At 59.3% G+C, this 56,731-nt stretch carries 53 protein-coding genes and 1 pseudogene; 18 read left to right on the top strand and 36 right to left on the bottom strand.

What is annotated here, in order from left to right:
• Positions 1-335: 335 nt before the first annotated feature.
• Positions 336-2,753 carry a CDC48 family AAA ATPase gene (locus tag BRA42_RS02375; protein ID WP_292408720.1) on the bottom strand — a complete coding sequence of 806 codons (2,418 nt, stop codon included), beginning with the start codon at positions 2,751-2,753 and terminating at the stop codon, positions 336-338.
• Positions 2,754-2,799: 46 nt separating this feature from the next.
• Between BRA42_RS02375 and larC the strand changes: the two genes are divergently transcribed.
• Both larC and radB read left to right on the top strand, forming a co-directional pair.
• The gene (gene larC / locus BRA42_RS02370; protein ID WP_342770825.1) at positions 2,800-3,993 is read left to right on the top strand and encodes a nickel pincer cofactor biosynthesis protein LarC; all 1,194 of its coding nucleotides are present in this window, start codon (positions 2,800-2,802) and stop codon (positions 3,991-3,993) included.
• Entirely contained in the window at positions 3,990-4,667 is a 678-nt protein-coding gene (radB, locus tag BRA42_RS02365) for a DNA repair and recombination protein RadB (protein ID WP_292408714.1), read from the top strand. Before larC ends, radB begins: the two co-directional genes overlap by 4 nt.
• Here radB and dapF read toward each other — a convergent pair.
• From dapF to BRA42_RS02325, 8 genes are all read right to left on the bottom strand, one after another.
• Entirely contained in the window at positions 4,654-5,472 is an 819-nt protein-coding gene (gene dapF / locus BRA42_RS02360; protein ID WP_342770826.1) for a diaminopimelate epimerase, read from the bottom strand. The genes radB and dapF overlap by 14 nt on opposite strands.
• A gap of 280 nt (positions 5,473-5,752) precedes the next feature.
• Positions 5,753-6,178 carry a carboxypeptidase-like regulatory domain-containing protein gene (locus tag BRA42_RS02355; RefSeq protein WP_292408710.1) on the bottom strand — a complete coding sequence of 142 codons (426 nt, stop codon included), beginning with the start codon at positions 6,176-6,178 and terminating at the stop codon, positions 5,753-5,755.
• On the bottom strand, positions 6,165-6,854 hold the full coding sequence (locus BRA42_RS02350) for a hypothetical protein (protein WP_342770827.1): 690 nt from the start codon (positions 6,852-6,854) through the stop codon (positions 6,165-6,167). The genes BRA42_RS02355 and BRA42_RS02350 overlap by 14 nt, the downstream gene beginning before the upstream one ends.
• A gap of 179 nt (positions 6,855-7,033) precedes the next feature.
• Positions 7,034-7,456 carry a hypothetical protein gene (locus BRA42_RS02345; protein WP_292408705.1) on the bottom strand — a complete coding sequence of 141 codons (423 nt, stop codon included), beginning with the start codon at positions 7,454-7,456 and terminating at the stop codon, positions 7,034-7,036.
• 25 nt (positions 7,457-7,481) lie between these two features.
• Entirely contained in the window at positions 7,482-7,889 is a 408-nt protein-coding gene (locus BRA42_RS02340) for a hypothetical protein (protein WP_292408702.1), read from the bottom strand.
• 176 nt (positions 7,890-8,065) lie between these two features.
• Positions 8,066-9,226, bottom strand: coding sequence for a hypothetical protein (locus BRA42_RS02335; protein WP_292408699.1), 1,161 nt, complete (start codon positions 9,224-9,226; stop codon positions 8,066-8,068).
• Positions 9,223-9,771 carry a hypothetical protein gene (locus BRA42_RS02330; RefSeq protein WP_292408697.1) on the bottom strand — a complete coding sequence of 183 codons (549 nt, stop codon included), beginning with the start codon at positions 9,769-9,771 and terminating at the stop codon, positions 9,223-9,225. Before BRA42_RS02330 ends, BRA42_RS02335 begins: the two co-directional genes overlap by 4 nt.
• Positions 9,772-9,805: 34 nt before the next feature.
• A complete protein-coding gene (locus tag BRA42_RS02325; RefSeq protein WP_292408695.1) occupies positions 9,806-10,969 on the bottom strand; it encodes a hypothetical protein in 1,164 nt (387 codons plus the stop codon).
• A gap of 494 nt (positions 10,970-11,463) precedes the next feature.
• On the opposite strand from BRA42_RS02325, the gene BRA42_RS02320 reads away from it, so the two are divergent.
• Entirely contained in the window at positions 11,464-12,024 is a 561-nt protein-coding gene (locus tag BRA42_RS02320; protein ID WP_292408692.1) for a transposase, read from the top strand.
• 198 nt (positions 12,025-12,222) lie between these two features.
• Here BRA42_RS02320 and BRA42_RS02315 read toward each other — a convergent pair whose 3' ends face one another.
• The 3 genes from BRA42_RS02315 to BRA42_RS02305 are packed head-to-tail and all read right to left on the bottom strand — an operon-like array spanning position 12,223 to position 15,143.
• A complete protein-coding gene (locus BRA42_RS02315; protein ID WP_342772068.1) occupies positions 12,223-13,419 on the bottom strand; it encodes an META domain-containing protein in 1,197 nt (398 codons plus the stop codon).
• 11 nt (positions 13,420-13,430) lie between these two features.
• Complete coding sequence (locus BRA42_RS02310) at positions 13,431-14,114, bottom strand: hypothetical protein (RefSeq protein WP_292408687.1); 684 nt, start codon at positions 14,112-14,114, stop codon at positions 13,431-13,433.
• 27 nt (positions 14,115-14,141) lie between these two features.
• Positions 14,142-15,143: a hypothetical protein gene (locus BRA42_RS02305; protein ID WP_342770829.1), complete on the bottom strand. Its 1,002-nt coding sequence runs from the start codon at positions 15,141-15,143 to the stop codon at positions 14,142-14,144.
• Between the two features lie 370 nt (positions 15,144-15,513).
• Here BRA42_RS02305 and BRA42_RS02300 point away from each other — a divergent pair, with 370 nt between their 5' ends.
• Complete coding sequence (locus tag BRA42_RS02300) at positions 15,514-15,756, top strand: hypothetical protein (protein WP_292408681.1); 243 nt, start codon at positions 15,514-15,516, stop codon at positions 15,754-15,756.
• Between the two features lie 676 nt (positions 15,757-16,432).
• On the opposite strand, the gene BRA42_RS02295 is transcribed toward BRA42_RS02300, so the two are convergent.
• The 4 genes from BRA42_RS02295 to BRA42_RS02285 form a co-directional block, all read right to left on the bottom strand.
• Entirely contained in the window at positions 16,433-16,984 is a 552-nt protein-coding gene (locus BRA42_RS02295) for a cytochrome c biogenesis CcdA family protein (protein ID WP_292408678.1), read from the bottom strand.
• The gene (locus BRA42_RS02290) at positions 16,981-17,448 is read right to left on the bottom strand and encodes a hypothetical protein (protein ID WP_342685965.1); all 468 of its coding nucleotides are present in this window, start codon (positions 17,446-17,448) and stop codon (positions 16,981-16,983) included. The genes BRA42_RS02295 and BRA42_RS02290 overlap by 4 nt, the downstream gene beginning before the upstream one ends.
• Before the next feature lie 213 nt (positions 17,449-17,661).
• Positions 17,662-18,234: a YIP1 family protein gene (locus BRA42_RS14470; RefSeq protein ID WP_394339205.1), complete on the bottom strand. Its 573-nt coding sequence runs from the start codon at positions 18,232-18,234 to the stop codon at positions 17,662-17,664.
• A gap of 524 nt (positions 18,235-18,758) precedes the next feature.
• Positions 18,759-19,154: a hypothetical protein gene (locus BRA42_RS02285; protein ID WP_342771034.1), complete on the bottom strand. Its 396-nt coding sequence runs from the start codon at positions 19,152-19,154 to the stop codon at positions 18,759-18,761.
• Between the two features lie 468 nt (positions 19,155-19,622).
• Between BRA42_RS02285 and BRA42_RS02280 the strand changes: the two genes are divergently transcribed.
• A complete protein-coding gene (locus BRA42_RS02280) occupies positions 19,623-20,315 on the top strand; it encodes a hypothetical protein (protein WP_342770831.1) in 693 nt (230 codons plus the stop codon).
• A 174-nt stretch (positions 20,316-20,489) separates the two neighbouring features.
• Here the strand turns inward: BRA42_RS02280 and BRA42_RS02275 are convergent, their stop codons facing one another.
• From BRA42_RS02275 to BRA42_RS02230, 10 genes are all read right to left on the bottom strand, one after another.
• Positions 20,490-20,921: a hypothetical protein gene (locus tag BRA42_RS02275; protein WP_292408666.1), complete on the bottom strand. Its 432-nt coding sequence runs from the start codon at positions 20,919-20,921 to the stop codon at positions 20,490-20,492.
• A 340-nt stretch (positions 20,922-21,261) separates the two neighbouring features.
• Positions 21,262-22,056: a winged helix-turn-helix transcriptional regulator gene (locus tag BRA42_RS02270; RefSeq protein ID WP_342770832.1), complete on the bottom strand. Its 795-nt coding sequence runs from the start codon at positions 22,054-22,056 to the stop codon at positions 21,262-21,264.
• A gap of 383 nt (positions 22,057-22,439) precedes the next feature.
• Positions 22,440-24,587 (bottom strand): bi-domain-containing oxidoreductase, encoded by a 2,148-nt coding sequence (locus tag BRA42_RS02265; protein ID WP_292408661.1) that lies wholly within the window; start codon positions 24,585-24,587, stop codon positions 22,440-22,442.
• Positions 24,584-25,774, bottom strand: a complete 1,191-nt coding sequence (locus tag BRA42_RS02260) for a prenyltransferase/squalene oxidase repeat-containing protein (protein ID WP_292408657.1) — start codon at positions 25,772-25,774, stop codon at positions 24,584-24,586. The genes BRA42_RS02265 and BRA42_RS02260 overlap by 4 nt, the downstream gene beginning before the upstream one ends.
• A complete protein-coding gene (locus BRA42_RS02255; RefSeq protein ID WP_292408654.1) occupies positions 25,759-26,967 on the bottom strand; it encodes a glycosyltransferase family 4 protein in 1,209 nt (402 codons plus the stop codon). Before BRA42_RS02255 ends, BRA42_RS02260 begins: the two co-directional genes overlap by 16 nt.
• Before the next feature lie 76 nt (positions 26,968-27,043).
• The gene (locus BRA42_RS02250) at positions 27,044-28,420 is read right to left on the bottom strand and encodes a nucleotide sugar dehydrogenase (protein ID WP_292408652.1); all 1,377 of its coding nucleotides are present in this window, start codon (positions 28,418-28,420) and stop codon (positions 27,044-27,046) included.
• Positions 28,421-28,440: 20 nt separating this feature from the next.
• A complete protein-coding gene (gene wecB, locus BRA42_RS02245; protein ID WP_292408649.1) occupies positions 28,441-29,520 on the bottom strand; it encodes a non-hydrolyzing UDP-N-acetylglucosamine 2-epimerase in 1,080 nt (359 codons plus the stop codon).
• A 31-nt stretch (positions 29,521-29,551) separates the two neighbouring features.
• Positions 29,552-30,706, bottom strand: a complete 1,155-nt coding sequence (locus BRA42_RS02240) for a glycosyltransferase family 2 protein (RefSeq protein ID WP_342685966.1) — start codon at positions 30,704-30,706, stop codon at positions 29,552-29,554.
• 463 nt (positions 30,707-31,169) lie between these two features.
• Positions 31,170-31,973 (bottom strand): tRNA pseudouridine(38-40) synthase TruA, encoded by an 804-nt coding sequence (gene truA / locus BRA42_RS02235; RefSeq protein WP_292408643.1) that lies wholly within the window; start codon positions 31,971-31,973, stop codon positions 31,170-31,172.
• Positions 31,970-32,635 (bottom strand): PHP domain-containing protein, encoded by a 666-nt coding sequence (locus BRA42_RS02230; protein WP_292408640.1) that lies wholly within the window; start codon positions 32,633-32,635, stop codon positions 31,970-31,972. The genes truA and BRA42_RS02230 overlap by 4 nt, the downstream gene beginning before the upstream one ends.
• Positions 32,636-32,678: 43 nt before the next feature.
• On the opposite strand from BRA42_RS02230, the gene BRA42_RS02225 reads away from it, so the two are divergent.
• The 6 genes from BRA42_RS02225 (at position 32,679) to BRA42_RS02200 (ending at position 38,500) form a co-directional block, all read left to right on the top strand.
• Positions 32,679-34,103, top strand: coding sequence for a dihydropteroate synthase-like protein (locus tag BRA42_RS02225; RefSeq protein ID WP_292408637.1), 1,425 nt, complete (start codon positions 32,679-32,681; stop codon positions 34,101-34,103).
• A 188-nt stretch (positions 34,104-34,291) separates the two neighbouring features.
• Entirely contained in the window at positions 34,292-35,080 is a 789-nt protein-coding gene (locus BRA42_RS02220; protein ID WP_342685967.1) for a fasciclin domain-containing protein, read from the top strand.
• 95 nt (positions 35,081-35,175) lie between these two features.
• Positions 35,176-35,547 (top strand): Mov34/MPN/PAD-1 family protein, encoded by a 372-nt coding sequence (locus BRA42_RS02215; RefSeq protein ID WP_342685968.1) that lies wholly within the window; start codon positions 35,176-35,178, stop codon positions 35,545-35,547.
• On the top strand, positions 35,544-35,996 hold the full coding sequence (locus tag BRA42_RS02210; RefSeq protein ID WP_292408631.1) for an FAD synthase: 453 nt from the start codon (positions 35,544-35,546) through the stop codon (positions 35,994-35,996). The genes BRA42_RS02215 and BRA42_RS02210 overlap by 4 nt, the downstream gene beginning before the upstream one ends.
• 49 nt (positions 35,997-36,045) lie before the next feature.
• Positions 36,046-36,726, top strand: a complete 681-nt coding sequence (locus BRA42_RS02205; protein WP_342685969.1) for a small multi-drug export protein — start codon at positions 36,046-36,048, stop codon at positions 36,724-36,726.
• Positions 36,727-37,015: 289 nt separating this feature from the next.
• Positions 37,016-38,500: a PAS domain-containing protein gene (locus BRA42_RS02200; RefSeq protein ID WP_292408625.1), complete on the top strand. Its 1,485-nt coding sequence runs from the start codon at positions 37,016-37,018 to the stop codon at positions 38,498-38,500.
• Positions 38,501-38,511: 11 nt separating this feature from the next.
• Here the strand turns inward: BRA42_RS02200 and BRA42_RS02195 are convergent, their stop codons facing one another.
• Positions 38,512-39,195 (bottom strand): M48 family metallopeptidase, encoded by a 684-nt coding sequence (locus BRA42_RS02195; protein ID WP_292408622.1) that lies wholly within the window; start codon positions 39,193-39,195, stop codon positions 38,512-38,514.
• Positions 39,196-39,321: 126 nt separating this feature from the next.
• Here BRA42_RS02195 and BRA42_RS02190 point away from each other — a divergent pair, with 126 nt between their 5' ends.
• The gene (locus tag BRA42_RS02190; RefSeq protein WP_292408619.1) at positions 39,322-39,915 is read left to right on the top strand and encodes a hypothetical protein; all 594 of its coding nucleotides are present in this window, start codon (positions 39,322-39,324) and stop codon (positions 39,913-39,915) included.
• A 21-nt stretch (positions 39,916-39,936) separates the two neighbouring features.
• On the opposite strand, the gene BRA42_RS02185 is transcribed toward BRA42_RS02190, so the two are convergent.
• Positions 39,937-40,380: a DUF61 family protein gene (locus BRA42_RS02185; protein ID WP_292408617.1), complete on the bottom strand. Its 444-nt coding sequence runs from the start codon at positions 40,378-40,380 to the stop codon at positions 39,937-39,939.
• Positions 40,381-40,897: 517 nt separating this feature from the next.
• Between BRA42_RS02185 and BRA42_RS02180 the strand changes: the two genes are divergently transcribed.
• A complete protein-coding gene (locus BRA42_RS02180; protein WP_342685970.1) occupies positions 40,898-42,403 on the top strand; it encodes a glutamine synthetase family protein in 1,506 nt (501 codons plus the stop codon).
• 117 nt (positions 42,404-42,520) lie between these two features.
• Positions 42,521-42,835: a hypothetical protein gene (locus BRA42_RS02175; protein ID WP_292408611.1), complete on the top strand. Its 315-nt coding sequence runs from the start codon at positions 42,521-42,523 to the stop codon at positions 42,833-42,835.
• A 145-nt stretch (positions 42,836-42,980) separates the two neighbouring features.
• Here the strand turns inward: BRA42_RS02175 and BRA42_RS02170 are convergent, their stop codons facing one another.
• Positions 42,981-43,616, bottom strand: coding sequence for a VTT domain-containing protein (locus BRA42_RS02170; protein WP_342771033.1), 636 nt, complete (start codon positions 43,614-43,616; stop codon positions 42,981-42,983).
• 180 nt (positions 43,617-43,796) lie between these two features.
• On the opposite strand from BRA42_RS02170, the gene BRA42_RS02165 reads away from it, so the two are divergent.
• Together BRA42_RS02165 and BRA42_RS02160 are read left to right on the top strand one after the other, a co-directional pair.
• Positions 43,797-44,369, top strand: a complete 573-nt coding sequence (locus BRA42_RS02165) for a methylated-DNA--[protein]-cysteine S-methyltransferase (protein ID WP_292408604.1) — start codon at positions 43,797-43,799, stop codon at positions 44,367-44,369.
• 110 nt (positions 44,370-44,479) lie between these two features.
• A complete protein-coding gene (locus BRA42_RS02160) occupies positions 44,480-45,172 on the top strand; it encodes a lactate utilization protein (RefSeq protein ID WP_292408601.1) in 693 nt (230 codons plus the stop codon).
• A 409-nt stretch (positions 45,173-45,581) separates the two neighbouring features.
• Here BRA42_RS02160 and BRA42_RS02155 read toward each other — a convergent pair whose 3' ends face one another.
• Positions 45,582-47,252, bottom strand: a complete 1,671-nt coding sequence (locus tag BRA42_RS02155) for a M28 family metallopeptidase (RefSeq protein ID WP_342770836.1) — start codon at positions 47,250-47,252, stop codon at positions 45,582-45,584.
• 14 nt (positions 47,253-47,266) lie between these two features.
• Entirely contained in the window at positions 47,267-47,761 is a 495-nt protein-coding gene (locus tag BRA42_RS02150) for a hypothetical protein (protein ID WP_342770837.1), read from the bottom strand.
• A 549-nt stretch (positions 47,762-48,310) separates the two neighbouring features.
• Between BRA42_RS02150 and BRA42_RS02145 the strand changes: the two genes are divergently transcribed.
• A complete protein-coding gene (locus BRA42_RS02145; protein ID WP_292408592.1) occupies positions 48,311-49,126 on the top strand; it encodes a mechanosensitive ion channel family protein in 816 nt (271 codons plus the stop codon).
• A gap of 76 nt (positions 49,127-49,202) precedes the next feature.
• Here the strand turns inward: BRA42_RS02145 and BRA42_RS02140 are convergent, their stop codons facing one another.
• The 3 genes from BRA42_RS02140 to BRA42_RS02130 all read right to left on the bottom strand — a co-directional run bounded on the left by BRA42_RS02140 (position 49,203) and on the right by BRA42_RS02130 (position 52,913).
• Positions 49,203-50,672 carry an RNB domain-containing ribonuclease gene (locus BRA42_RS02140; protein WP_342771032.1) on the bottom strand — a complete coding sequence of 490 codons (1,470 nt, stop codon included), beginning with the start codon at positions 50,670-50,672 and terminating at the stop codon, positions 49,203-49,205.
• Positions 50,673-50,737: 65 nt separating this feature from the next.
• A complete protein-coding gene (locus BRA42_RS02135; RefSeq protein WP_292408585.1) occupies positions 50,738-51,574 on the bottom strand; it encodes a class I SAM-dependent methyltransferase in 837 nt (278 codons plus the stop codon).
• An 82-nt stretch (positions 51,575-51,656) separates the two neighbouring features.
• Positions 51,657-52,913, bottom strand: a complete 1,257-nt coding sequence (locus BRA42_RS02130) for a diadenylate cyclase (RefSeq protein WP_292408582.1) — start codon at positions 52,911-52,913, stop codon at positions 51,657-51,659.
• Positions 52,914-53,583: 670 nt separating this feature from the next.
• Here BRA42_RS02130 and BRA42_RS02125 point away from each other — a divergent pair.
• Entirely contained in the window at positions 53,584-54,615 is a 1,032-nt protein-coding gene (locus BRA42_RS02125; protein ID WP_292408580.1) for an inorganic phosphate transporter, read from the top strand.
• Between the two features lie 604 nt (positions 54,616-55,219).
• Here BRA42_RS02125 and BRA42_RS02120 read toward each other — a convergent pair.
• Both BRA42_RS02120 and BRA42_RS02115 read right to left on the bottom strand, forming a co-directional pair.
• Positions 55,220-56,584 carry a PFL family protein gene (locus tag BRA42_RS02120; protein WP_342770840.1) on the bottom strand — a complete coding sequence of 455 codons (1,365 nt, stop codon included), beginning with the start codon at positions 56,582-56,584 and terminating at the stop codon, positions 55,220-55,222.
• Between the two features lie 9 nt (positions 56,585-56,593).
• Positions 56,594-56,731: pseudogene (locus BRA42_RS02115) on the bottom strand (ACT domain-containing protein); the annotation flags it as partial.

Here is a 56,731-nt window from a genome sequence, read left to right as displayed (position 1 = left end):
TGTGGAGGCTTTCGGGTAAGATGCAGCGGATCGTTGCCGATCTCACGTTCGAGGATGCGGCGCTCGATGCGCGGGTGCGGGAGCGTATCGGAGAGGGCGACAGCGGATAGGTTGCCTTCGGTTGAGGAAGTCATAAGAATCCCCGGTGACTCCTGCACACTGGCAGCACGTTCAATCACGGGCTGTCTCACCCGCCCAGGCGTTTGCAGCAGCCGACGGCGCGAGCGCTGTTCTTCGTGCAGATCCCCTCAACATACAGGGGCCGGCAGGGGCACCCCGGGTGGGGCGAATAACTGTAAAAAAGAGGTCTTCGGAGAATAGCCCCGGTATTCCGCTTACTGGTATTCCAGCGGCTGGATCTCCTTCGGCAGCCCGCCCTTGAAATGCTGCTGCACCTTCCCGTAGTACTGCCGCAGCCGCTCGTTCATCGTCGCGTGTACCTTCTCCCGTGCCTTCTCGAAGTGCGACTGGTTCACGAGGGCGGCGTCTTCCCGCATGGCAAGCATGGCCGCCTCCCGGGCGAGCGCTTCGAGGTCCGAGCCGACGAACCCCTCGGTATCGACCGCTATCTGCCGGATAAGCCGGTCTCGTACGGGATCGTCGAGGGTCACGCCCTGCTGGGCGAGGAGGTCGACGATCTTTCTCCGCCGGAGGGAGCGCCGGAGTTCCTCACCCTCGCTCGCCTCCATCGCGGTGCGTTTGGCCCTCACGTCCTCGACGCCCACCCGGCGGTTGGCCCCGATGGCGAGAATCAGGTCTTCGATCCCGTTCTCCGAAAGCCCCTCCGTCATCTCCACCAGGTTTTCGATTGCCGAGCCCTCGATCGGCATGTAACGGGTGTGGATCGCGAGGATCTTCTCCCGGTCTTCCCGGCCGGGCTCGCCGATGTAGACGAGCCGGTCGAACCTCCCGGCCCGCAGCAGCGCCGGATCGACCATGTCCGGCCGGTTCGTCGCGCCCATCACCACCACGCCCCGGAGTTCTTCAAGGCCGTCGATCTCGGTGAGGATCTGGTTTAAGACACTCTCGATCACGTGCGACTCGGTGCCGCCGCCGCGGGCGGTGGCAAGAGCGTCCAGTTCGTCGAAGAAGATGATGGACGGCGCCACCTGCCGGGCCTTCTTGAAGACCTCACGGACCGCCCGCTCGCTCTCCCCGACCCACTTCGAGAGGAGCTGAGGGCCCTTGACCGGCACAAAGTTCGCTCCGCTCTCGCTTGCGACCGCCTTTGCAATGAGCGTCTTTCCGGTTCCCGGAGGGCCGTAGAGGAGAACTCCTTTCGGGGGCTCGATACCCAGGTCCTCGAACCGCTCCCGACGGGTGAGCGGATACTCCACCGCCTCGCGGATGTCCTGTTTTGCCTCATCAAGGCCGCCTATGTCTTCCCAGGTGGTGTGGGGCACCTCAAGGAGGATCTCCCGCATGGCGCTCGGGCCTACGTCGCGGAGGGCGTCGCGGAAGTCCTTGCCCTGGACCTCCATCTTCTCGAGGATCTCCGGCGGGATCTCCTCGGCCTCCAGGTCGATCTCGGGGAGATAGCGCCGCAGCGCCTTGATCGCCGCCTCCCGGGCGAGGGCGGCGAGATCCGCTCCGACAAACCCGTGGGTCTGCTGGGCGATGAGGTTGATGTCGACGTTATCCGCAAGCGGCATGCCGCGGGTGTGAATGTGGAGAACCTGGACCCGGTCGTCCTCCGACGGGACCCCGATCTCGATCTCCCGATCGAACCGTCCGGGACGACGGAGGGCGGGGTCGATGGCGTCGAGCCGGTTCGTGGCCCCGATCACCACGACCTGCCCCCGCTCCTCGAGCCCGTCCATCATCGTGAGGAGCTGGGCCACCACGCGCCGCTCGACCTCTCCGGTCACCTCCTCGCGCCGGGGGGCGATGGAGTCGAGTTCGTCGATGAAGATGATGGCGGGTGCATGCTGCCGGGCGTCCTCGAAGACCTCCCGGAGCCGCTGCTCGCTCTCGCCGTAATACTTCGAGATTACCTCCGGTCCCGCGATCGATATGAAGTGTGCTCCGCTCTCGCTCGCGACCGCCTTTGCAATGAGGGTCTTACCCGTTCCCGGCGGGCCGTAGAGGAGAACCCCCTTCGGGGGCTCGATACCGAGTTTCCGGAAGATCTCGGGATGCCGCATGGGCAGTTCGATCGTCTCGCGGACACGCTGCAGTTCGCCCTTCAGGCCGCCGATGTCCTCGTAACTGATCCTTTTGACGCCCTCGAACCCGGCGGCCGGTTTCTCGGAGAACTCGATCTTCGTGTTCTTGGTGATGATCACGGCATTCTCCGGCTCGACCACCACTGCCTTGAATGCAACGAGCTGGGGCTGCATGAACGGGAGCCCCGCCTGGATCGGCACGGAATCGTTCTTCACGATGGGAAAATCGATCAGTTTGTTGACGACACTGCTGTAGTTGATGGGGAGTTGCTTGGGGAGGTCTTCGGGAGGCGCGAGCACCACCCGTTTCGCCTCGACCTCCTCGTCCAGCGTCTTTATCTTCACCCGGTCCCCGATGCTGGCCCCGGTGTTGAGCCGGGTGAAATTATCGATTCGCACCTTACCCTGGTGCCAGTCGTTCACCATGGCACGCCAGACCTTGGCCACGGTGCGACGCTTCCCCTCGATGGCGACGAGGTCTCCGGGACTGAGCCGAAGCTGCAGCATGGTATCAGGGTCAAGCCGTGCCTTGCCCGCCCCCTGATCCTCCGGATAAGCGCTATCTACTTTCAAGTATATCTCTGGCATTACCTCTAGTTCTTATATTTCGGGGATTTATAAGTACTGGAGATGCATGAACACACTTCTCTTCGACCCGTTCAACGGAGCCGCGGGCGACATGATCATCGGCTCTCTCCTCGATCTGGGAGCCGATGAAGGGCTTGTTCGGGCAGCCATGCGCTCCGTCGTCGGTGAACCGACAATAGAGCGGGTAGACCGTTCAGGGATCCGTGCGGTCCTGGTGAGAGCGCATGCACCGGTCGATCATCGCACTCTTGACGAGGTGCTCGACCGGGTTGCCGGGAGCGACGCTCCCGCCCCGGCACGGGAGATGGCCCGGCGGGTCTTTCTCCGGATTCATCGGGCCGAGGAGAGCGTTCACGGACCGGGGGCGCACTTCCACGAGGTCGGGGCGGACGATGCCGTTGCCGATGTGGTGGGGGCCTGCACCGCCCTTTACTCTCTCGCCCCCGACAGGGTCGCCGTCCTTCCGGTCGCCCTCGGCCGGGGGTTTGCGGTCGGTTCACACGGAACCTTCCCCATCCCCGCCCCGGCAACCGTGGCGGTCTTTGCCGGATCGGATCTATCGACCGTTTCCGGCGAGGAGGAGCGGGAACTCTGCACCCCGACGGGCGCCGCCCTCCTCGCCGAGTTCTCGACGGTTCGACCGGAGGACCTCGGTCCGGTGGGCATCCGTGCGGTCGGCTACGGGGCCGGGAGCAGGAACCCGCCGGGAAGACCCAATGTCCTCCGCTCGATGCTCGTTTCGACGGGTGAGCCCGGCACCGGCGACCGGGTCGATATCCTCGAGACGAACGTAGACGACGTCACCGGGGAAGCCCTTGCCTATACCCTCGGCCGTCTGATGGAGGAGGGGGCACGGGACGCAAGCGCCGTCCCCGCGATGATGAAGAAGGGACGGAGCGGCCACCTCGTCCGCGTCGTCTGCCACCCGGACGCGACCAACCGCCTTGTGGGGGTGATGGCCGCGGAGCTCGGGACGCTCGGAATACGGTGCCTGCCGATGGTCCACCGGGCCGTCGCCGAACGGACGGTCGAACCCGTCACGGTGACCCTCCGCGGCCGGGAATGGACGATTGACGTGAAGTGCGGCTGGTCGGGGGGAAAGATCACCTCCTTAAAGGCGGAGTACGAACAGGCGGCGGCGTGCGCACGGGACCTCGGAGTCCCGTTCCGGGAGGTCGCCGGCACCGTCGAGGCGACTGCGCGCCGCCTCTTCAGCGAGCGAGGCGTGCTCGAACCATGAAGCCGGACCGGGTCGGCACGGGGAACGGGGCCCTTGACGACCTGCTCGGGGGCGGGCTCGAGCGGCGGACGGTCACCCAGGTCTACGGGGAGCCTGCGAGCGGCAAGAGCACCTTCTGCCTGATGGCGGCGGTGGCCTCGCTCCGGGCCGGAAACTCGGTCGTCTACATCGATACCGAAGGGTTCTCGGTGGAACGGTTTACGCAGATAGCCGGGGAGAGCGCCGGGGCGTACGCGGACCGGCTCTACCTCTTCGAACCGCTGGACTTCGCTCAGCAGGGGGCGATGATCGCCGATGCGGAAGGGCTGCTTAAAAAGAGGGCCGGCGCCCCCGTCGACCTCATCGTGATGGACTCGGCCACCGCCCTCTACCGGACCGAACTCGACCTCGGCCGGGAGGCGCTCCGGAAACTCTCGCACCACATGATAAAACTCCTCGGGCTTGCGAAGAAGTACGACATCCCGGTCCTGATCACCAATCAGATCTTCATGGACGTGGAACGGGACCGGATCTCCGGCCTCGGGGGGACGGCGCTCGAACACCTCTCGAAGGCCATAATCCGGCTCGAAAAGAGGGACAGTGTCCGGCGGGCCGTGCTCCGGAAGCACCGGTCCCGACCGGAAGGGCTCTCGTTCGATTTCGTGATCACCGGGGACGGGATCAGAAAGGTATAACGCCCGTAAAGACCGTCTCGGCGGGGCCTTCCATCGTGACGGTCTCCCCAAAGCGGATGACGAGCGGACCGCCTTTTGTCTCCACCCGGACCGTCTCCCCGGTTTTGCCGAGATGGCGGGCGACCGCCGCCGACGCGGTGGCGCCGGTGCCGCAGCTCGCGGTCTCGCCCTCGACGCCGCGCTCGAACGTCCGGATTCTGAGCATACCGTTGCCGGCATCCTCGACGAAGTTAACGTTCGCACCTTCCGGGAAGGTGGGATGGTTCCTGATGGCCTGGCCGACGGCGGCGACATCGACGGCGGCGACCTCTTTCACGAAGACGACGGCGTGCGGGACGCCGGTGTTCACGGCATAGACGGTGAAGCCCAGGATCTCTTCCCGGAATTCACCGTCGCCGACGGCGGGGACGGCGCTCCGTTCGAACGCGGGCGTCGGCATGGTGATCGTCACGGTGAACTCATCGTCCGCGAACCTCATCGTCACCGGGACAATCCCCGCCCCGGTCTCGACCGAGCAGGACTCTTTCACATAGCCGGCGTCGCAGGCGTATTTCGCGAGGCATCGGATGCCGTTCCCGCACATAGAAGCCTCGCTCTCGTCGGGCTGGAAGAGCCGCATCCGGATATCGGCTTTATCGGACGCCTGGAGGAAGAGGACGCCGTCGGCGCCGATGCCGAACCTGCGGTCGCAGTAGAGCGCCGCAAACGACCCCTTCATCTCTTCGGGGATGACCTCGGTCTCGTGCTCGTCGATCAGGATGAAGTCGTTGCCGTTTCCCTGCAGTTTGGTGAATGCGATCTCCATGGATAGTAGCCTCTCTATTGTAGGTATTGGGAGCGGCGGGTGATAAACCGTGGTGCCGGGACCATCCGGTATGGCGTGATATGGGGGATGGACGGCAGAACCCGGCCGAGTACAGGATCGTGCTGTGCATTCCATGGACCGGAGGCAACAGGTGAGGTCAAAGGCAAGAAGGTGAACGGCGACGAGCAGGCCGGTCGTCCAGGTTCACAGGAGGTATTTTTCAGCATGGGCGCTTCCGGCAGGAGATTTCTTGATCAGAGGCGAGCCGTCCCGAACCCTCTCACCGCCGCTTCCGGCCGAGGAGGAGCGCCCCCAAGAGAGCAAGGACGGCGGCCGGGAGACCGCATCCCGGAACGGTCCGCGGCAACGGCTTCATTTCCAGGTCGAGTTCGTTCGTCAGGTTCTCGAAGACGACGTCGCGCCGGAGGGGGGAATACCCCTCCTTCTCGACCGTGACGGTCTGCCGGTACCCGGGTGCGCCTTCCGCCCGGTAGCCGCCGTCCGCTCCCGTGGTGGCCGTCACCGCAAGGGGTTCGTCGTCGAGTGTAAGCACCGACTCGAACCGCACCGACGCGCCGGGAATCGGGTTGCCGTCGGGGTCCGTCACCTCGCCCGATACGATGATCGACGGCGGCGGCGGGATGCCGATACTGACGGTCACGTTCACGGTCTTTTCTGCCCGATTCCTGAGGTTATCCCATGCCACGACGGTGATCGTGTTCCCCCCCGGCGGAGACCGGTACGGAGCAGGAGAACGTCGACCGGTTCCCGGACCAGACCTCCTTTTTTCCGCTCAGGACGAACACGTTTCGCACACCGGCAGGAGCGTGGACCTCCCCGGCGACGGTGACGTGAGGCGGTACGACATCGATCCAGACCTCATCGCCATCCTTCGGGGCGGTGATGTCGACGGTGATCGGGTCGGTCTCAGGCGCCGGATTTGCGTTGATGATGGTGAGGATGAGGTTCCCGGCAGTATCGAGGACGAAGATCGTGTTGTCGCGGTAATGAGTCAGGGAATCGTTCGGGAGCTCGTGCACCCAGGTGCAGGGTTTTTCAACGCCGCCGGGGGTGGGAACTTTTGCGGAAAGTTCATCGTCGATGGAGAGCAGGTGGTTGCCGTTTCTATCGAAGACCAGCGTCTTCCCGTCGGCCGCGTGGACGACGACCGAACCGAACGGTATCCCGAAGGTTCCCTCCGCGGTGGCCTCCAGCTCCGGCTGGAGTGTCAGTCCCCCGGAGACGGCAATCGTCTCGATCGATTGGTTCACCTTCAGGTCGGGGACGACGATGTGATCGACCGCTGTACCTGCCGCCGGGACGACTGCGAGCAGCATCGAGAGGAGCAGGAGAACTCCCCATGCCCCGATGTTCCCGTTCATTCTGTTATCCTCAGGTTCTTTCCTGCGGTGGGCCGTCCGGGGAAGGCGGAACGTCGTATCCGCCGGTTTCGGCGCCCGTAGGGGGATGTCTCCCTCCTTCCATAAATGATTTCCGCCACGGTCATCTCCACGTCGCCCATCCAGCCGGTAATCTGCAATCGTGGGTGGGGAAACATCTTTCACGGCCACGTCGTCAGCACCACGTAGTAGGCGCCTTCGTACTCCATGAGAAAGTCGTAGGTGTCGTGAAGAGCCCTGCTCTCCGCGTACGAGACCTTTGCACCCCCGATGACGCGCTGGTTCCGATCGCCCCACTCCCATGCCGAAGGGTTCCGTTCTTCTCCCCGGATCACTGCGTCGAGCGCGGGATGCCGTTCGAAGTCCTGCTCGGTCAGAGAGACGGCCACGCTCTCCCCCGGCTCCGCCCTCTCCATGACGTAGAGCATCGGCTGCCCGCCCGAATTCTCCATTGCGTGAAGGATGAAGGCGTCGGCGAGCATGAAGCCGAGCACAACGGCGACGATGCCCGCGAGACCGCAGGCGACGATGATCCCCGCCGTTTTGAGCCGGTCCCCGAATTTCATTTTAGCATCTTCTTCCATTTCGGTTACACCTCCCGGCCCGGTCTTAGTGGAGCAGAACGCGAGTGAGATAATACGCACCGTCGTACTCGAGGTATGGCCGGTCCTCCTCCCTTGCATCGATACCAAATGACTCAATAAGGACGAGATATTCGATCCCCGTCATCGGGGCTACACCGGATATCCACACGTCGGGGTTCCTGTTGGCGTCCCGAATCGCGGAGTCAAGCACCGGGTGCTGCTTTAGATCCCGATCGGTCAGGTGGATGACAGACACATTCTCCAGAGGCTCCGGAACCTTCTGGACGACAAGCGCCTGCGGGGGACCGTCGATCCCCGTGATCAGGGCAACAAGGGCGGTATACGCAACTACAACCGTCGTGACGAGGAGGACGACGCCGATGAACGCCAGAACCCCGACAACGAGCAAACGTCTGTTGATTTTCGATTCCATGTGATTTCCTTTACGTTTTCACCAATTCCGTCTGAATGGGGATCAACCCATTTTCATACCGATGGTGCAGATCAACCCTCCCCGACCACTACCACTTCCGGCTCATCCTTCTCCGATCGATCTGCAACTGCACCACCCGATATGCTCAGTTGCGGTAGCCAATAACCATGTTACGCTCATGCAGGCTCCGTCCGCGGCACCTCCGGGTAGTCATGCCGGTTCACCAGGAGAGCATATCCCCCATCGGCGGTCTGGATGACCGAGACGGCACTAGCCGTCAGTTCGAATGTGGTATTCAGTTCGGTATCCCATTCCGGAAGTCCATCGGCATTGAGTTTCATGATGTGAGGAACACCGACCTGGTCGGGGAGGATCAGGAATCGGGATGAGGAACGATACGTAACCGTGCCGGATACATACCCTCCATCGGCCGTTTTAAGGATCGGTGCCGATGCGTTGAGCGTCCGCTCCTCAAGCACGTTCCCCTCCCGGTCGAAGACGACCTCCTCCAGCGTCACGTTGGTGTAGATGACGGTGTACCCGCCCCCCGGCACTTCGCCCATGAAGGCGACGGTGTTGTACTGCGGCAGGCTCCCGAGCGTCGCATTCCGGATCAGATCGCCTGAGGAATTCAGCCGGAGCAGCCACACGTAGGAGCCGTTCCGGTTCGGGAGGGAGGTCATGCCGCCCACCAGGTACCCGCCGTCGGATGTCTGGATGATGGTTTTTACGACGTCCCGATCGGTCCCGTAGGTCTTGCGCCACTCCTCCGTCAGGTTTCGATCCCGTTTAAGCACAAGGAGGTCTTCGCCGTCGGTCCCGGCGGCGACAAATCCACCGTCCGCGGTCCCGACAACCGATTGCAGGGTGCTGTCAGCCCCGACATCGCTCTCCAGGACCTTCCCCGCCGGATCGAGGAGCCGGACCCCGGACTCGCCCGCCGCTACGATGGTGCCCCCGGTCGTCTTGGCGACGGAGGAGACCGGGGACCCCCTACCGGTGGCGTTCCAGACGACCGAGCCGTCGCCGTCGAGTTTGAAGATGCCATAGGATTGGTCCCCGCGCCAGGGCAGGACCTCTCCGCCGACGATATACCCGCCGTCGGCGGTCTGGACGATGCTCGTTGCGCTATCGTCGCCCCCGGTATCGATGACCGTCTGCCACTGCTCCGTCCCCCCGGCGTCGACCTTGAAGACCAAGATGTCGCGGCCCACCCCGTACTCCGGCACAAGGCACCCTGCTGTAAAAACCAGCAGAAGGCAGAGCCCGGCCGCCAGGACACCCGGCCTCTGCAGGCGATGGATTTCATGCCTGCGCCAGGACCCGGAACCGGTCATCCGCTCTGCACCTCCCGCTCCCGGAATGCGGTTACGACTGCGAGCACGGCACCGAATATGACTGAGGATATGAGCACGGCCTCCAGGTAGACCGTAATCAGGCTCATGATGGGAAGGCCAATCTCGGGCAGGGGCAGAGACATCAGGAATCGGGAGACCGGTGAGGGGGCCCCATCCCCGAACGCCGTTGCAAACCCGTAGACCAGAAGCATGGCCGCCGTGATCGCGGACCCGGAGAAAAGGATTACGAAACGGTGCCGATCGGGAAGGCGATTTTGGAGGAGCATGAACGGCGTCAAGACACCCATCAGTATGATCACCAGGTCCAACACCGGTAAAATCGGCCGAATCGGCGGTACGAAAGAGAGAACCGGCACCAGAACGGCCAGAAGCAACCCGCTCAAAATCGGAGCGAATTTGCCGACAACCGGCTGCGTCTTCGCGAGAATGTAGTAGAACGTGAGGGAGAGGAGACCGGCGAAGACAGCCGGGAGAAGCACGATGAGCAGGACAAAGACGATAACAGACGATGCCAGTGGTTCCATGGTTAAATCCTATAAAAGAGGAGGGTGGGCCTCTTCAATCTCTCACGTATTTCACCAGGCCGAGCGTATACTTCGCCGTATCGAGGAGACAATCCTCGGTAATCGATCTGACATCCGGGTCAGTTCTGAACGTGCCCCGGTGATTATACACCAGATAGTAGAGTTCATCATCGTGGTTCTTCGCATACTCAGCAAGTGACTGCGTCGAACTTGATGGATCAGTTATGGTGTAATAATACCAGTTGTCCTGGATGACCGACCAGAAGTTGTACCCCTCTCCACTGCCTTGATCCCAGTTCTCTCCAACATAGTCTTCATACTCAGCGTGGACCCATGGATTCAGAGCCTGTTCAATCTCCATACCGGTATGGAGCGGATTTCCTACATCAGTCAGGAAATGACTTGAATATCCCAGGTTTGTGTATGCATTGTACATCGACGATTGATCGTAGTAATTTCTGGCAGTGTTTGCATAGTTCTCGCATTGTTCTGGAGCGTAACCCGTTCCAAGCACAGGGTCGTAGTAATGATCATAAGAGTGACACACCATCTGAATGAAGGTATCCAACCATTCAAACCCGGTCGGGGGCAAGACCGAAGGCCAGGAGTCAGGATCATCTGCCGCATCGTGAGCATATGTGGCATACGTGGATGAAACACCCCACTTCAGGCAGGAGGTCTCTATGACATCCTGATGACAGGGAGCCGCCCACCACTGGATGCCATTTTCGGCTGAAAACTTATCGTTCAGGTACTCGGCGAGCGCTTCATCGGCCTGAGCAAGGATGGACTTTTCCTCTTCGGTCAAAGTATGTTCACCAGGAGAGACAAAAGCCACCTCCGTTCGACCGTCACGTTGAATCGTAGCCACAGGATACTTTGCCCAGATCTTCCTGAGCCCTTCGGATAGTATCTGTTTTTTCTCATCGGAGATTTGAGTCATCTCTAAATCATTCAGAGCATTTCTCTGTCCCTGCTCATCGGCGGCAAACAGTGCCCAATGAGACGTTGTTTCTTTCACATCTTCATTGATCACAAAATGTAGACCGGATGATGTCTGCCCGTTTGCCGCAACTATAGGGATCGGTTGCTCAACCGGAACCTCAGAGGTTGCTGCTACTGCCGGCACAATCCCCACGCTCACCAGCAGCAGTGCCAGGAGCAGGGAGAATGTCTGCATTCCAGTTTTTCTTTTCATGTGTTTCAACTCCGTTTTCAGTCCCCGGAGGCAGGAGAGGCACACATGTTAAGTACCTGGAATGCATACATCTCATTAGCCTTCGGGGCATGCGGGGTTCTATCATCCAGCCGTCAAGCAGGGATGGAGGGACCCCACGAACTTTTGCAGACGCATCCTCGCGCCTACACCATGACATGGACGCCGATTTATATATAAATTCTGTCCATTTTCTTTACATGTCCGGGGGATATTCCCGAAAATGAAGAGACCGATCTCCCCGTGGGGAAGAAAGGCACCGGAGATAACCCATTTCCCACAGAAAGAACACTGCTTTAGCCCCCTCCAAAACCTAGCGCGCGCTCTTCCTCGTATGGCGCTGAATTCCCGATTTGCTTGTTGAAAAACTCTCCCCTAACAGAAGTACATTCCGTTTATGACTCGTTTTCTGATTTGGTGGGATTCAAACCGTAAAAGTGATCGTACTCGAAGGGGAATTCATTGTTGGCGAAAACATGAAGTCCCCACTCATCGTTGATCCTGATGACTCAAAATGGTTGCTCCTCGATTCGGTTCTTGCCGTAACAACCTCCCGTCGGGCCAGGCAGGAGATGGCCGAACAGGGTATCACTCCGGTCGCGAATACCGGCTCGATCCTCCGGCTCCTGCTCATTGCGATCTTCTTCTCTGTGGAGGTCACCTATGTGGTCGAGGAACTCCGGAACCGTGCTGCCCTCCGACGATTTGCGCGCATCGATCGAGTCCCCTCAGCCGACGAGGTGTATCGGTTCCTCAGCCGAATCGACGAAGCGCGGTTTGTTGCCCGGGTCAATGCACTGCTCCGCATTCTGTGCAGAAAACCGAATCGCCGAACCGCCAGAACGTTCATCATCGACGGTTCGGCCATCACGCTTGACCTGAACATCTTCAAAAAGAGGGTCCGGAAGAAAGACCTCGAAGACAAAGACTACAAATGGGGCTACTCCACAACCAACGGCTATTACCTCGGGTGCAAACTGACATTGGTGATCGAGTATTCCTCGCTGGTTCCGGTGACCTTTTCTCATCCTGCCTAAAAAAGGGATCATCTGAGGAACTACCTTCCATTCGCTTCCAGAAATTCACCTCGTAATGTAATCCATAAGGCCCCGATTGTATTTCGTGCCCTTCGTATACCATCTCTTGTATACGTAGGCTTCAGGTCTTCACAGACATACCGAGCACCACAAATTCTTCATCTGAGATCTGCACAATATCGGCAACGGTATTCACATCTATATGGACCCCTCTGCCATTACCATCAGAACTTCTCCATCGCCGGAAGAGAATTCCAACGTGCCGTTCTGGACCCGATATGTTCTCGTTTCTCTGAAGATCGACTCGATTGTCTCCCGGGATTCTCTCGCCTCTCCGGGATCGTCGCTTTCCGAGATAAGCAGGGATACGGGACCGAACGATATCGATGAGTTGTCTGTGTCATACTGCGCGGCGAACTGGATTCCGCGGATGGTTCCAAAGACGTTGCCATCCGGAGTAAAGTATACCATTTCGAACGTCTCCTCTGGCGACAGGAGGGCGGACCCGTCCGCCGCCCGGTACTGTTGCGGGTACCAGTCGGCTGAGATCAGCGAAAGCGGCATCCGAGTAAACGAGAGGAACGAGTGACCTTTCTCGTCCATGATATCAAGTTGAGTCCCGGTTATCCGATACCCGCGCGCCCGGTTCAGGAGCGAGTAATACCATTCGTACAGGTCGGTTTTCTCGCCCGGTGCCTTGGAGCATTTCTCCACCGACTCGAACTGGATACGATCCTCGTCGGATTCATACGTTCCGCAGTAATCGCTGTCCGCGATGGTTCCCCGGAACTGAGCCTCGTCCGGAAACTGTAAGGAGATCTGTAGGGTGATCAGGTCGGAACCATGGTTTCGAACGGATTCTTCCGTATCGTTCCATGAATACCAGAGAGACCACGCTCTTCCCGAGAGCGATTGCGGCTGGCTTGCGAAAGAGAGGAGCTCCATTCCCGATGCGTCGAACAACCGGAGACGGTCTCCGTCTATCTCGTAGGCCTCCGTTTTCAGGAGCAGTGCCAAGAACGCTTTCTCCTGATTGAGCACCTCTGGAGTCGAGGTCATATTTGTCGATTCGATCTTGCGGATCGTGAGCACGTCGTCGGCAAGGTCGTGCTCTCCGATGAAGAGGTTGCACCCGGAGGAACCACTGACCCACCCGTCACCGGCGAACGCGATGATAACATCTGTTCCCTCGATAACGGGAGCCCCTCCTTCCTCCGTCCAATAGGATGTAAGATACCAGCGTCCAAACAGCGGGGATCGGTCGTCATTCAACGGCAATTGAGTATCGTCCCGGGCCCCTGCAGAATGCATGGAAACGAGAATCCCCAGACAGATGACGAATACGAGCAGTCCCGTGAGGGCGACGCTCACGATCCGCCGTGGGATTCTCCGCATGAGATCGGCCATCATAATAGCATGATACCCCCGGCAGTGACATAGTAGTCGGCCGGCACCGGAACAAATCCCGACGTTGTGCTCGGAACGGTCGTATCCACCGTCGTCGTCCAGATATCCCCCTTGATCAGATGTTTCATGCCCCCGCCGCCCTGGTACTCGAGGCTGAACGAGATCGGGGCCGCATCCTCCGGCGACGGGACGAAGCCGTCGAGAAAGACGACCGTGGTGTAGGTTCCGCTCGAAGCCCGGGTGAACTCGGCGACACTCGCGTTCCCCGGGGTTGAGAGGACCGGCACGAGCAGCCGCGGCTCTTTTTCCGTCTCGGCTTCGCCGAACGGTATAGAGATATCCGACGCGTAACCATCCACCGTCGTGAACACGAGCATCTTTCCATACGGCGTTTCCCGGATCGCCGCCTGCCACCCGACAGGCTGGCGTTCGCCGGCGAGCACTCCCTCAGACAGCGCCGGCTCGCCCTCCGCGTTCGCCGGAACCGGGATCATGACCGTGGCGGTGCCGTTCACGGCAAGACCGGAGAGACCGGTGATCTCGATCACGTAGGAGTTGTTCGGCAGGAGGGTTTCGACGAACGCGGGAAGGAGCAGGAGCAGGAAGATCACCACGACGAAGAGGCAGATAACTACGAGCAGGATAAGTATAGTTCTCCAGTTTTGCTTCTGGTTTACATCCATCTTCTCACCAAAAAAAAGATTTTTTAGTTAATTAGTCGCATAATCGACAAGACCCATGTTATAAATAAGACCCATTTTCAAGAGATCTTGAGTTGCTGACTTGACAAATGGTTCTTCGCCCCATCCCAAGGGATTAGTAGCTATCGACGCCTGGAGGGCAGGATACATCAATGAAGAGTAAAGTGCCAGGCCTCGTGCACTCGAAGCGGGATCGGAAATTACACCTCCGGTATTGGGAGCCGATACAAGAGCCGCTTTAAACCCATACTCAGGATCGGTGAACTTATCCTGCACGTATCCCTCATAAAGCGCATGCGTCGCCAGCTGTACTGGATCGACTGCACCCTGGGTATGCCACGGCATGGACATATCACTCATATAATGCATCGACCAGGACAGGCACCGCCAACCGGATTCACTGTTGATGTTTGACCTCAGTTGGCTTCTTGCCTCATTCGCATAGTACTTGCATTTATCCGGTGCGTTGCTGAAGAACGGGGCCCCGTCAAGATAATGTTCGACTGTCTGCGGAACACCCCAAGTATCAGGGTCCGCTGAGTGCATATTCAATAACCTTGTCTTCGTACTGTCCCAACCTCTTTTCTGCCCTGCAATCTCAGCCAAGGCATTATGAACACCATTCTCATGATAACCGGGATAATAACCGGTCCACATGGGGCTTATCCCATTAGGGGCATCCGGACAGTAGTAGGTAAACACACTGGCGATTACCGATGCCAGCAGTTCCTGCTTTTCTCTCTCTTCCAGCGCTGACGTTCCACCCCAGATCTTCTTCAGTTCTGCGGCGGTCTCCTCAAATTCGCTCTCAGAGTATGTCTCCTCCAACGCTTTGAGCACTATCGCCTGATGAGCAGGCGATAAATGTGCATAATGTTCAAGCGCCGCCTCATCCTGCATGAACGAACGCTCAAGAGTCATCTCTTCTGCGCTCGCTGTCGATATGAGTGCTACACAAAGCAGTACTCCCAGAAGGATCGATATTCTTTCAATCCTGCGTAACTCATTCATGATTGTTCTCCTCGATTCCTTCCCGGAGGCAGGAGAGGCACACATGTTAAGTACCTGGAATGCGTACATCTCATTAGCCTTCGGGCTTGCGGGGCTCTATCATCCAGTCGTCAAGCCGGGATGGGGGGCCCCGCGAACTTTTGCGGACGCATCCTCGCGCCCACACCATGACATGGACGCCGATTTATATATAAATTCTGTCCGTTTTCTTTACACGTCCGGCGGATATTCCCGAAAATGAAGAGACTGATCTCCCCGTGGGGAAGAAAGGCACCGGAGATAACCCATTTCTCACAGAAAAAACACTGCTTTCGATCCCGGAAAGTATGCTCCGGAATGCGCTAAGGAGAGAATCGGACGTCCGGAGTTGATGCACGTCCGCTACCCCGGAGACAGCAATACCGGAATCGATCCGGCATTCGGCGGGATGCACAAAGTTATCCAGGACATTCCGGATCAAAATTCTTTTATGGCCGAGATGAAGCCACACGGGCAGCGAAAAAAGCAGCTGTACCAGGTTGAAGAGCACCGGGGCGGATACGCATACGTATTCGAGGAGGAGGATCTTCAGGGGCACGTTCCAGATGTACAACGGAGTCGGATCGGAAGGTAGCTGCTCCGGATATGGCCCTTGTACAGGCTGAATGGCCGTGGCACATCCGACAGACGGCAGCAGCAGGAGGCAGAAGGCAACCAGAGCGATCCTGACAATCCGTGACCCTGGAACCATGGAATTGCATGAAAACAGTTACAATAAAAAGGTTTGGTTTTAGAAGAAATTTTATATGTACAGTCGAGTTCCTGTTACACTCCCCCCATACACCTTAAGGTTCCAGGATTCAAATGCGGGGTCGGGTACCTCAAAACGAATCTGCTCATCCAGATAAGAACCGTTCATGGTAAGAACCGTACAGGTTCCCATCGGGCCTGGAGATATTCAGTTTTCAAAGAGGAGTCGGGAGTAAACCGGTTCGGATAGACCTGCAGTGCGGATGGATCGGCTGCTACGCTGTAACTGTGAGAATCGGTCTCTCCTTGTGTTATCGTGTAGAATGCACGGATTGCAGACTCACCTGCCTGCGGGAGATCTAACGCGATCCCATTGTTTCCACTTCCGATACTGCCTGCTGAAACCACCGGTATGAGGAGAGCAAAGACGGCCAGGAGTCCGATAAGACCTAGAGGAAGTTTTCGATAAAATATTCTGTCTCATTTCTTTACACATATTATATACCGACGGCATCCGGTAAGCAAAAGACGGGATTTCCCTTTCAACGATCTCCGGGGAGTTAACCCACCCTATTTATCCCTATTCCTCCCGTCGGGCTCCTCGGGGGATACGGTTCGTCGAGCAGGATACGGTAACACCGGAACGCAATTCGAACCGTTAGTGGGCTTATTCTAATCGGATTTGGAGTCTGGTTGCTCTTCTGGGTGACGCCGAGAAACGGCGTGAGCACTCCGGCCCCGAAGACCAGCAGGAGCCAGAGATCCTGCACGGCGCCGTCGATCAGGATTCTGCTCAGCAGAATGAGGACCATCGGGGCGGCACACGGCGCCTTGACGATTGAGAATAGCATGCCCAAAATAAACAATCCGATCAAAGTGCTCGAATACTTCCTTACAGATACCCGAACGTAGTTGTCTGCAGAGATCGGGAGCCTTATCAGCCCAAGCAGGTTCACCCCGGCAACAATCGTGATCAACCCCGCTACGGCGGTAAGATATGGGCTAAACCTGCCAAGCGAGAAACCCGCCAGCAGGACACAGCATCCCATGACGATGTAAGCGGCAACCAGCCCCAGGCCGAATATCAGCGCATTCAGGAGACTGCTTCTCAAACCCTTCCGGACCCGGTGACATACACCAGTATGAACCCGAGTATCGCCATCAGGCAGGGTGAAAAGCCGGAAAAGAGACCCAGAGAATAGGCAAGTGGTATATTCCAGTTAATTGGCGGTAGGCCCTCCTGCACCTCAGCACCGGCAAGGGACTGCTCTATCGCCGCCCTGAGATTCTCTTCAGTGATCTCCTCTTTAGGAATCTTAATGGTGCCATCCACAACCACAGCAGGGACTTCGTGAAATCCATGTTGCTGCAAGCGGTCTAGGCCCTCGGGTGTACCGACATCAGTGTACGTAAGTGAGATGGAATCACCGAGATCATGCTCAAACTCCGACACCAAAGGCTTAAAATGGTCACAGTCGGGAAAACCTTCCAAGTAGTAATACTCAATGACAACAGGAGCCGCGCACGTACAGGAAATTAATCCGGTTAAGAGCAGAACGATGCATGCTGCTACCACGCCAACACGGACGCCCCCTCTTCCACATCGATCTTTCAAGGTATATTCTCCCAAGGAATACCCAACTCAGCGGGCAGAGCCAATAGTTTTATTGTATCCCGGTTTTAGAAGAGATATTCATGGATCTCATTGCAAGAATCAGAAAGAATGCCAACCAATTACCTCCTACATTTCGAACACTTCGCTCCGAAGCGGCCCTGCTAAAATGAAAGATCATAGTAACAACCTGAGATCGAAGATCCACCTATGGAAAAGAATTGCGAGAATCGCACTTGTCATAAGAGTGACGAATAAGGCTCGATCCTTAGATATTTCATGAAATATCAATACGCCGAAATAGGTTACTAGACTGAAACAGAAGAGAAGCAATAAACTTACAAACGGGACCCTTAAAATCAAGATCACCCAGGAAAACAGGATGCAGGGTGACAGGGCATAAATCACCGATTTCATCGTTTTTTCAAATCCCAGGTGTACATCGACAAAAAGCAGGAAAAAATGCTCAACGAGGCTAATTCCCAAGAGTGCGACTGTCCCGCATATTATGCCCTGTATTAAACAGATAAAGATGCCTAGCGCTAGAACCCAAATCTGGTGCAATCCAATCTTGAATTCATTTTCAGGGTAAAACCCCATAATGAGGGGTAATAATATATATATGATCGATGTGACGACAACTAACGCAAAAAAGAATTGAAGATCGTCCCGCAGTGACTTTTCGTTAAGTCGCTGGAAAAACCCTGGGGGACTGGTAGAAGCAGTTCTTAGTAGTATTCTTGTCGACATGGTCTTCCCTGATTATGGAAGTGATCCACAGGCAAATCCTACAGATACCCAGTCTGAGGTATTAGAATCTCCATCGGTTGATCCATATTTATTACAACTGATCCAGGCATCAACCGAATGTTTAGGCGGACTCAACGCGAATACACTCCAGATGGCGTGCGAATCGATGTACCCTGTATACCCGTTATCTCGTGTTGAATGTCCGAATTCGCAACGGTCAAATCCCGGGTCTTGGGAAGTGTACGTATTATCTGATATGCCCAGAATGCCGTTACCATAGTCATAAGTGAATGTTCCTTGGGTGTAAAGAGTTGCTTTGGTCGGGAGTAATGGGTTACCCCTCCAAATCCAATCATCTGTCCTCGTAATTTGGGCTTCGTAGATGGCTCGTATAGCAAATTCCTCTGACTTCAGATCTGAGAGAGGAATCTTACTTAATTCATAGTTAATAGAATAATTACCACTTTGATTGCCTACTGAGCAGGCTTTGCAACTAGTCTCAAAGTATTCTGTCTTTGAACCAACTACAATCGGATCCATCCTGCTTTTGGATACCCCATCTTGATTGTCGAGGATACCGTAAATGCCCCCATCCGTTCCATAATAGAGAACAACTCTTTCTTTTTTCCTTCAAGATACCCAATTATTTCTCCGACGCTCTCTTTTGATTCTGATCTGATGAGCAACTCATCCACTTGAGCCCTTGCTTCATTATATTTTTGCCATTGAGGCCCATCATCTCTAGAAGGGTGCTCTACTCCCAACATAGTATAAATGTTCTTCTCGGCTTCCTGATTTTGAAACAAGAGATTAGTCTTGATTTGTTCTTCTTCACTTGCCACCGCTGGCACCAGCACCACGCTCACCAGCAGCAGTGCCAGGAGCAGGGAGAATGCCCGCATTCCAGTTTTTCGTTTCATGCGTTTCAACTCCTTCTTGTTTACCGGAGGCAGAAGAGGCACACATGTTAAGTACCTGGAATGCGTACATCTCATCAGCCTCCGGGCTTGCGGGGTTCTTCATCCGGGGCGGCAACCGGGGATGGAGGGACCCCACGAACTTTTGCAGACGCATCATCGAGGCGCCCACACAAAGACATGGGCGCCGGTTTATTTATTTTTTCTGTCACATTTCCGGACACATACTCGCGGTATCCTCGAAAATGACCGGAGAGATCACTTCCCCGGGGATGGGAGCAGAGGAGAGAACCAGGTTCATATCAGCGTATCCCGTTGACCGGGACGGGGCATTTGTGGGGATCTACCGGTCGAAGGCGGTTGAACGGACCCCGCCGACGAACGACGCAAACCCTATCATCCATAACGACCGTACCTTCAATCGATGCGAAAACCGATGGAAACGATGCCGTCCCGGTTCGCGGAGATGCAATGAAAAAAATTACAATGGCCGTCTGGGCGCTCCTCATCTGCCTCGTCCTCGTGCACTACTTCTACACGCCCGAAACGCCCGAGGTCGTCACAGGAAAGATCAGCACCGCCTCCTATCCCCCCGGGAGCCGGCCCGACCTGACAAACCTCTGGGACACACTGGTACACGAACAGGTGTTCTCCAACGAATCGGCGGTACTTCTTCAGTTGAACCAGTTCGTCGACAAGGATGGGACGGTGCGGTGCACCCAGCTTTACTATGCCGGGAGCGTGGACGGAGAGCAGCACGTTTACGAAGCATACGCCTACCCGAGCGGCGACGTGCTCTACAAAGACCAGAAACTCGATCTTCCCCTGGAAGGGGCGCATCCCCTCGCCATCTGCCGCGAAGTGACCGGGATTGACTATGCCGACCTCACCCGGGAGAAATGCACTATAGCGCTTCAAACGTTCAGGAACGAGGGGGAAAGGAGATATGACGAAACTCAGGGCGGCCTCCGCGTCCTCTCGAACGGCTCGTTCCGCCCCCTTAAGGAAGCGACGTTCCCCGACGGCGCCCGCCGGTACGCGATCGAGATCGTCCCCGGGGCCGTGCAGCCGGAAGAAAATACGACCGCGAGAGAAATACCCGATCGTCTCATCGCCTTCACCGAACGGGATATTGCCCTGGCCGACAGCGTCGTCTACGCGTAATGCTGGCGCTGTCGCACCCTGCATCGGGTTTATTTCCGGGAATCTCCCCGTGAGGAAGTTCTTCTCCAGATAGCGACAAAACAGGACCTTTACGGGCGGTAGAATTGAAGGAAAGCGGCATACGCGGCGCCGCTGACACCACCCTATCGCGGGCAACAGGATGCTCGCTCCCGGTTATTCTGCGTTAAACGCGTACACCTGGGCTCCCTCAACGCTCTTACCATGTACGGTGAATGTCCAGGGCCCGGGTGCAGGATCGCTTATGGTAAGACAGATCCGCACCTTCAGGTTATCGTCGCCGTCGCTGTCGCAGTAATAACCGTACTGGCTCCCGTCCGGCCTGAAGACCCCCAATTCCAGGGAATACTCATCTGAAAACCAGTTCAGGTCGACGGAAAACGAGGATGCACCGGACGGAATGGAATACCCATGATAGTCCGTCTCGCCCTGTGTGATCGTAAAGAATGCACGGGGGGCAGACCCATCTGTCTGGACGAATTCCGACAGCGGTTCCTTGTTTTCGCTTTCGAGACCGGCGGCCGAGGCCACCGGTACGATGAAGACCAGGACAGCCAAAAGCCCAATGATACGACCGAAGTTCACCATACTCGCATCACGGAGCCCTACGCGGGATATCCCCTTAAATTTTCTGTCACATTTCCGGACACGTTGTTTGGCGCGAGAACGATTGCCGCGAAACGTTGAATTGGGAGGATGGGGATATCCCTCTGTATTACGGTCCGGGCCCGCGCGACTCCGGGGGCTGGCAGAGAAGCGTTTCGCGCGCCCCATTCAGGGCGTAGCCGTGAGATCCAGAGAGAAATACACCCGACGATTCGTTGTGACCGCCGGAGAGGGGTCTCCGGCAGCATCCCGACCGCGGGACGGCTCCGGCCTTGAGGCTCCCGAGGGAAGAAGTCTTCGGGCCGGGGCACGCGCCCGGATGCTACGGACCCGCCGAAGTATCCCCGGATAAGTCGGATGTCCGCAGATATTCCTTTGCATCCGAAGAAAGAGAGTACTCTACATGTTTTCCTCTTCTATCACATCTGACGATGCCTTCCAGGATCAACGTTTTCATGTGCCAGGCTACACCCGAGCCCGACAACTCGAGCCGGGAAGCAATTTCTTTTCTGTTTATCCCCGGGTTCTGCAAGATGAGAGTTAGCAATCGTTTTTTCGCGGGGCCGCACAGGTAACCGTTCACCTTTTTTTCGAGGTCCGGGTACGCTTGTCCGGGAACATTTTTGTTGACACGGTAGCGCGTAAACCCGCAGCCATGCTCGGGGATGACCATCTTCATCTCACATAGCACCCCTAGATGGTACCTGAGAGTTCCGATATTCAGTTCCAGTCTGCTGGAGAGAGTATGGAGATGGACCCCGGAGTTTTCCCGGATACAGACATAGATCTTCCGGCGGGCTTCATTCTCCAGGACATTCGCTTTTAAAATTTTCTTGTGCCCGAGACGCAGCCATAGGGGCAGCGACAATATGGCCTGCATCAGCATAAAAAACGCCGTCGTGTCGACTCCAGAGACGATGCCGAGAATAATAACCTTTAGGGGAACGTTCCAGATATACAGGGGAGTCGGGTCCGAGAGGAACTGTTCAGGATACATCCCGGGCTGGACGGAGACGGCGCTTCCGGCGGACGGCAGCAGCACCAGGCAGAAGACGGCCAGCGCAATCCTGACGGTCGACGGCCATGGTGGCATGACACCCCATCTGTTCTCTGACAATAAAAACGTTGTTCTCTTCGTTAAACCGTGTTTATCGTCTGGAATTAAATTCCGACACTGTCCTCGCCAGATTCGATGGAGTTCCGGACGCGGGGTTGCCGGTCTCGAGATGACGGGTGCCACCAATGCTTCGGGCTGAGATGGTCGGCCCCCTCCGATCCCTTCAACCGGACGCATCACCACGCCCCAGGAGTGCAAACAGACTTCCTGACCGGAGAGGACTCACCGGCGACAGGATCGAGGACCTCCCCGCCTCCGGCCGGTCGCCACGGACGAGTGGACAGTCCCGTTGGGCGCAACCATCCCGGGCACACCGAGGCTGGATGCATCGACGGCCGGAGGGCAGGAATTTGAGCAAAAAGAAGATCGCCTTCCCGCCCGGGTCAGATCCCGACCGGGCCGAGGTCGATCTCCTGCGGCTTCCCGGAATCGATCGACTCCCACGCGAGAAACGTCGCAAGCGTTGTCGCGACGCTGCCGACGAAATCCGGCTCTTCGCCCCTCACAAACGCCAGGAGTTCCTCGGCGAACCCCTTCTCCTGGGCAAGCCACCGCCTCTCCCGCGACGCCTTCCCGTCCCGCCGGAGTTCGAGGTCGCGAAAATCGGTGATCCTCCCTACGGCGTTGTCGCAGAAGACCTCGACCGTCTCCTTCGGGTAGGAGCGGTCCCCGAGCGTCGTGTAGGTGACGGTGCCGAGCGACCCGTCCGCAAACGCGAGAGTCGCCTGGAAGTTGTCGTACTTCTGGAGGGTCCCGGTCGGCTCGATTGCCCGGGCATAGACCTGGACCGGCCGTGCCCCCGTCATATACTGCATGAAATCGATGAAGTGGCAGCACTCCGAGATCAGCATACCGCCCCCCTGCTCGTCGTCGTGCACCCAGTGCCCGGGCGGGATCTGCCCGGCGTTGACGCGGTAGTGCAGGACCATGGGGGAGGCCCGGTTCCCGAAGAACTCCTTCATCCGCCGCGCAAGTGGGGAATGACGCCGATTGAATCCGACCGTCAGTCGTTGTTCGGACCTTCTCCAGGCCTCGACGACCCCCCGGAGCCCGTCGATATCGGCGGCGAGCGGTTTCTCGACGAAGACGTCTTTTCCGGCACGCAGTGCATCGATTGCCATGGGGGCGTGCAGGTCGTTCCGGGTTGCGATCAGCACAGCATCGATTGCAGGGTCGTCGAGGATCTTCCGGTAGTCGGTGGTGCAGTAGGAAAACCCGTACTTCTTCGCCACCGAGTGCGCCGAGAGGCCCGTCGCGGTCGCAAGCCCCGCGAGATGGACCGGGAGTCCCGGCAGGTGGGGATAGAGGGCGCTCTGGGCGTGGACCCCGGCGCCGATACACCCGAGCGTCTTTGCCCCGGCCGGCACCTTCCGCCTCCGGAGATCGGACTTCGGGAGGGGCGTGACGGTCCCGGAGATGCCCGTACCGTTCGGGCTGTACTGCAGGAGGACCCCGATGAACCGCTCCTTTCCGGAGTTGATGAGGCTGTAGGCTTCCGGTGCGTCGTCGAGACTGAAAGTGTGGGTGATCAGGCGGTCGAGGTCGATCCGCTTCTGCCGCACCAGTTCTAAAAACGCCTCCATGTTCCTCCGCTCCGTCCAACGGACGTAGATTGGATAATCCACGCCTCTCTCCTCATAGTTCCGGTCGTAGCGGCCCGGACCGTAGGACCGGGAGACGACGACCTCCGCCTCTTTCTCGTAGAAGATATCGCGCGGCACGTTCATCCCCACGTTCCCGACGACCACGACCCTGCCTTTGTCCCTGACCAGGCGGCCGGCCGTCTCGATGGGGGCGCTCGACCGGGTTGCCGCGGTGATGATGACCGCATCCGCTCCGAACGGCGAGAATGCCTTCATCCGCTCGGCGAGGCCGTCGTAATTCGAGACGACGTCGGCACCGAGGTCCGCGGCAAGAGAGAGTTTCTCCCGGTCGATATCGATCCCGATCACCCGGCACCCCGCGGCTTTGAGGATCTGGACGGCAAGCAGACCGATCAGCCCTAAACCGATCACCGCGACGTTCTCCCCCACCGTGACCCGGGCGTTCCGGACGCCGTGCATTGCGATCGACCCGACGGTCGTGAACGCCGCTTCCCGAAAACCGACGCCGTCAGGGACCCTGACGCAGAGGTTTTTCGGGACCGCGACGTACTCGGCGTGCACCGCGTACCCGGCGCCGGCGCAGGCGACCCGGTCGCCCACCTCGAAATCGTCGGACCCGGTTGTCACCACCGTCCCGGCACAACTGTAGCCGAGCGGCTCCGGCTTTGCAAGGCGGCCCATCGCCTGCTGGTAGGCCGAGAGGGGGCCGTCCGTACCGATCTTCTGGATGACTTTCTTCACGTCCTCGGGACGCGCTTTCGCCTTGCCGACGAGCGACTGCTGTGCGAGGTTGATCAGCGACGATTCGGTGCCGGCGCTGATGAGGGAGTAGGCGTTTCGAACGATGACCCCCCGCGTTGCGGTGGGAACGGGAACGTTCTCCACTTCGATAGACCCTGACTGCAGGTCGAGTGCTACCTGTTTCATGAATGGTTACTCCATTTTTCCGATTGAGTGAGGCAATCAAGCATCTCCGACGTCATGAAGAGGTCGGGAAAGTTCTTCGACGGTTCCACGGTCGACGTCCGGATACCGAGCAATCGGCAGAGCGCCTCAAACGACCGCGTCTCAGCGGTTCCGGCATACCGCCTGCGGGCAACCTGCCGGTAGACCCCGTAGCCGAACCGGAACGCCCGGTGCCGTAGCGGGTAGCCTCCGAGCGACGCCGTCCTGGCCGCCGTGACGACGGAAGGCAGGAGATCGGACCAGGCGCCCGGTTCCCACCGGGGAGCGAGCCCCTGCACATCCGCCTCGAGCCGGTCGAGGCAGAGGCTCGCGTTATCCCGGTAGCGGCCGTCCGCCCGGGATGCGTAGACGAACGAGGCATGGGCGAACGCGTACGCTCCGGAGAGGTAGTATGCAAACGAAAGCCCGCTCTTCGACCAGTCGAACCGCCCGTCGGAACGCTGGACGCTCGCGAGCCACCGGGCCCCTTTCTCGATGCTCTCGCCGATCCGGTCGTCCGGGAGGCCGTCGTTTATCTTTGCGAGATAATAGATGGTCACGCCCTGGTAGTGCACGCAGGGAAGGTCGAAGACGTAGGGGTAGGTTCCCTTATCGACCGCATAGGGGTAGACGCCGTCGCTATGCTGGTGGCGGAGCACGTTTTCCGCCGCCCGCAGTGCCGCCGCGCGGGCTTCTTCATCACCGTACCGCTCGGCGTATCGGGCAAGAAACGCCCCGCACGAAGCGTCGACGTTCAGGTGGTCGGCGGTGTAGCCCGAAGATTTCAAGAAGTACCCGGGGCGCCTCTCGGCGGCGAGGACATAGTCCCGGGCCTTAACGACCGCTTCTTCGTGCGGACACCGGTCCGCCGCCTCCAGGAGCGCGTCGCCGATGAACGCGGTGATCAGGGCCGAAGGTTCGTTGTAATTGACGTGAACTTCGTTCCAGGACCCGTCCGGGTTCTGGCAGGCCGTGACGTAATTCAGGAGCGGGGCCACGAACGGGTCGCCTCCCGAACGGAGCATCGCCTTTGCGACCTCGGCGTGGACCCGGTTGCGGACGATGCCGAAGACCGGGTCACGGATGTATGCGGTCTCGTCGCGGACGACCGCAAGTTCCCGGACCCTCCCGGTAACCCGGGAGAGAAGCGGCGTCAGGCGCCCGTCCATATCATCCTCTCGATATGCTTCTTCAGTTTCAGAGCGACCGATCTCCGGTCGCAGTGCTCTGCGACGTACTCCCGGCCCCGACGGCCCATCTCTTCCATCTTCGCCGGGTCCGAGAGGAGCGAGGAGAGGGCAGCGGCAATCGCCTCCGGCGTATTGTCGGCGATGACCCCGGCGCCCGACGCCTTCGCGAGACGGGCGATCTCGCCGTTCCCGCAGCCGACGAAGGGTATGCCGCATGCCATATACTCGTAGGCCTTGGTGGGAACGGCATACTCGAGGTTATCGAGCCTCTTTAGGGGTGCCACCCCCACGAGCGACTCGGAGAGGAGTTGCGGGATCTTCTCGCGCGGGAGGGTGCCCGTAAAGACGACCGAGTCGGTCAGGCCCTCGGCCTTCACCAGCCGTTCAAGACTCCCCCGCGTGTCGCCGTCGCCGACGATGAGGAACTTCAGGTTATAGGTGCCGTTCATCGACTTGACGGCGAGGGCCACCTTATCGAGGTCCTGGGCGTGCCCGACGTTGCCGGCGTAGATGATCTGCCTCTTCTTTCCGCCGTCCATGGGGCGGAAGAAGTCGGTATTGACGCCGTTCGGCATCAACTCCATCGGAGCCGTGACCCGGTAGCGCGATGCGATCCTCCGCCCGAGCTCTTCGGTCGTGACCCCGACGAGATCCGCCTGCAAAAGACACATCTGCTCGAACCTCCTGCTCATCCTCTCGTAAAGGCTCCCCTCCCGGAGGAAGCCGAGGCTTATCGATGCATCGATCCAGAGGTCGCGGATATCGAGGATCCACGCGGCCCGTGAGGTCCGCTTCAGGACGTATCCCGGGATTCCGGTGAAAAGAGGCGGTGCCGACGTGATGATCGCGTCGAACCGGTTTCCGGTGAATAGAAGCCAGAGTGCGGCGTGAAGCGGAAAGAGAAGGTAATAGGCCATCCTGCTGGTAAACCCCGGGTCCCCGGATGCCGGCTGCCAGGTCCAGAGCCGTACAACGCGGACGCCCTCGACCTCCCGCACGTCGGATCGTCTCCATCTTCGGGGAAATGAACCGGTGGGAAACGTGGGATGGGGTGCAAGCACCGTCACGCCGATCCCCAGCTTCGCAAGATGTGTGGCGGTGTCGTAGATGCGTGATGCGTTTCCTGATTTTTCCGGTGGAAAGTGCTGCGATACGATGCATACCTGTTTCATGAAACTCCTCGTTGTCTCCATACGGTCGTCGAAGATTGCTTGTAGATCCCGACTTCACAAAACCATGTACGGGGGGTTAGGGGTAGCCCTCCCGCCCGTCCGGGGAGAATACGGTGATTGACGGCGGTGATGGGGACACAATCGGCTGCTGCACCACTCCTGCAGGATACAGACCCGCCGGGGGCGCAATCCCGTCCGACGGCACCGGCTGTACCGGCGACCCGTCACCCAGAACCCTGACGATAAAGCCCTGTTTGGTCCACTTCTCATGGTCGAGGATGTTTCGGGTATCTACGACGAACTTCGTTCTCATCTGGAGATCGGCCGGTTCAACCGTGCAGAAACAGTTGTGATCGGCGAGGACGACGAGACAGTCGCTCCCGACCGTTGCATCCTTTGCGTTCATGAGGGGGTACGGAAACTCCCCGACGTGGGGGTCGTGGCACCTGACGGCATACCCTTCGTTCTCAGCGAGCTGGATCAGCTTGAGTGCCGGGCTCTCCCGCGTATCGCCGATATTGCCCTTGTAGGCAACGCCGAAGATGCTGATCGTCGGGTTTCTGACTCCGGCAAGCAGGCTACGAACGGCGTGGAGTACGTAATTCGGCATGGAATCGTTGATCTCCCGCGCCGTGGAGACCATCTTGCACCGTGTGGAGTTCTCGGTCAGGAACCAGGGGTCGATGGCGATACAGTGTCCCCCAACGCCCGGTCCGGGATTGAGGATAGAAACCCGGGGATGCTTGTTTGCGAGAGTGATAGCCTTCCAGACATTGATCCCGCACTCCTCGGCGAGCTGGGCAAATTCGTTTGCGAGCGCAATGCTCACGTCGCGGCTGGTGTTCTCCATCAATTTGACAAACTCCGCCGTTCGCGTGTCGGTCCGGTAAATCTGCCCGGTGACGAATGTCCGGTAGATCGAAGCCGCCCTTTCGGCGGAGTCCCGGTCGTACCCGCCGATGATGCGCGTGTTGGTCGTCATCTCCTGCAGGGTCCGTCCGGGGATTGCCCGCTCGGGGCAATGGGCGTACTGAAAATCCCCGACAACGACACCGCTCTTCTCAAGCCTGGGGATGACGACCCGTTCACTCGTTCCGGGCGGGACGGTCGATTCGAGAATGACCAGGTTCCCCCCGGCGAGACGGGGGGCGATCATATCGGCCGCGTTCTTGACATACGAGAGGTTGGAAACCTTCGTTGCCGCGTCCAGAGGCGTCGGCACGGCTATCAGAAAGACGTCCGCGGCTTCGGGTTCTGTCTTTGCAACAAATCGCTCACGGGCATCGCGGTAGAGGTCCTCGATTCCCGGTTCACTGAACGGGAGGGTCCCCTGGTTCAGACAATCGACCAAGTTCTGTTTGACATCGACGCCGACAACGTCCGCTCCGTGAGCGGCAAACAGCAACGCGGTCGGTAGTCCAATGTATCCTAATCCCAGTATACAGATCCTCATGCGTATTCTCCTCATAGGTGTTATCGGGACCGTGCGGCAGCGCAGACCATCACGATCATTTTTCCGGCGATTCCATCGCCGTAAGGGTTTTTCCAGCCGGATTTCCAGGTTGTTGCGGAGCGGACCCCTTCGAGGATCCTCCTCGATTCGGTACCGACCAGAATGTTCGATCCGACGGCCAGCGTTTCGGGCCGCTCCGTGTCGTATCGCATCGTAGCACACGGAACGCCGAGAATGCAGGTCTCTTCCTGGACCCCGCCGGAATCGGTCAGCACGAGTTTCGCCTGCGATTCCAACTGCAGGAATTCCAGGAAGCCAAAGGGCTTGGTAAGATTTAATCCGTCGACGCCGATGCCCAGTTCCTGGATCCGTTTTTCGGTCCTCGGGTGGACCGGAAAGACGACGGGCAGGGCAAACTCCTTCTGCACCCCCTCAAGCCCTTTCAGGATTCCCTTGAGCCGTGCCCGGTTGTCTACGTTCTCCTGCCGATGGGCGGTGACGAGGAAGTACTCCCGGGGCTCGAGGTCGAGGTCTTTTAAGACGTTGACCTTCCTCTTCGATATGTCGAGGTTCTGGTACACCGCATCGACGACGGTGTTGCCGGTCATACAGATCTTCGGGTCTTCAATGCCTTCTGCGAGAAGGTTTTTCCGGGCGGTTTCCGTCGGAGCAAAGAGGTGGTCCGAGATATGATCGGTGAGCACCCGGTTGATCTCTTCCGGCATCCATCGGTTGAAGCTGCGGAGGCCCGCCTCGATGTGGCCCACCTGCACATGCAGTTTCGATGCCGTGAGTGCCCCGGCCATGACGGTGTTCGTGTCCCCCTGGACGAGGACGATGTCGGGAGACTCCTTCATCAGAACGTCTTCGACACCGGTCATGATCTTCGCCGTCTGACCGGCATGGGTCCCTGAACCCACATCGAGGCTGTATTCCGGGTCCGGCAGGTCGAGTTCCTCAAAAAAAACCCGGTCCATCTCGTAGGAGTAATGCTGTCCCGAATGAAGGATAAAGTAATCCAGATTTCTGCGCTCGCATTCCCTGATGACGGGGGACATCTTGATGATCTCCGGCCGTGTACCGAGTATTATACCGATCATGCGTTTCTCCTCTGCATGGTATCCATCCCCCTCACTCCCGCATCCGTGCGATAAGGGAGAGTGCTAGGCCAAGCACAAGTGCGACGGTTCCCGGAATCAGGAGAAGCGATGCGAGCATGCCCTGGCCGATCGGGATAAGGCCGGTCTCATTGAAACCCTGGAAGAACTGAAACAGGAGAAATACGCCTGCGATCACCGCAACAAGTCCGGGGAGGCCGATATTCAAAAGAGGTTTTTTCTCCACGATGAGCCAGAATAACGATCCGAGCACCTCTACTCCATGAGATACGGGATTTTTTGTGGACGTGTCAAAATCGCCATATTTGCAGTTGATCGGCGTCTCTCCGAGACGCAGGTGCTTTTCCTGTGCAATCCGAAGCATCTCCGATTCGGTTGAGAAATCATCCTTCCGCAGCATACCGAGCATCGACTCCATGGTCTTTCTGTTCAGGGCCCGAAAACCGCACTGCGAGTCGGTAATCGAACTACCGGTAGTGGTGGCGATATCAAGCACGGCCCGCCCGAATCGCCGGTAGAAGGGCATCTGATCGAAGGTCCGAAACCCTATGACGAGATCGGCGGTATCGGCGAGGATCGGCCCGGTCAGGAGCGGTATCTCCCCGGGGTTGTGCTGACCGTCTCCGTCCATGAAGACCAGGCAGTCATAGTCGTGCTCGACCGCATACTGCAGAGAACTCTTAATTCCCCGTCCTTTCCCCTTCCGGGCGCCGTGCGAAACGACGGTCGCTCCGGCATCCCGGGCAACCTTCACGGTGTTGTCCGTGCATCCATCGTCTACTACGAGAACCTCGTCGGCATATCGGCGGGCCATCAGGACAATCGAACCGATAGCAACCTCCTCGTTGAAGCAGGGGATCGCCGCGAGAATCTTCATCCTGTCCGACCGGCGGGATGCGGCCGTTGTCGCATCCGCGGATTCGCTCACTATCCGTCGGTGCCCCGGGGCTGTCGGTGTCCGCAGAGGATTGACCTGCTCCTGGATCTCACAGCGAAACGCAGGAATATCTATCGGGCTCTCCTGTCCGACGATCCGGGGAGCCCGTTGTTCGATCCATCCGCCCGTCTCTGCATCTATGTACTGTGGCAACGGCACAGTTGTCTCTTCGGCAAACCACCCCTCCGAATGAACGGGTGGCCTCGCCAGAACCGGATCCTTGTCGTACATCCACTTTCCCCTCTTGACGTACTGGAACGGGACTGTTCTGGCATATATTAATAGGTTATTATTAAATAGTAATCATTAACAATTTATTAAAATAAATGATATGTCATTTACAACAGTGCCACTAAAACCGTGCCGACTAATTAAGTCTTCCTGTCCAGGCGAGAGAGAGGGATTTCCCGTAACCGTCGTGGGCGGGCCGTCTCCCCGGTGCGATTCAAGCCGGGTTCCGGTTATCCCGGTATTGCCATCCGGAACGTTTAATTGCGGCTGTCTCGAATAACGGGGAGGGAACATGAATTCTCCTGCCGCACCGTCTTTGGAAGATCCGTTGCCTGCTGTCGGATTCTTTCAAAACGCCGACATCGAGCACGGTCGCTTCCCCGATCATCCCCGCATCGCCGCACCGTATCGGGAATGTTCGGGCGTCGGATACACCGCAGCTCGAAAGGCCGGCAGACAGCGGTCATTCCGGCAGTCTCTCTTCGGGTGTAAGGCGTGCGGACACCTCCGCCATGATCATGGCGCGACGATAACGGTCGGCGAGATATCGGCGACTCTTTTCATCAACCGGGAGCGGTGTAAAGGAGACTCCGCAGTCGACCTCCCAGAGGACTAATCCCCCGGGTGGAGCTGCAGGGAGCCCCCGTCCCGCCGGTTCCTCGAGGAGCCGGGCAATCTCTCCGGCATTCGCTTCGCCCTTCCCCACCCGTTCCAGCGCCGTCGCCATACACCGAACCATATTCCAGAGGAAACTCTCTCCTGTCACCTCGAAGACGACGAAGGGCCCGTCCTCATAGACCTCTGCCGTGACGATCGTTCGCTCCGGATTCCGGTCGCCGACGCGTGCAAACGACGAAAAGTTGCGTCGGCCGACGAACTCCCGGGCCGCTTCATGCATGGCCGCGGTGTCGCCCGGAGCGGGGAAGAAGTAGTAGCGGTAGGTTCTTGCTACGGCGCTGTATCGCGGGTGGAACCCGTCCGGCACCCCGGTCCATCCCGTGCACCAGATGTCCTCCGGGAGCACCCGGTTCAGTACCGCGACCGCCCGATCCGGTTTATCGGTCGTGAAGGAGCAGACCTGACTCCGGGCGTGCACCCCGCGATCGGTGCGGCCGGCGGTGACGAAGTGTGCCTCCCGCCAGTCGTCGAAGAGTTCGAGGCGCCTGCATGCCGCAACGAACTCGCCCTCCACGGTACGGAGCCCCGGCTGCATCTGCGAGCCGAAAAAGCAATCCCCGAAGTAGGAGTAGCGAAACGCCAGGTTCATCGATGTACCGTTCGTCGTATCCTGCGAAGAGCGCCCTTGATGGACTGACGGGTGTAGGTGCGGAGCGGGGTCATCCTCCCTCCCGCCATCGTCCGCCCTTCCCGGATCGCAGAGAGGATGGAGGCCACATCCGGCTCGGCCGTGACGTACGTGACCCCGAACCCGACGTACCGGGCATTGTGGGCGTCGCTCCCGGCAACGCCGGGCTTCCCGAACTTCCGTGCAGCGACTGCGGCCTTCCGGTTCGCCGATCCCGTTATATAGCGGCTGTTGAAGACCTCTACCGCGTCAACCGCTCCGATACTGGCCGCAAGCCTCCTCCCGACGCCGTGGCGCCAGCGGTGGTAGGGATGCGGGAGGATCAGGAGAGCGCCCCGGTCCCGGGCCAGGGCGACGGTCTCGAAGAAGTCGAGCCCTGGCGGCAGGGGTTCCGCGACCCCGAGGGCGAGGAGATGGCCCTGTTTCGTCGAGATCTCGATGCCCGGGATCACGGTCACGGAGGTCTTGCACTGCAGGGCATGGCGGGCCCCCTCCACGGTATCATGATCGGTGATCGCAATGGCGTCGAGACCGACCGCCTCCGCCCGCCGGAGGATCTCCTCCACACTGCTCTCTCCGTCTTTGGAGAACCTGGTGTGGACATGCAGATCACAACGCAACATAAGATCAGAATATTTGTCATCCGCTGAATAATAAGTGAAGTGTATGCGCATTCTTCTCCCGACCGGATCGGAAACGATCGCAATCGTGAAGGCGGCGGCCGAGCGATTCAGCGACCGCTACGAGATTGATGTGGCGGTCATCGGTCATATCGCGTCGTTCCTCGCGCCGGGCGACCTCAGGAGGCTGCTTACCGGCGGCACCTACGATATGGCAATCGTCCCGGGGATGTGCACCGCATCCTTTGCCGAGGTCGAACGCGAGACCGGCGTCCCCATCTACCGGGGCCCGCGGCACGCGGCCGATCTCCCGCTGGTTCTTTCAGTGCTCGACAGCGTCCGGCTCTCGAAGACCGTCCCGGCCGATGACTTCCTTACGGAAACGCGCCGTGAGGAGGCCTGCCGACGGGTTGCGCTCCGGGAGGCGGAGGCGGACGCCGATTTCATCATCCGGGGCCTGAAGATTGGCGGCGGTTCGCGGATGAAGGTGCTTGCGGAGATCATGGACGCGCACAAGCGGGATGATATCCTCGCTGACGTCCGGCAATTCTTCGCCGACGGCGCCGATATCGTGGACCTCGGGTTCGGGTTCGACGCCACCCCCGACGACGTTGCGCGCTGTTTTTCGGCCCTTACGGGGGTAGAAGGTCCCCTTGCGGTCGATACGCAGGACCCGCTCCTCATCGCAGCGTCGCTCTTCCGGGCGGACCTGGTGCTCTCCCTGCACGAGGGGAACATCCCCCTTGTCGCGGCGGCGGTCGCGGATGCCGGGGCGGCCGCGGTCGTGGTGCCGCGCGAACGGACGCTTTTAGAGAACCTGGCGGCCGCAGCAAAAGCCGGGATCTCCCGGCTGATCGCCGACCCCCTTCTCCAGCCGGCGGGGTCCGGGCTCGTCGACTCCCTCTCCCGGTTCCCGGAGGCCCCGCGTCCGCTCTTTTTCGGGGCGGGAAACGTCGTGGAACTGCTGGACGCCGATTCCCCCGGGGCGAACGCCCTGCTCGCGGGGATGGCGTACGAGGTCGGCGCCGCTATCGTCTTCACAAGCGAGCACAGCGATAAAACCAGGGGATCGGTGGCGGAGATGCGGCGGGCGACGGAGATGATGTCCCTCATGACCGGCCGCCCGTATCCCAAAGACCTGGGGCTCGACCTCCTGGTCCTGAAAGAGAAGCGCCGGCGGCGGGAACCTCCGCTGGAGTACGACAACATCACGGATGCCCGCCCCGCCCCGGACGAGATCGTCTACGACCCGCTCGGGTGCATCCGCATCGGCATCGAGGGAGACTGTATCGTTGCGGTACACCGGGGTCGCGCCGTGCGGGGCAGGTGCTGGGAAGACGTCTTCCATACGCTCCTCCAGAACGGAAGTATCTCCCGGCTCGACCACGCCGCCTACCTCGGAAAAGAACTCTTCAAGGCGGAGCTTGCCATCCGGTTCGGGAGAAGTTTCGAACAGGACGGGCCGTTCTGAGCGGCCGCGCATATTCATAGCAGCGGGTGCCGGCTCCAGTCCGGAGTTCCGAACCGCATTATATAATAATATTTATATATTCAAGAGTCCATTCAATCTGCCCGCGGCAGCGGTGAGCAGTGCCGAACTGTTCGAGGCGGGTGTCATCAGGACCCCCGGCCAGGGTTCGTAAACGTGGGTGAGACAATATGAGACGAACTCTTGTTCTATTCGGGTTCGCAACGGCGCTGATCGTCGGCATCGCCGCCCTGCCGGTCCTGGCGGCGGCAGACGCCGACGTTGATATCCCGGGAGGATTGTATTATCCTCCCTCGCTCACGGTCGAAGGCAACGCGAAAATAACCTGGACGAACCATGACATCGTAAGCCATAGCGTCACCAGCGCGGGAGGGCTCTTTGACTCCGGGCCGATCGAGCAGAATGCGACGTTCAACCACACGTTCGCCGATACAGGGACCTATCCGTACGGCTGTACGTTCAACGCTTCGACGCAGCGGACGCCCATGCAGGGCGTCGTCATCGTCGTTCCTGAGGGGATGATGGTCGATCCAGGTGGGAACGTAACCCCGGGGGAGGAGCCGGCGAACACGACGCTGACCGATCTGGTTGCCGGGGAAGGGAACCTGACCGCCTTTGCAGGCTCCGTCGAAAAAGCCAGACTTGCGAAGACCGTGCTCTCTAACGACACCGAGGTGCTGGACGCGCTGATCCTGCACCACATTGTGAGAGGAAACCACACCACAGAAGATCTGACTGCGTTCGCCTCCGCCGTCGGAAACGAGACCGTTCTTGAGACGCTCTCCGGCGACAATCTCACCGTCGGGACGGCTGGCGGCACCCTCACGCTAGGGAATGCCACCGTTGTCGCGTCCAACATCACGGCAGCGAACGGCATCGTCCACATTATCGATACGGTTCTCGTGCCGCCGGAAAATGCGACCCCGGCAGCCACGCCGGAGGAACCGGTCACTCCTTAACGATCCCCTGTTTTCCCGGGTCCCGACGCGTCGGTGCAGAGAATTCTATGCCGACGCGAGGGCTTATGTTCCCTTCTCCCCAACTATTCTGGAGAATGGCTATACACGGGATCAGCAGGGATCTACTTGGGATACTCTTCGAACTCGGGCGGGAACATCATCCGAACGAGTTCATTGCCGTGTTGCGGGAGCGGGACGGCATTATCCGGGACCTTGACCTGGTGCCGGGTACTACCGTCGGGGAAGAGAGCGCCTCATTCTTCGTCGATATGCTCCCGCTGGACGTCCACCAGGCCGGCAGCGCCCATAGTCATCCGAACGGCGTCCTCTCGCCGTCGCCCGCAGATCTCAGGTTCTTTCCCACGGTGGGCCGGTATCATATCATCGTCGGGTATCCCTACGGCAAAAGAGACTGGCGGTGTTATCGGGCGGACGGCAGCGTGACAACCCTCGAGGTGGTCGAATGATCCGCGTGGTTGCAACGGGGACGTTCGATATCCTGCATCCCGGACACCTCTATTACCTCGAAGAATCACGGAGGCTCGGCGATGAACTCTTCGTGATCGTGGCGCGGGACGCGAACGTGAAGCATAAGCCACGGCCGATCCTCCCGGAAGATCAACGGGTCCGGATGGTCCGGGCATTAAAACCGGTCGACCATGCGCTCCTCGGGGACCTGCATGACATGTTCAGGCCTATCGCCGAGATCCGGCCCGACATCATCACGCTCGGGTTTAATCAGCACTTCGACGAGGAGGACCTCCAAAAGAGGCTCCGGGACCGTGAGCTTGACGCAGAAGTCGTCCGGATATCCGGGTACCCCGGTTCGCTTGCCAGTTCATCGAAGATCGTCGAGCATATCTTCAGGACCCGGGCCCCCTTCCCTCCCGCCGACCCTGCTCGCGAGGGGGAGTGATCCCGGGTCATCGGAAACGCGGGGACTCTCCCGCAGGTGACGGCGGTTCATGCGGCGGATTGATGCATGGGGCGATGACGAGATCGATGCCCGGCCGAGCTGGCTGAAGGTCTCGGTCCCTTTTCTGCTCTGCGGGGCATTTCTTGCCGTAGTGTGGTTTTTCCTGCCGGCGGAGCAGTGGCTTTTCCTCGTCGGGATGCTGGTCGCCTATGTCGTTCCGCCGCTCGGCCGGGAGACGATCATCCCGGCCTGCATCCTTTTCGGGGTCCCCTGGTGGCTTGCCGCATTTTCCCTGGCGTTTCTGGACTTCGCCGGCGGGCTCTTCATGGCCTGGAACTTTCCCCTGATCCTGCGCCTCCCCTACTTCGGCCCCTGGGTCCGGCGGTTTATGGAGGCAGGTCGGACGTTCCTTGACCGGCGGCCATGGCTTGAGCGGCTCTATTTCGTCGGCCTCATTGCTTTTGTGAGCCTCCCCTTCGACGGGTCGGGGAGCATCGTCGGCTCCATCGTCGGGAGGATGCTCGGCATGACGAAGACGGAGGTTCTCTCCTGCATCACCGTCGGCGGCCTCATCGGCAGTTTTACCATCGCTCTCGGTATCGACTGTGTTCTCAATCTCTTTCCGACAAGAGCCGGGCTCTGGATATCTCTCGCTATCTTCCTTTCGATCGGCATCGCGCTCCTCCTGATGTACCGGAGTTATTCCCGGGGACGAGAGGTTGACACCTGATATCGCACGGGATAGATGACCCTCTGCAGTCTTCTCGTCGACGCGAGTGAAAACAAAAATTATATATCTGACACCGGGGATTGATCAACCTAACCGGTTCGGGTTTCTCCGGAACTGCAGGGATAGCTCTGTTTTGCTGCCCCGGGACGATCAGAAAATGGCTCCGCATACCTCGGATCGTTCGTCTTTCGACGAGCTTATGCAACGTAATGGCGTTCAGGACTGTCGGAGAGGAGACGATTCGTTCGTCGGGGGGGTTCAGCCCGCCACCCCGGGTGTAACTGCTGCGATGCTGAGGCAGGTCATCGAGACCTCGCTCTCCGGGATCTGCATTGCCGACCGTGAAGGGCGTATAATCTTCGCCAACGCTTCGTTGCTTGCGATGTGGAGGTACGATCTGCGGGAGATCGTCGGACAACCCGTGGGCCTCCTCTGGCTCTCCCGGGACGGGGGGCTGGACTGTATCGGCTGTGTTCTCTCCACCGGGCGTTGGAACGGGACGGTCGCTGCCCGGCGGAGGGATTCAACGATCTTTTATGCCCGGATGGCGGTCAGCACGGTCTGTGACCCCGAGACCGCCGATCTCTGGTTTCTCGTCTCCTGTGTTGAAGGTTCCGTGCAGGGGAAGGTGGAGGATGCATCCGGACATCGCCACAACCTTGAAGGAGCCGTCGCGGCGATGCCTGCACGCTTTATGGACCCGACCGAGATCGATCCGGCTATTGACGCCTCGCTTGAGAGCCTCGGGCGTGCGTGCGGTGCTTCGCGGGGCTACCTCTCGCTTTTCAACGACTCCCGGACACTCATTGGTACGACGCATGAATGGTGCATGCCGGAGCAAAAACCCCATCGGGGGGAGTTTCAGAAGTTCCTTACGCGTGACCTACCCTGGTGGATCGCGCAGATCCTTGAGGACCGGACGGTCTATGTGGATGGAACGTCCGGAGATGGGCGGCTGCGCAGGGAGGAGCGCGATTTCCTGAAGCGGCACGGCGCTACCGCGACGCTGATGCTTCCCCTCCGCATGAGCGGGGCGGTCGTCGGCTTCGTCGGATTTGATCGGAACACCGACAACGCCCGGTTCGCAGACGAGGATGTCGTGCTCCTCGCTGCGGGAGTCAATATCATCGCAAGCGCGCTCGATCGGAAGCAATCCGAGTACCTTTTTCGGGAGTCGGAGGACCTTTACCAGATCGTCCTTGACGCCATCACCGATACCGTCATCGTCGTCGATACCGGGCTCACCCTCCTTCTCGCAAACGACGCTTTCATCGCCTGGTGCGAGGAACTCGGCCTCGCAACGGACGTCGTCGGAAAGAACCTCTTCATGGTCCTGCCGTTCCTTCCTCCCTCTGCGCGGCAGCAGTACGAGCGGGTCGTGCGGACCGGGCGGCCGCTGACATCGGAGCGCTCTCTCAAACTCGGTGACCGAACCGTGTTCCTCCGGGAGATGCGAATCCCGATCTTCGAGGGCGGGGAGGTCGCGAAGGTCATAACCGTCTCCCGGGACATCACCGCCCAGAGGGAGGTTGAAGACCTGAAGGCGAAGGCCTACAGTCAGGTCGAGCGGAACATGGAGCAGTTCGCCCTGCTTGCCGATCATATCCGGAACCCGCTCCAGGCGATCATGGGGCATGCCGAGTTGATCAACGATGCCGACGCGACGGAGAAGATCCGGCAGCAGATACAGCGGATCAACGGGATCATCGACCAGCTCGATGATCGGTGGGCGGAGTCGAGAAAACTCTCCCTGTTCTGGCGAAAATATTCCTGATGCCGTCCCGCTCAATTCCTGTTCCCGAGCGAATTCCAGACTCTGTTTCGTTCGAGGATGACCCAGTAGCGCCGCAGTTCGGCCTCCGCCGCCCGATAGTCGGGGTAATGGTCGCCGACGAGAAGCCAGAACCGCTTCGAGTGGTTCCGCTCGCGGAGGTGGGCCGCCTCGTGGACGATGATGTATTCCCGCAAGGGGTCGGGAAGGGCTATGGCCCGGAGGTTGACGTTGAGGTTCCCGAGCGACGAGCAACTCCCCCACCGGGTCTTTTGGGCCTTTATCGCAATACGCCCCGGCCCCTGCCCGGTAAGGTCCGGGTAGGCCTTCAGGCGGTCCCCGACATCCTCCCGCAGCATCCGGGCAAGGCATCTCCGGAGGCCGGGGGCCGGCGGGCAGGTGACGCTGCCGGAAGCATCGTCGACCGCGAACCGGGCGCCCGGGACCGGGCGGTAGAACCGTCCGCGCAGGAGGAGCAGGTCCTCCTTTCCGTGCCCTTCGGCGGCGAGACTGTCAAGTTCTTTGCGTCGTTCTTCGATCCAGGCCGCGTTCTTCTGCAGGAATTCCGTGACGTCGAATGACGGCGGTGCGACCACCCGCAGGGTCCCGTCGGGCCGCACCTGGAGCCGTGCGGCCCGCACGGCCTTCCGGACGATGGTTGCGACGGCCGGGGCGCTTCCCCTCTCTCCCCGATTCATGGGATCAGTACTGGGACGGCAGTGAGAAAAACCCACGCGATCCGAAGCGCATCTTTACTTGATAGCGACAAAGAGTTATTGCAGGGCTCCCGTTCGAGCGCTCGATCGGGTGCAAGGGTGACAATCATGAGCGAGAAAGAACTCAAGATCGGCGATATTGCGCGCCTCGCCGGGGTCTCCGAGCAGGATGCCCGGACACTCGTCCAGACCTACGACAGTCTCTTTACCTATCGGACCATCGGCCCGGTCAAACTCTTCCCGCAGAAAGCGGTCAAAACTGTCCGGGATCTCGTGGAACTCTCCGGATCTGGCCTCACTCGCGATGAAGTCGCAGAGGAGATCCGCTCCGGCGGGAAGCCGGCCGCACCGGAGGAGCCCGCGGGCGAGGTCGACCGAACCGGTACCTCTCTTTCGCCCGAGGTGGTGATCGATCTCAGGGTGATGCGGGATACGCTGGCCCGGCAGGAACGTCGGATCCTGCGCCTGACTGAAGACCTCGAACGGGAACGTGACCTCCGGAAGGAGGAGAACGACCGATTTCGGGAGGTCGCCGGCCGTCTGCAGGAACGGCTCGACCGGCAGCAGAAAGAACTCGCGGTCGTCGCAGAATGGGTGGACTACTTCGACCGACAGATGGATGAGGTCTCCCGCCCCGCGCTTGAACGGGTCCGGCGGACCCTCGGGAGAAAGAGTCATCCGGGAGAGCCGGCCGGCCGCTGAACGTCCGGCCCCGCCCGTCGTCTAACGCATCATGATCTGCACGGCCGTCGGATACCGGTTCATGACGGCGTATACGAGCGGTTTCGCCATCCAGAGCCTTCCGCCCTGCATCCTCCGGAGGGGGCTGATCTCCTGGAGACACTGCAAGACCTGCACCGCAACTTCGTCCGCGAGGAAGAAACTATCCGGGACCGTGGAGTCGAAGTAAAAGATGATCGGAAGCCGTAATCGCCTCTGCAAGTCCCCCGGAAGGCCCTGCTCCAGCCGGAGCAAGACCTCACGGTCAAAGTCGTACCGGGTCCCCCCTTTCGTGACGGACGCGGGGTGTTCCTCCTGCAGGAGCCGGGAGAGGCGTTTTCGTTCCGCAACGACACCGTCGTTGATCCTGCCGATCTCCAGCCGCATCCATTTGAGAAGGGTCGATTCGTCGCTTGCTGAGGGTCGGTTCGGCATGTCTGCTCCCATGGTGATCGTCCCGGGGTTCGGGTACAATAGACCGGTCTATGCGATACAATATATATCTGCCCCCCTTCAGGGGTGGGTTGTCGACTGCTCGCAGAAGTCAATGATACCGGGCTCCGGCAGACAACATCCGACCTGCAAAGCATGAGGTCGTCCCAAAAAGATCTCCGAACCTTCGATACACCCTGAACGGAACACTTTCATCCAAATACCTACCCACAAATTTCACCCTGACCGCGGACAACCACACCTGTGAGTCGGACCATGTGCCCCGGGGTCAGGAGTTGTCCGACTGCGAGGAGCACGGTCCGGCTCATACCCGGTCGACGGTGTCGCCCGGGGTTTGGGTATGCCACAGAGGAACGCTCAACCTGGGCTCCCGGTGCGGGCTGACGTGGCAGAATTTCGGGAGAATGCTGAATGAACCTCCCTTTGTCGTCTGGAACAAGAGTTCACCCGTTGAGCCGGATGCGGAAAGGAGAACACGCATTTATACGGGCGGAGCCAACGTTATGAAAATATGAGAGATTCTGAACTCCAGATGAACCCACGCGATCTGATCCGTTTTCTCAAGAAAGACCCGGTAGAGTTTACCAAAGAGGATATCCTCCGGTTCTGCGAGGAAAACGGAATAAAGATGGTCAACTTCCGCTACGTCGCCGAGGATGGCAAGCTCAAGACCCTCAACTTCGTCATCTCCTCTAAGGAGCACCTTGACGCCATCCTCTCCGACGGGGAACGGGTCGACGGCAGCAACCTCTTTTCATTTATTGAGGCCGGGAGCAGTGACCTCTACGTGATCCCCCGCTACCGCACGGCTTTTGTGAACCCCTTTGCAGAAGCGCCGACACTTGAGTTCCTCTGCTCGTTCTACGACAGCGACGGAAAGCCCCTGAAGAGTGCGCCCGAGTACGTGCTCCGCAAGGCCGACGAGGAGTTTACCCGCCGCACCGGGTGCACCTTCAAGACCCTCGGAGAACTTGAGTATTACGTCATCTGTTCGCGGGACGACCTGTATCCCGGCCGCGACCAGAAGGGTTACCACTCGGCGGAGCCCTTTGTCAAGTTCTCGGGCCTGCGGGACGAGGCGATGCGTCTCGTCGCCCGTGCCGGCGGCAAGATCAAGTACGGCCACTCGGAGGTCGGATGCTTCTACAACGAGGACACCTACTACGAACAGCATGAGATCGAATTCTCGCCGATGCCGGCGGAGCAGGCGGTCGAGCAGTTGATCCTCGCCAAGTGGATTTTGCGGATGCTCGGCAACCAGTACGGCGTCGAGATCAGCTTCGCCCCGAAGATCACCGTAGGTAAGGCCGGGAGCGGCATGCATTTCCACATGCTCGTCGAGAAGGACGGCCAAAACCTGATGGTCGAGGACGGCAGGTTAAGCCCGTTCGCCCGGAAGATGATCGCCGGCATCCTTGATGCCGCCGACGCCCTGACGGCGTTCGGGAACACCATCCCGACGTCCTACCTCCGCCTTGTCCCCCACCAGGAGGCGCCGACGACGATCTGCTGGGGCGACCGCAACCGCTCGGTCGTGGTCCGCGTGCCCCTCGGATGGATCGGCGCGGACGATATGGCCCGCGACGCCAACCCCGGCGAGACCGGACGCCGCGAGGAACGGCCGTCGAAGCAGACGGTTGAGTACCGGGTCGGCGACGGTTCGGCCGATCCCTACCTGCTCGTTGCCGGCCTCATCGCGGCGGCTCTCCGCGGTATCGAGATGCCTGGCGCGCTTGAGATGGCTGAGCGGCTCTACGTCAGCGGGAACATCTTCCGGCCCGAGTTTAAGGAGCGTCTCGCTGAGTTCCGGCAGCTCCCCGCTTCCTGTGTTGAGTCCGCCGAAGCGCTTGAGGCAAAACGGACGATCTTCGAGGAAAACGGGGTTTTCCCGGCAGGCATGATCGACAGCCGGATCGCCTCTCTGAAGGCCTTCAATGACCGGGGGTTGAGCGAGAAACTCTACGGCGACAACGAAGCGATCCGGGAACTGGTCGGGCGGTATATTCACGTGGCGTGAGGGCCGGGGCAATCGGCTCTTTGAAAATTCTCTTTTTTTTGACGGCATATCAGCCGGGGGGCAAGTTATTATTAGGAGAAGACCCAGAAGAGTTGGCTCCCGGGAGGAGGAATCCATATGAAAGGCGAAGCAGAAGAAAGGATTGCGGAAGGATCGGGGCCGGTAACCTTTACGTGCTACCGCATCACCCCCGGCGAAGGGGAGGATACCCCAAAGGAGGATATGAACACCTACAGCATCGTGGTGCTGCTCCCCGACGGGGACGTCAAGCATCAGATTGTCTGGGCGCGGGCCCCCGAGGATATCAGCGACGCTATCAGGGTCCCCTCCGGCTCACGGGTGATCATGACTGAGATGAAGAGCCCCCTTGTCTGGGACAGCGAGGAGGTTGGAGCGGAGGAGACGGTCGCGGAGGCCGCACCGGCCTCCTGACCTCTTCGTAAGATAGCGAAGAGGGAAAAAGGCTTTTTTTGAGCGGGCGGGGGGAGGACTGACGCATCCTCCCCGGCACCGGTCGCTAAAACCCCGGATTTCGCTGGCCGCGACGCAAAAAAAACAAGTTCTTCCGAAACGGGTATTACAGTTTTCTGACATCGAAGATCATGGAGGCCACCCCGATCAGAGAGACGCCGATGATGACGAATATGACGATGTTGATGTTTTCGGAGATGATAGGAATATTCCCGAAGAAAAACCCCGCGAGAACGAAACTCAAAACCCACAATACTCCGCCCACTACGTTAAACGCAAGAAACCTGGGGTAGTGCATCTTTCCTGTCCCTGCCAGGAACGGCGCCAGAGTCCGGACAAACGGAACGAATCTGGCGATAATTATGGCTTTTCCTCCATACTTTTCGAAGAACAACTCCGTCTTCTCAATATGATGTTGTTTGACGAAAGGGATGCCTCTTGAGAGAACCCGGGTGCCGAACAGTCTTCCTATCGAGTAATTCAACGTATCTCCTGCAATCGCCGCCAGCATCAGCAGAGCGAGGGAAAGCAGGATGCTGAGGTCCCCCTGTGCGGCAATTGTACCTACGAGGAAGAGAAGCGAATCACCCGGAAGGTAGGGGGTGACGACAACCCCCGTCTCAAAAAATACTATGAGGAAGAGAAAGAGGTACACGTATACCCCGTACTCCTCTATAACAAGAGGCAGGAAGGTATCGAAGTGTATGATTATATCGATGAGATTTCCTATCTGTTCAAGCATCCACCCTCTGTTTGTGCCGGTACCATATATTTGCTGTGTCAACGGGACCCTATTCCGGTCGCGGCGATTTCAGAGCAGTCAGGATCGTCCGGGCCACCCACAATATCGAGAAGAGGTTCATTCCCGGACCGATCGACCTTCCGACCGCAAGTGAGATAGAAACCGCGGTACACTCTGATCATGGATCGATCCATTGGTGATCGGCCCGATGCGATGCCGGCGGTCATTGAGATCGCGACACGGTTCGGCCCGGTCCGCCTCATCCTGTCTCTTTCCGGGTCGAAAGTGCAGAGAATCCTCCTCCCCGGCGACCCCCGGGCCGATGCGGTGCCGAACGCGGACCTGCCTTCCGGCAAGGAGCCCCGGGATAACGGCATCAGGGCGTTGATCGCCGGGATACAGTCTTTCCTTAGGGGAAACGATGTGCGGTTCGATATCGATCTCCTCGACCTTGATCGGTGTCCGCCCTTCCAGCGGCGCGTGCTCCTTGCCGAATACGGCATACCCCGGGGTTACGTCAGTACCTACGGGCGCATCGCCCGACACCTCGGGAACCCCGGCGCTGCCCGGGCGGTCGGCAACGCGCTTGCCGGGAACCCGTTTCCCCTCGTCATCCCCTGCCACCGCGCCCTGCGAACGGACGGGCGGCCTGGCGGGTTTCAGGGCGGGCTTGCTATGAAACAAAGGCTGCTCGAGATGGAGGGGGTCAGGTTCCGGGACGGACGGGCGATCATGGACCGGATGTGGTACTAAAACTGCCCCCTGCGGGTCCCTGATAAGAGGCTGGTTACCTCTCCTCTGTGACCCGCCCCGGAGGTATAGGTATATGTGAGATCGCATCCATCTACGCACCAGGTGATCGAATGGAAAATGTTTCCCGGCAGACGGCAAAAAATACGGAGTACAGCGCGGGCAACCTGTTGAAGGATGCTGGAGTTGATGCCGGACGGTGGAGCCGGATACCGGACGACGCGACGCTTAAAAAGACAATTTCGGCGGTCGAGGAGCGGAATATCCGGGTGATCGTCGCGGAGACGGCTGAGGATGCCCTCCGGGCCGTCGTCGACCTGCTGCCAGAAGGGGCCGAGGTCATGAACGGCTACTCGACGACCCTGATCGAGATCGGGTTCGACCAGGCGCTCAAGGAGAACCCGAAGGGATGGCGGGACTATCACGCGGTCATCACCGCCGAGAACGACGAAGAGAAGCGGCACGCGCTCCGCCGAAAAAGCGTAGCCGCCGATTATTTCCTCTCCGGGGTGCAGGCTATCGCCGCGTCGGGCGAGATCGTCGGGTGCGACAAGACCGGAAGCCGGACGGGAGCGTGGCCCCATGCGGCGGCTCACCTCATCCTCGTCTCCGGGGTGAACAAGATCGTGCCGACGTTCGAAGAAGCGCTCCGGCGGTGCCGGGAATACGCCCTGCCCCTCGAAGAGCAGCGTGCACAGCGCGCCTACGGCATGGGAAGTTACATCGGCAAGCAGGTGGTCCTCGATCACGAAGATACCGACGGGAGGGCAACCCTGGTCCTGATCCGGGACCGGCTCGGGTATTGAATCCGGCCGCCCCCCGCGGGCGGCGCCTTTGCGGCAGGCGTATGCCCGGTTTATCCCTTTTTCGGAAGAGGGAAACCGTATTCCCTATTCTTCCTGATTTCCGGGCTTTGTTGAAACCCCACCTGTTTGTTTCGGATGGCCACAATCAGGGTTACTCCGGGGCACGGTTTTCCACCGGGTCTCACCATGACTGCCCCCGCTTCAAGGGGCGGGAGAGGAGGCCGGAGGCCGGGCGGGGTGGGGGTTGCAGGATAGTCTTATGAGATTGAGACAGGGGAGGGGGTCCCCCCCTCCCCGTCAGCCCCACCCCCAATGGCGATAGTCACCACGGTCCACTGTATGAAGACTTGCCCGAGAAAAAGGCCGATCCGGGGGACAAGCTTGGCCCGGGCATTGTTTCAAAAAGATATCAGCCCCGTCTCTTCCTGTACACCACAATAAGGGCGAGGGCAAGGACGAGCGCACCGCCGCCGACGAATAACTCCGACGATATCCCCTTTGGCCCGGGTTCATAGAAGGGGTTGTTATTCGGAGGAAACTCGAATGATTCTCCCAGTACGCTTCTGATAATAAAAGTCGTCTCATCGCTCCCGACGACTTCGCCGTCCTCTCCGTATGCCACGATCCCGTAGGTGTGGTTGCCCGGCGTGAGGTGGAAAGAGTTCTTTGAAGAGAGATTTGCGACCCTGATCCCGTCGACGAAACCGGCGACTGCGGCAACCCCTTCGGGCCTCTCGATCAGGTAGACGAGAGAATGAATGCAGCCAACCCTTTTTTTCAGGCCCATGGTCTCAATATCCTCCTGCGAGCGTTTTCCCCAGATTGCGATCCCGACATTGTTCTTTGCCGCAACCGGGAAGTCGAGATCTCTTCCCTCTGCGGTGAGATGTATCTTCTGCCGGTTGCCTGCCGGGTCATAGCCGACGATCTGCACTTCGTGGGCGCCCGGGACATACCGTACCGGTCCCCAGAGAGGGTTTTCAAGGCGGTCATAGCCATTCACCTCTGTGGTGTGGATGCCCTGGGGCAGGGAAACCGAACCCGACGGGCAGGGGCCGAGGTTCTGGCCGTCGACGATCACCTCATAGGTGAGGTCTTCCGGGGAGTCGTAATAGACGGTCCCGTTCTCCACCCGGGCCGCATATTCAGGAGGCGTCAGGTCGCCGGTGTCTTCCACCCAAGAGATTGCACCGGCCACCGCCCCGGCGCACTCGGCGGCGAGGGTGTAGTTGAGCCTTTCAGGACGGTCTTCCGGTGTATCCCAGATTATGTCATGGTTTCCCCAGTCGACCATCCGGAGCGCCGGGAGGTGCCGTTCCTGAAAATTGACCTCGTCTCCCACCGAACTCATATCGCCGAAGTCGCGCTCATATGTGATGCTCTCGCTCTCGGGGAGCCACTCGTAGAGCCATCGGTGCTGGGGAAGGGCGCGCGCTCTGAGAGAATCGCCGTATGCCACGCAGTCGAGGTTGACGGCGGCGATGATCTCGTCGTGGCGGTCTTCGTGCGCGTCCAGCCACCGTTTACTCCCGAACAGCCCCACATCCTCGCCGGAGAAGGCGATGAAGTAGATGGTCCGGTCCGGATCCTCGTCCTTTAGGAGGCGGGCAATTTCCAGCATCGAGGCGACGCCGGCGGCGTTGTCGTCGGCGCCCGGATACACCTCACCGGGGAGTTCAGGGGCGGCGGTGTCGTAGTGAGCGGAGATGATCACGGTCTGGTTGCTCTTCCCTTCCTTCACCCCGATCACGTTGGAGCCGATGAGCACCGATTGTACTTCATAACCTCCCCCTCCTTTATACGTCGCGACCGGCACCTCGAAGGACTCGACGGTCACCGTAAGTCCGCGCTCGCGCATCTTTTCACCGATATACCCGGCCGCTTCTTCCTCGCTCCCCGTGAACCGCGAGAGATTGCAGAGGTCGCGGGTGACGGTCTCGATCTCGTCGGCGTCCGCGGTGAGTGCGGAGGTCGCGGGGACGAGGAGGATAAATAGAGCGAAGACAAAATAGAGCCTTTTTGTGGTGATTAATGTTTTTTCATGAGAGATACCCAAAAAAGGGGGAAGTTTTTGTTTCATCCAGGCATCTCCGGTCACTTAAATTTAATGTCGATTACATCGCTTGCTGACTCGGATCCTCCGCTACAAGAGATATCAAAGTGGAACACGTCACCAGGGCCGCTTGGCCTGAACGTATACTCGAGCGTTCCGTCCCAACTCTCGTCACCGCCTGGTGCGTCATAGATTTCTTTCTTGGCGAGTACTCTCCCACTTTCATCTTTCAAGAAGAATTTAGCGGTCTGCAACCACACATCGCCGGTCTCAATATACTCGCAGTTGACTATGAGCTTGTATGTTTGACCACTGACATATATGACATCGGGTGACTCGCCATTCGCGAAACAGGACATACCACCGGTTTCATCAACGATTAATGTTCCCGCATCGCGTATGTCCTCAGAGTTAACTCCATGAGAGTCGGTCTGCTCGCTCCCGGCACTCGCTGCAGGAACCAGGAACATCCCGACAAGGAGAAGTCCTGCTAAGACAGCGAGTACGCTTCTGTTTTTTCCTTTCATTTCTCTCACATTTCTCCTCCCCGAAGGCGCAGCACCGCAACAGTTATCTAGGTTGACGACCCATGCTACTATAATAACCTTCGGGCAAGTTGTTGGGGCGGGAGGCACTCCTGTTAAGTTCTCCAGTCCCAGCCGGACACCGGTTTAGGCATCCGCAGTTCAGGCTATGGTCTTTTATCTATATCAATCTATCGTGGCCCTCTTTTGGCTCTCGAAGAGATGGGAGCCTCTTTCTCGATACAATAAACCCATACCGTCTTGCGACTGAAAAAATCAGGCAACAACAGTGAAGACGCCCCAGAACGTCTTTACCGGGAGGGAGAGACCCCCGCGCACCTGACGGTGCCTAAGCTCCTTTTCGTCGCACCCACTCGAAACTCTTCGAGTTTCTCAAGCCCCCGCTCTACGACCGGTCGCTTTCTCGAAGACCTCCGGTCTTCTTAAACTCCTGCCGCCGGACCCCCGGCCAATCCGGCCACACCGATGGCGACGTTTCTTCCCCACGTTGTAGTATCGTATTATCTAATCGTGCGTGCCATTTTTTGGTATATGGAGATTATGGATATTCTCAATACCACGACCGTTCCGCTCTCCGATATCACGCTTGAAAAAGTCGTCCTCGCCGCGATCATCGCCGTGATCGGGTGGATTGTGGTGCGAGTGCTCATTTCCGCCTTTACGAAAGCACTCTCCCGGGCCTCAAACCTGCCCGGTCTGGTCCTCGAGTTTCTCGTCCGCTTCTTTGCGATCCTGCTCTACGTGGTCCTCGTCCTCGTCGTCCTCGCGACGCTCGGAATGGACGTCTCTTCCGTGGTGCTCGGGCTCTCGGCAGTGATCGGACTCATCCTCGGCTTCGGCCTGCAGGATACCATCACCAACCTCGCTGCCGGGGTCTGGGTGGCGGCCATCCGCCCCATCGACAAGGGGGAGTTCGTCGAGGTCAACGGCATCTCCGGAACGGTCACCGCGGTCGGGATCATGGCGACCGAGCTCCTGAAAGCCGACAACACCTATATCACCATCCCGAACTCCCTTGTCTGGGGGAGCCCGGTGATCAATTCCAGCCGCATGGACACCCGCCGCGTTGAGGTCAAGGTCAGGATCGCCTACGACAGCGACCTCAACCTGGCGATCAGGGTCGCCACCGACCTGATGGCGGCCCATGAGGCGGTGCTCTCCTCCCCGGGACCCGCGGTCGTCGTCACGGAACTGGGAGAATCGTCAATACACCTCGCCCTCCGGGCGTGGACAAAGACACCCGACGCCGGGCGGGTGAAGGGGGACCTGACCCGCGACATCGTCGGGATGTTCAAGGAGGCCGGCGTTGAGATCCCCCTTCCGCAGATGGACGTCCACCTGAACGGGACGGAATGATCTCCATCATCTGTGATTGTCTGGTCAGGGCCCCCTCCTTGACGAAGGGTCGAAAGGGGAGAGACTCTCCTCTTCCTCACCCGATACGCTCAAAGTCGATGAAGCCCTTGTACGGGTCGGTCGCGAGCAGGCGGACCCGGACCCGCCGTCCGACCCGGAGCCCCTGGTCACCCAGAACGACCTTCCCTTCGGCCGGGGGGTCGATCAGCCTGACATACGTCCCCTTCTCCGAGGCGCCGGTGACGAACGCCTCGAACGTATCGCCGATCCGGTCCCGGAGCATGACTGCGGCCGCCGCCTTCCGGGCGAAGCGTTCGACCTTCTGGGACGCTTTGTCCCGGTCGGTCAGCCGGACGGCGAGGTCGTCGAGTTCGGCGGGCGTGTAGGGTGACGCACGTTCGGCGTCGAGGACCGATTTAATCAGACGCTGGATGATGATATCGACGTAGCGCCGGTTCGGGGCGGTGCCGTGGGTGTAGTCGGTGACGGCGAGGGCGAAGTGACCGACGGGGATACCTCCCGGCCGGAACGCCACGTATTCGCCCGCTCCCATGAGTTTTACCACCGTAAGCGAGAGGTCGGGGAAGCGATCGGGGTCGGCGGCCTTCTGCCGGATGAGGAAGCGCGTGAGCGCTTCTGCGTTCGGTTCGGCGGGCAGGACCGCACCACGCTCCGCCGCCTCCCTCACGATCCCCTCCCAGTTCTTCGGCGTGCGGACGACCCGGTGGATCATGGGGAGCCCGGCATCGCCCAGAAACGCCGTCACGGTGCCGTTCGCCGCGATCATGAACTCCTCGATCAGGCACCGCGCGCGGTTCTGCTGCTGGACGACGAGACCCATGACCCGACCGTCCGCCACAACCGGCTCGGCTTCAATCGTCTCGAGGGCGAGCGCCCCCTGCTCCGTGCGGCGCTTCTTCATACGCACGGCAGCCTCGTCCTGGAAGAGGACCTGCTCCCGGAGGCCCGGTGTCTCCCGGATCGCCCGGGGAACGGGCCCGATCCCCTCCAGCCAGTCGCCGACCTCCTCGTAGACGAGTTTCGCCCGGTTCGCGACGATTGCCCGGTAGATCTCGCCGGGCCTCACGCTTCCGTCCGGGAGAACGGCATACTCGATGACGACCGCCATGTGCTCCCGGCCGGGCAGGAGCGAGGTGATGCCCGCCGAGAGACGGTCGGGCAGCATCGGGAAGGTCGTAACGCCGGTATAGACCGAGGTCCCGTTATGGGCGGCGTGCCGATCCGTCCGCGACCCCTTCGGGACGTAGGCGTCGACATCGGCGATCGCGACCCGGACCCGGATCTCCCCGCCGGGACCTCCCTCGCAGACCTCTATCTGGTCGAGGTCCCGTGAGTCGTAGTTGTCGATAGACGACCAGAGGAGCGACCGGAGGTCGCGGCGGTCGCTGGAGATCGCCGGAAGGGTGTCGGCAGCGAGAGAGTTGACTTCCCGGAGGACGGAAGGCGGGAACGCCGGGATAAAACCGTAGTGTTCCATTGCCGACCACGCGATGGCCTCGAGGTCGACGGGCTGCTGGTTCTGCATCTGACTGATACCTTTGTTTCAGGGCATATATATGAGCCAGGGTGCGGGACGACCGCTGCCGACGCTCACCGGTCTTTCGTCCACCAGATCGCCGCGGTCGGCCTTACGGATGCTTCGACGTACTTCCCGGATTCGTTCCGGGAGAGCACATGCGCGAAGTACTCCCGGACGGGAGCGAGGGCTTCCGGAGCGGGATCGTGCATCCCCATCCAGGTCCGGGCGGCCTCGTCAACGGAGTCGTAGACCGCCTCCCAGACGGCGCGATAGATCCGGACGTTCGGGTAGATCCCGGCGTCGTGAAGGATGTTGACGGGATAGATGTAGTCCGGATATCCCTTCCGCAGGGCCGCCGCCTCCCCGAAGACCGTCCGGTACAGCGCCATCTCTTCAGGGCTCCGCCACTCGCCCGCGTGCCAGAAGAGGTAGACCCCCCGGAGAGCCGCAGCGTCGAGTTTCCGCAGGGCGGCGGCGAGATCGTAGAATCCGAGCGAGAACGCCGCAACGACCACGTCGTGCGGCTCGATATCCCTGCCGACCACGGCGTCCTCCCAGCGCATCCGGACGCATGAGTAGTTCGAGAGCTCTTCCGTCGCCATCTGTTCCTGCAGAACGGCAAGCATGCCTCCCGAAGGATCGAGCGCCGTCACGTGGGCGGCGGTGCGGGCAATCGGGACGGCAAGCCTTCCCGTCCCCGCACCTACGTCAAGGACGGTCTCGCCGGGTGCGAGATCCAGAATCCCGAGTTCCTGCTCCGTCGCCTGCTTCTCGTCGCGGGTGACCCGCCGGTAGGCGGCGGCCCGCCTGTCCCAGACAGCGGCAGGATCGTGCTCTTTCTGGAGGCGCTCCGGGGAGTTCACATAGATAGCCTTCCAGAGTTCGTTCCAGTCGATGATCCGATACATGCACATTCATCTCTCTGCAAGGGTATAGTTCCAGCCAATCCCTCTCGAACCGGCCGGTCGCCGTCTTCCCGGGACGCTCGATCTACGGCCAGATTGTATACAGGATCTTCCCGCCTTTGAACAGGGTGATCAGACCGCCGCTCTGTGAGACCACAACCCCAAGAGCGTTGGTTGACTGGGTGATCCCGGCGATTGAGGAGTGCCGCGAACCGAGCCCTTCGGGAATGTCCACGCGACTTGTTTCCACCGTGATGTACCGCCCTGCCGCTTCGACGGTGCCGTCCCCCCTGACGATGAACGCACCGTCCAGCTGGGCAAATTCTTTGATGTTGCCACGGATTCTACTGTCCGTTATCTGCCGCTCGGCCGGACTGAGTCCCTGGAACGGGTTTAAGACGAACTGCCGCGAGTGATCCAATACGGCATCGGTGTCCCCCACCACAAACGAAGTCCCGACTGCCTGCCCTTCTCTTCCCTCGCGGGCCATGTCGATGGCGATCTGCAGGACCGAACCAAGAACCGCCGGCGTGACATCGGTTCCGGAACAGATCCGCTCCAGATCTTCAGCAGACGGTAGATTCTTTGAGGAAGAGCCGGTTATTTGCGTGATCCCGCCTGCTTTTGCAGCGCACCGGGCTTCTCTCTCCCAGGTGTTCGCCGTCTCGAGGTATTTCGAATGCCTCCTCCCGGAGAATTTTCCAGCCAGTGTTCTGAGCAGATGGGCACAGATGTAAGCGCTTGCCGCTGCAGTGGTCATGTCTCTTCGCTCCATCGCCTGATGATAGAGGTCCTCCTGTATTGCCACCGCCCTTAAGAGATCGGAGACCGTTGCCTGCTCCCCTCTCCGCCACATAATTCGCATAACAATCCCTCCCAGCGCCACGACAACGACGGCGGTGACAAGGATGATGATGAATATGGTGAGGTTTTCCTCCGGGGGCGGGGTCGATAGAGCCGGCGTAATCGGCCCCCGATCATCCGCATTGAGCTCCAGGGAAAGTGCTTTGGCGATTGATTGTCCGTCCGACTGTTTTCCCGTGACATTTACCGTGAAGAGTCCCGTTTTCGAGTACTGGTGGGTTGCAGGGAGATCCGGATACTCGGTGATGTTTCCGTCGCCCCAGTCGAGACTGACCGACGTGATGGTCACTCCTGGCGATACGGGATTGAGGTTCCCGTTTATCGTTACATTCTGTCCATCGATCACCGGATCGAGAAGCGTGAGAACCGGCGCTCCTGCCGGTAGCATGGGGTTTGTCGAGTTCAGGATGTCGCCCCATATAGAAGGCGTTGGCTGTGTTGCTTCCGCACCGACCGCACCGGGCAGTACAGCAAGCATCAGACTCAACGCAATAAGAATCAGCCATATTCTGGAGGAGGAATATAATACTCTATGCATGGCAATGTGCTCGATCCCTACAGAATATCAAGATCTATTGCTATTAAAAATCGTTGCCCCGAAAACGGGGGCGCTGCCGCTGATCTCCGGGAACGGGGAAAGATATTCGCCTGTTTCGCGGACTCTCCTGACCGATACCCGTCTCCCGGCGCACCCCTTGACGGATACGCATCGGTGGGCCCCCCGTAGGGGCAGCGCTCCGTTTTCTTTGCCGGAACGAAAAAGAGCAGGGGTCCGCCGTCGACCCCCTGCAGACGCGGTGGAGCGCCGCGGTCACCGGGCCGAGATATAAATCTTCATGCATAGAGCCGTGATCGTGGCGATCTCATGAGGGGGGAGGTATGCCGATGATCGGCAGGCGTCCGCTGCGCTCGCCTGCAAAGATGCTTGAAGAATGTGTTTTTGGGCCGTTCGGGAACGCCCGGCCGCTCCTGTTTCAGATGAACACCCCCTCGTTCCCGGGAGGGAGAACTCGCGCGAGAAATCGTTAAGAAACTATAGTATGGGCCTCCGGGTCTGTATTTACGTGTCCGTCCCTGTAGCAGCCTATATTTTATAGCGAGAATTGATATGCTCAATGCAGGATTACCAGTAACTAACTGGTCCTACAATGCTTGACTTTACCGTGCTCCTCATTGTGGGCATAATTATCATCGCACTTTTCTTTGATTTTACAAATGGTTTTCATGATTCGGCAAATTCCATCTCGACCGTCGTCTCGACGAAGGTTCTCTCTCCGAGAAACGCCGTGCTCTTTGCCGCGTTCTTCAATTTTATCGCGGCTTTCGGATTCGGTGTCGCGGTTGCAAGCACCATCAGCAATATCATCCAGCTCGATTATGTCGAAACCTCTATCATCCCCTATATTGTTCTCTGCGGTCTCGTCGGGGCGGTTGTCTGGAACCTCATGACCTGGTACCTCGGTCTGCCGACGTCTTCGTCGCATGCGCTCATCGGGGGCCTGATGGGCGGGGGCATAGCCGCAGCCGGTATTGCGGCAATTAAGATTTCGACCGTCGAAATCATCGTCATTTTCATGGTTCTGTCGCCTATCATCGGGCTTCTCATGGGCTTACTGTTCATGACCGCAGTGGTTCGGGCTTCCGGGGGCTCTCCCCGACCGGCGGCCGAACGACACTTCAAGCGCCTTCAGCTTCTATCAGCGGCGGCGTACAGTTTCAGCCACGGGACCAACGATGCGCAGAAAACGATGGGGATTATTACTCCGCTCCTCTTTTCCATCGGCTATTACGGAACGAGCGTCGACCCGAACCACCTGCCGGTCCCGCTCTGGGTGATCCTTTCCGCGCACGCGGCAATTGCGCTCGGTACGTTCTTCGGGGGATGGCGCATCGTGAAGACGATGGGCTACGGTATCACAAGGCTCCGCCCGGTCCACGGATTCGCGGCGGAGACGGCAGGCGCGGCGACAATCATCGGGGCTTCCCTCGCGGGAATTCCGGTGAGCACGACGCATATCATCTCTTCTTCAATCATGGGCGTCGGCGTTACTAAAGGAGCGCGATTCGTGAAGTGGGGCGTTGCGCGCCGGATCGTCGCGGCGTGGATCCTCACGATACCGATCAGTGCGTTGATCGGGTTTCTGGCGTTCCTGGCACTTCGTCTGGTGCTGGGGGTGTGACCGTCCTTCTCCGCCGGTTGTCCGGTGCAGCGACCCGTTACGGCGTCTGCTGGACGATTGTCCACGAAGATGCCGGCCGGATCTTCAATGATGAAATGTTTCGGGCCCCATACCTCCTTTGTATACGAAAAGACGATCTTTAGCCCTCCACCTGTATTGCTACTGTACTCTCTTTTGGCATCCTCTACGTCGTAGGTGATGATGATGCCCTTTCCGTTATACGCATCGCGGAGAAACCGGGGCTGGTTGGAGAGGTCCGGTTTCATGAACCCGAGCTTCGATGCCGCTTGCGTGCTTCAGCTGTATGTACCAGTCGGGCCTCAAAGCCCTGCATCTCTCAAGTTCCGGCGTGACGGCGATAGGATATTGTGCGGCTACATCTATCGGCTGCATATCAGATTCCTCCGTCAGTTCTTGTCCTCCCGACACAATTCCTCAATGAAAAAAAGTCTGTTAGGACCAGAACGCCGCAGGCAATCCCTATCCGACCGTCAAGAACGGCGGGAAGTAGCGGTTCAAGGTCGGTGCGTTCTGTCGTGCTCGATGGCAGATGCGGGGTGCGCCGCCGGAGTCGGGAGAAAAAAGGACCGGATATTCCTGGAAATCAGTTCTTAAAACTGTGGATCGGTGCGGGAATCCGTCCGCCACGGTTTATGAAGTCCCCGCAACCGAATCTGTTTACCCCCTGTACCGGTGCATGCCCGAGCAGTCCGCCGAACTCGACGGTGTCGCCGACGTCCTTTCCTATCACCGGAATCAGCCGGACGGCGGTCGTCTTCTGGTTGATCATCCCGATTGCAGCCTCATCCGCGATTATGCCGGATATTGTCGAAGCGGGTGTGTCGCCGGGAATTGCAATCATATCGAGGCCGACCGAGCATACGCAGGTCATCGCCTCGAGTTTTTCGAGAGTGAGGGCCCCGCGGTTCACCGCATCGATCATCCCCTGGTCCTCGCTGACCGGGATGAATGCCCCCGAAAGCCCGCCGACAAAGGAGCTCGCCATAATCCCTCCCTTCTTCACCTGATCGTTTAAGAGGGCGAGTGCGGCCGTCGTCCCCGGTGCACCGACCGATTCGAGCCCCATCTCCTCGAGGATCGCGGCGACGCTGTCCCCGACGGAGGGCGTGGGGGCAAGAGAGAGATCCACGATCCCGAACGGAATCCCGAGCCTCTCCGACGCCTCCTGGGCGACGAGCTGCCCTGCACGGGTGACCTTGAAGGCCGTCCTCTTGACCGTCTCGCAGAGGACCTCGAAGTTCTTGCCCCGGACGCCTTCGAGTGCGTGCTTGATGACTCCCGGGCCGCTTACCCCCACGTTGATGACCGCATCAGCCTCGGAAACACCGTGAAAAGCCCCGGCCATGAACGGGTTGTCGTCGGGGGCGTTGCAGAGGACGACCAGTTTCGTACAGCCAAGGGAGTTATTGTCCTTTGTCGCCCGGGCCGTCTCCCGCACGATCTCTCCCATCAGTTTGACGGCATCCATGTTGATTCCGGTCCTCGTCGAGCCGATATTCACCGAGCTGCAGACCCTCTCGGTCGAGGAGAGAGCCGCCGGGATCGAGCGGATGAGCGCTTCGTCGGACGGGGTCATCCCCTTTGAGACGATGGCCGAGTATCCCCCGAGGAAGTTGACCCCCGTATCCCGTGCGGCCCGATCAAGCGTCTTTGCAACCGTGACAAAATCCTCCGGGGACCTGCAGGCCCGTCCGCCGACGAGTGCGATGGGGGTTACGGATATTCTCGTGTTTACGATCGGAATTCCGTACTCGAGTTCGATCTCCCTCCCGGTTGAGACGAGGTCTCTGGCGAGCCGGGTGATCTTATCGTATATATTCCGGTTGAAGGCGCCGAGATCGGAGTCACAGCAGTCGAGAAGGCTGATGCCGAGCGTGATGGTTCTCACATCGAGCTTCTCCTGCTCGATCATCTTGTTCGTCTCGTTTACCTCGAGAATAGTGACCATAAATATTCCTCAGATACGGTGCATTTTTGTAAAAATGTCTTCCCGCTGGCACCGGATCTTAACGCCGATCTCATCGCCGAGAGCTTCGAGTTCGGTCACCATTTCGGCATACGGTTTTGTTGATCCGCTGGTATCGACGATCATCAT

Origin of the sequence: Methanoculleus sp. UBA374 (genome assembly GCA_002508705.1) — an archaeon.
GTDB lineage: Archaea > Halobacteriota > Methanomicrobia > Methanomicrobiales > Methanoculleaceae > Methanoculleus > Methanoculleus palmolei.
The sequence above is the reverse complement of the archived record's forward strand: the minus strand, read 5'-3'. Positions and strand labels throughout refer to the sequence as shown.

What these genes read in the sequence shown, in the direction of transcription:
- BRA42_RS02230 (WP_292408640.1), bottom strand. Translation starts at nt 32,635, where the DNA reads ATGTTGCGTTGTGATCTGCATGTCCACACCAGGTTCTCCAAAGACGGA.
- BRA42_RS02335 (WP_292408699.1), bottom strand. Translation starts at nt 9,226, where the DNA reads ATGACCGGTTCCGGGTCCTGGCGCAGGCATGAAATCCATCGCCTGCAG.
- radB (WP_292408714.1), top strand. Translation starts at nt 3,990, where the DNA reads ATGAAGCCGGACCGGGTCGGCACGGGGAACGGGGCCCTTGACGACCTG.
- BRA42_RS02190 (WP_292408619.1), top strand. Translation starts at nt 39,322, where the DNA reads ATGAGCGAGAAAGAACTCAAGATCGGCGATATTGCGCGCCTCGCCGGG.
- BRA42_RS02155 (WP_342770836.1), bottom strand. Translation starts at nt 47,252, where the DNA reads ATGAAACAAAAACTTCCCCCTTTTTTGGGTATCTCTCATGAAAAAACA.
- BRA42_RS02300 (WP_292408681.1), top strand. Translation starts at nt 15,514, where the DNA reads ATGCACGTCCGCTACCCCGGAGACAGCAATACCGGAATCGATCCGGCA.
- BRA42_RS02350 (WP_342770827.1), bottom strand. Translation starts at nt 6,854, where the DNA reads ATGAACGGGAACATCGGGGCATGGGGAGTTCTCCTGCTCCTCTCGATG.
- BRA42_RS02215 (WP_342685968.1), top strand. Translation starts at nt 35,176, where the DNA reads ATGGCTATACACGGGATCAGCAGGGATCTACTTGGGATACTCTTCGAA.
- BRA42_RS02210 (WP_292408631.1), top strand. Translation starts at nt 35,544, where the DNA reads ATGATCCGCGTGGTTGCAACGGGGACGTTCGATATCCTGCATCCCGGA.
- BRA42_RS02120 (WP_342770840.1), bottom strand. Translation starts at nt 56,584, where the DNA reads ATGGTCACTATTCTCGAGGTAAACGAGACGAACAAGATGATCGAGCAG.
- BRA42_RS02310 (WP_292408687.1), bottom strand. Translation starts at nt 14,114, where the DNA reads ATGGATGTAAACCAGAAGCAAAACTGGAGAACTATACTTATCCTGCTC.
- BRA42_RS02135 (WP_292408585.1), bottom strand. Translation starts at nt 51,574, where the DNA reads ATGTATCGGATCATCGACTGGAACGAACTCTGGAAGGCTATCTATGTG.
- BRA42_RS02180 (WP_342685970.1), top strand. Translation starts at nt 40,898, where the DNA reads ATGAGAGATTCTGAACTCCAGATGAACCCACGCGATCTGATCCGTTTT.
- BRA42_RS02240 (WP_342685966.1), bottom strand. Translation starts at nt 30,706, where the DNA reads ATGTACGACAAGGATCCGGTTCTGGCGAGGCCACCCGTTCATTCGGAG.
- BRA42_RS14470 (WP_394339205.1), bottom strand. Translation starts at nt 18,234, where the DNA reads ATGTCGACAAGAATACTACTAAGAACTGCTTCTACCAGTCCCCCAGGG.
- BRA42_RS02325 (WP_292408695.1), bottom strand. Translation starts at nt 10,969, where the DNA reads ATGAAAAGAAAAACTGGAATGCAGACATTCTCCCTGCTCCTGGCACTG.
- BRA42_RS02275 (WP_292408666.1), bottom strand. Translation starts at nt 20,921, where the DNA reads ATGGTGAACTTCGGTCGTATCATTGGGCTTTTGGCTGTCCTGGTCTTC.
- BRA42_RS02160 (WP_292408601.1), top strand. Translation starts at nt 44,480, where the DNA reads ATGGAAAATGTTTCCCGGCAGACGGCAAAAAATACGGAGTACAGCGCG.
- BRA42_RS02185 (WP_292408617.1), bottom strand. Translation starts at nt 40,380, where the DNA reads ATGGGAGCAGACATGCCGAACCGACCCTCAGCAAGCGACGAATCGACC.
- BRA42_RS02165 (WP_292408604.1), top strand. Translation starts at nt 43,797, where the DNA reads ATGGATCGATCCATTGGTGATCGGCCCGATGCGATGCCGGCGGTCATT.
- wecB (WP_292408649.1), bottom strand. Translation starts at nt 29,520, where the DNA reads ATGATCGGTATAATACTCGGTACACGGCCGGAGATCATCAAGATGTCC.
- BRA42_RS02140 (WP_342771032.1), bottom strand. Translation starts at nt 50,672, where the DNA reads ATGCAGAACCAGCAGCCCGTCGACCTCGAGGCCATCGCGTGGTCGGCA.
- BRA42_RS02225 (WP_292408637.1), top strand. Translation starts at nt 32,679, where the DNA reads ATGCGCATTCTTCTCCCGACCGGATCGGAAACGATCGCAATCGTGAAG.
- BRA42_RS02175 (WP_292408611.1), top strand. Translation starts at nt 42,521, where the DNA reads ATGAAAGGCGAAGCAGAAGAAAGGATTGCGGAAGGATCGGGGCCGGTA.
- BRA42_RS02205 (WP_342685969.1), top strand. Translation starts at nt 36,046, where the DNA reads ATGCGGCGGATTGATGCATGGGGCGATGACGAGATCGATGCCCGGCCG.
- BRA42_RS02305 (WP_342770829.1), bottom strand. Translation starts at nt 15,143, where the DNA reads ATGAATGAGTTACGCAGGATTGAAAGAATATCGATCCTTCTGGGAGTA.
- BRA42_RS02200 (WP_292408625.1), top strand. Translation starts at nt 37,016, where the DNA reads ATGCTGAGGCAGGTCATCGAGACCTCGCTCTCCGGGATCTGCATTGCC.
- BRA42_RS02330 (WP_292408697.1), bottom strand. Translation starts at nt 9,771, where the DNA reads ATGGAACCACTGGCATCGTCTGTTATCGTCTTTGTCCTGCTCATCGTG.
- larC (WP_342770825.1), top strand. Translation starts at nt 2,800, where the DNA reads ATGAACACACTTCTCTTCGACCCGTTCAACGGAGCCGCGGGCGACATG.
- BRA42_RS02220 (WP_342685967.1), top strand. Translation starts at nt 34,292, where the DNA reads ATGAGACGAACTCTTGTTCTATTCGGGTTCGCAACGGCGCTGATCGTC.
- BRA42_RS02285 (WP_342771034.1), bottom strand. Translation starts at nt 19,154, where the DNA reads ATGAAACGAAAAACTGGAATGCGGGCATTCTCCCTGCTCCTGGCACTG.
- BRA42_RS02130 (WP_292408582.1), bottom strand. Translation starts at nt 52,913, where the DNA reads ATGCTTGCTGTACTGCCCGGTGCGGTCGGTGCGGAAGCAACACAGCCA.
- BRA42_RS02170 (WP_342771033.1), bottom strand. Translation starts at nt 43,616, where the DNA reads ATGCTTGAACAGATAGGAAATCTCATCGATATAATCATACACTTCGAT.
- BRA42_RS02280 (WP_342770831.1), top strand. Translation starts at nt 19,623, where the DNA reads ATGAAAAAAATTACAATGGCCGTCTGGGCGCTCCTCATCTGCCTCGTC.
- BRA42_RS02265 (WP_292408661.1), bottom strand. Translation starts at nt 24,587, where the DNA reads ATGAAACAGGTAGCACTCGACCTGCAGTCAGGGTCTATCGAAGTGGAG.
- BRA42_RS02340 (WP_292408702.1), bottom strand. Translation starts at nt 7,889, where the DNA reads ATGGAATCGAAAATCAACAGACGTTTGCTCGTTGTCGGGGTTCTGGCG.
- BRA42_RS02255 (WP_292408654.1), bottom strand. Translation starts at nt 26,967, where the DNA reads ATGAAACAGGTATGCATCGTATCGCAGCACTTTCCACCGGAAAAATCA.
- BRA42_RS02375 (WP_292408720.1), bottom strand. Translation starts at nt 2,753, where the DNA reads ATGCCAGAGATATACTTGAAAGTAGATAGCGCTTATCCGGAGGATCAG.
- dapF (WP_342770826.1), bottom strand. Translation starts at nt 5,472, where the DNA reads ATGGAGATCGCATTCACCAAACTGCAGGGAAACGGCAACGACTTCATC.
- BRA42_RS02250 (WP_292408652.1), bottom strand. Translation starts at nt 28,420, where the DNA reads ATGAGGATCTGTATACTGGGATTAGGATACATTGGACTACCGACCGCG.
- BRA42_RS02195 (WP_292408622.1), bottom strand. Translation starts at nt 39,195, where the DNA reads ATGAATCGGGGAGAGAGGGGAAGCGCCCCGGCCGTCGCAACCATCGTC.
- BRA42_RS02320 (WP_292408692.1), top strand. Translation starts at nt 11,464, where the DNA reads ATGAAGTCCCCACTCATCGTTGATCCTGATGACTCAAAATGGTTGCTC.
- BRA42_RS02125 (WP_292408580.1), top strand. Translation starts at nt 53,584, where the DNA reads ATGCTTGACTTTACCGTGCTCCTCATTGTGGGCATAATTATCATCGCA.
- truA (WP_292408643.1), bottom strand. Translation starts at nt 31,973, where the DNA reads ATGAACCTGGCGTTTCGCTACTCCTACTTCGGGGATTGCTTTTTCGGC.
- BRA42_RS02260 (WP_292408657.1), bottom strand. Translation starts at nt 25,774, where the DNA reads ATGGACGGGCGCCTGACGCCGCTTCTCTCCCGGGTTACCGGGAGGGTC.
- BRA42_RS02345 (WP_292408705.1), bottom strand. Translation starts at nt 7,456, where the DNA reads ATGGAAGAAGATGCTAAAATGAAATTCGGGGACCGGCTCAAAACGGCG.
- BRA42_RS02315 (WP_342772068.1), bottom strand. Translation starts at nt 13,419, where the DNA reads ATGCGGAGAATCCCACGGCGGATCGTGAGCGTCGCCCTCACGGGACTG.
- BRA42_RS02145 (WP_292408592.1), top strand. Translation starts at nt 48,311, where the DNA reads ATGGATATTCTCAATACCACGACCGTTCCGCTCTCCGATATCACGCTT.